This window comes from Chitinophagales bacterium (genome assembly GCA_013816805.1).
Lineage (GTDB): Bacteria > Bacteroidota > Bacteroidia > Chitinophagales > UBA10324 > MGR-bin340.
The window spans coordinates 57,672-110,138 of the sequence record JACDDS010000013.1; the positions used below are offsets into that span (position 1 = coordinate 57,672).

Below are 52,467 nucleotides of genomic sequence, written 5' to 3' on the forward strand. Positions count from 1 at the left end.
CTGGTATTTTAGAAAATATGCAAGACCAAGCCTCTAAATTGAACTGATTGAATAAAATTACTTCCACTATTTTAATCAAATCTGAAGCCAGCCGGCTCGGCTTTAATTATTGCGGCATATCCAAAGCGGAGCATTTAGAGGAGGAGGCAAGACGGCTCGAAATGTGGCTTAACAAGGGTATGCATGGGAAAATGAAATACATGGAAAATCACTTTGATTTGCGTGTCGATCCAACCAGGCTTGTTCCCGGTGCAAAATCAGTGATTTCGCTTCTTTATAATTACTATAACAATGAAACCTTACTTGATAAAGAAGAACCAAAAATTTCGAAATATGCTTTTGGTAAAGATTACCACTTTGTAATCAAAGAAAAACTTTACCAGCTATTTGAATCGATCAAAGAAAAAATTGGAGCAATCAACGGCAGGGTCTTCGTGGATTCAGGACCTGTACTGGAAAGGGCATGGGCGGAAAAAAGCGGGCTGGGCTGGATCGGCCGCAATGGAAATCTTATTAATAAAGAAAGCGGCTCCTTTTATTTTCCAGCGGAAATCATCCTGGACCTTGAGCTGGAATACGATTCCCCGGTTAAAGATTATTGCGGCAGCTGCACAAGGTGCGTGGATGCCTGCCCTACTGATGCGATATTTGGAGATAAGGGAGTGGATGGAAGTAAGTGTATCTCCTATTTCACCATTGAATTGCGTGATCAGATTCCTGATGAAATGCATGAAAAATTTAAAGGCTGGATGTTCGGCTGCGACATCTGCCAGGATGTTTGCCCCTGGAACCGTTTTGCAAAACAGCATGAAGAAAAGCAATTTTTGCCTTCAGCAGAATTACTTGGAATGAAAAAAAATAATTGGGAAGAATTGACTGAAGAAGTTTTCCAATCTGTATTTAAAGACTCTCCACTCAGGCGCGCAAAATTCGAGGGAATAAAACGAAATGTGAGATTTTTAAATCTTGAAAAAGTGAAGTAGTCAATACTTAACTATTAGGCTTAGCCTTAAAGAGCTAGTCAATTAATAATACGCATCAAACTTCTTTCCTCCACTGTTTCGCCCTCCGAAGGTTGGGGGCGGTGGTTATGATTTCCGCCGTTCCTCTTCGAGAGACACGGCGGGGGTTAAGAGACGAACCCGGCATAAGTGCATCAGAGCATCTGCTGCCCGCCTCTTTTAATCTGCAAGATCACTTCACTATTACTGCTATTTTTATTTTTTGATTAATCATTTTTTTTTATTTTTAACTATTATATCATTAATTCATGAAACAGTTTACTCTTCTCAACTACCTGTTAATTGCAGCGCTAATTCTTAAAATTTAAAATTCTTATGCCCAGGTGAATATTAATCTTTATAAAGATGAGGCACGGGCACCTCCTTTAACTGGAATCCTGTTCCATCAGGATGGACCGTAAGCTTTAACTCTTCAGGGAACCAAATGACGGTTACGAATATAACCCAGGCAATAACAAAAACAGTTTATGTTTCAGCGTCCTATTCCGGCATGAATGCCAGCACCAGCCTTATTGTAGAATTTAACGATTGTAGTGGCGGCGGCGGTTGCAGCCCGTGTAAAACTGAAGCGAAGGATCGCAACCTCTTACGGGCATAAGGGTTTATCCTAATCCTGCTTCCGGCTCATTGCATTACATTCTGCCGCACGATAGTAATAAATGGCAGCTTGAGCTATACAATTTAGTAGGCCAAAAATTCTTATCCGAAAAGGCTATAGAAAATGAGGGAACACTTAATGTAAATAACGTGCCTGCCGGAATTTATCAGCTCCGATATTTTGAAGGCAGCTATTCGAGGTCAACTTTAATTTCTATCATTCATTAAGCACTCATATGGCATTTATGAAATCCTGTAAATCCATTGTTTTTGCTTTTGCCTGTATTGTTCCAATTTGTCTTTCTGCGCAACAGACTCACTCATTAGGCATTCACATTGGTAAATCAAAATACTCGGATTGGAAAGGAATGCACCAGTTTGAATTTGGAATCGATTATGAATATATAACCAGGCAAAATATTATTATTCATCCTTTATTTAATTACTATAGCGGTGGAATACTCAACATTATGCCTTTTGCTCCCAACTCTGACTTGATTATTGGAGATGAAGCCTCTGAAGTAGGTTTGGGTGCGGGCTATCAGTTAAGGCCAATGATGCATTCTTGTATTTTAGTGAAGCCTCACATTGATTTCTTATATCACACCCTGAACGAAGATTTTGTGCTGGTAGCAGGTTTTCACTCCGGTGGTTGGTATGAGATTATATTCGGTGGAAAACAATACAAAAGCTTTGGAACTGCTTTGGCTTTGGATGTCGAGTATCCATTAAGCAAAAGATTTTCACTCAGCCTTTATGGTAGTCAAAAAATTTTCTTTACCGGACCGAACTCTTTTTCTATTGGGGCAAAAGTTAATGTGTTATTCTATATGCAATGAGGAACGTCACTATATTATTTTCCGGCTTACTTCTGATAAGCAGCCTTTATAGTAAAGCGCAGCTTTCAAATACCATTTTTACCCATATTGCCCTCGTGGATTTTTCTGACTGGTCGGGTAATTATAGTGTAGAAACCGGTCTGGATTATCGTTATTCATTTAAGCCGAAAATTACTGCAGAAGGTAATTTCAATTACTACCATACTGATATTTCGGACGTTGTTTTAAACGGCATTCCTAATAATGGTGCAGTTTATAACAGAACCATTTCAGAGATAAGCATAGATGGCGGCTATGCTTTCACATTAAAAAATAAATGCCTGCAAATTATTCCTTCTGCAGGATTAACGTATCGTTTCCGTCATGATGATTATGTACAGAATAACCGCGTAGATTCTTTTATAAACCTGCCCTATCCTCCATTTATCCCGGGCACAATTAAATCTAAAGACTTAGGCTGGATGGCGGGCTTAAACATAGATTACCACATCACTCAGTGGCTTCTTTTAGGTATTTATGGAAACCGAAAGCGCTATGATGCAGGCCCTAATTCTTTTTCAATGGGCTTACGGGGGGCATTTCTTTTTAACTTCATTTATTTTCTCCCGCAGCTTCACTTTACGCCAAACTCTGGCGCAGCAAGGAAGCTGCGAATGGATTCAGCAGGTCCTTAAATTAAATAAGAATTCCTCCTGTCGGAGTGCGCTATTTCTGGTTTCGCAACTTCCTCCGCTCACCCTGATCAACTCAGCACAGTGAAGCTGCCAGGAGATCAATCGGAATGAAAAAAAATGACTGGGAAGATTTGACTGAAGAGATTTTTCAATCTGTATTTAAGGACTCGCCATTGAAGCGAACAAGATTTGAAGGAATAAAACGAAACCTGAAATTCTTAGATACAGCGGAGATAATAGAAACGTAATTTTTAATTTCAGCTGTTGATTTATCTATATAAGCATCAGAAAAATATTATAAAAGAAATTCTCACACAAAACTTTTATGCTTCGGCAATTGGTTTATGATCACAATCGAGACATAAACATTCCGGGATGAAGAAAAATGTTATAGTAACGGCCATTCTAAACTTTTTTCAGTGAATACGTTCTCCTTTAATTTCCAGCGATTCCATAATTTCTTTTTCCGTTTCCAGCATTTCTTTCCATCGTTCATTTACGACTGGTTCTGGCATATACCTTTTTGCAAGCTCCATAAACAAAGTATAATGTCCCGCCTCTGATTCCATAAACTGCCGGTAAAACTTCCGTAATTCTGGCTCAGATAAGCCTTCAGAGAGTAAGCGAAAACGTTCGCAGCTTCTGGCTTCTATAAGTGCAGATACCAAAAGCTTGTCCATGAGCTGCTGCTCAATAGGGCCACCGCCCCGAATAAGCTTGCGCAACTGATTCACATATTCATCTTTGCGCTGCCTGCCTAATTTTAAGTTTCTTTTCTTTATTTCCGCTAGTACCATCCGGAAATGACCCCACTCCTCAGTGACAATGGGAGAAAGCTTTTCAACCAGTTCTGTATAATCCGGGTAATTCTGAATCAGTGAAATACAGGTAGAAGTTGCCTTCTGCTCACAGTAGGCATGGTCTGTAAGGATATCCGAAAGGGATAATGCTGCAAGATCTGCCCATCGCGGATCGGTTGGTAATTGAAGTCTGAACATAGAATGAAGTTATCGGTTATTTTAAATCAGCAATGACTCAATACCGTGTTTTAAATTTGCTCTGCAATTTACTTTTAATGGCTCCGTTCCCCGTTTCATTATCTTTCCCTGCGTGAAAATTCTTATCATTCGCTTCTCCTCTATTGGTGATATTGTACTCACCACACCGGTAGTTCGCTGTCTGAAAAAACAACTTCCATCTTCAGAAATTCATTATCTCACCAAACCTTCTTACAACAGTATTATAAAAAATAATCCTTACATCAATAAAACACACTACCTGAATGAGCGGTTAAGCGACACTATTACTGAGTTAAGAAATGAAAAGTATGATCTGATAATAGACCTGCATAATAATTTTAGAACCTGGCTCATAAAAATGCAACTGGGTGTAAAATCTATAGCATTTAATAAATTGAATTTTGAAAAATGGATTTATGTAACCTTTAAATGGAATGTGCTTCCGGATATCCATATTGTTGACCGCTACCTGGAGACAGTGCGCTACCTCGGAGTAAAAAATGATGGCGAAGGGCTTGATTATTTTTTGTCGGCGCAAGATGTGGTAAGCTTGGAAAGTTTGCCGCTTACCCACCTGCACGGATTTATTGCAGTGGTAATTGGTGCAAAACACATTACCAAGAGATTGCCTCTTGATAAATTGAAAAACCTTTGCAGGTTACTTGCTTATCCTGTTGTCCTGCTGGGTGGGCCGGAAGATAAGGACCAGGGTGATATTATTGCGGGGGAAGAACCTTTAAAAATATTCAACGGATGTGGGAAGTTTACCCTTAATCAATCTGCCTTTTTAATAAAAACGTCACTCTCTGTGATTACCCATGATACAGGTCTAATGCATATTGCGGCTGCCTTTAGAAAAAAAATCATTTCAATCTGGGGGAATACGGTACCGGAATTTGGAATGTACCCTTATGTAAGAGGAGTAAATAGACCTCTCTCAAAAATGGTGGAAATAGAAAAACTGTATTGCAGGCCCTGTTCTAAAATAGGCTATAAAAGGTGTCCCGAAGGGCATTTCAAATGCATGAATTTAATCGATGAAAGACGCATACCGGAGCTATTAAAAACTTTACAATAATCTGAAATACTAGTAGTTTCCCTCCAGTGATTCAACGATCAATTCCAGATCGCGGTTTTCCTGCGGATCGTAAACATCACGTAAGCTATAACCGAAAAATTGACTCATCTTATTCCAGTAAAATGCAGATATTGGGTTCTTGTATTCTTTTATAAGGTTATAAACACTAATGCCGGTTTGCCTTGCGACCAATTTCGTCAGTATTTGCCCCTGTGAGACGGTGAGGTCTTTTAAGTCTTTTTCATATAAATCATCCAGCTCGGTTTCTTTTTGCTTTATATATCTTTTGCGATCGCGCTTGTGGTCCATAGATTTAATTTCGATGTTTATTTCATTGAAAATTGTACCGGCCCTTTGAGCATAAGGATATACGATCATTACATTTCTCTTTAAATTATTGAAACGGGCTTGTTCAAGCGCATTAGCAAATGTTCTTTTAGATACTACTACCACTTCAGGCAATTGAAAGGTTGGAAAAGTATCGTTGTTCACGATCATGGCAGGCATTAAGGCACTGGTCTGAGCGATCATGTATGCCGGCAAAGTGACTACTAACATTAAAAGAAAAAGCTTCTTCACATTCGTTTGAATAGAAACGTTTTCAAGTAAAAATTATTCCTGCACATACCTTTGCAAAATTATTACACCACTTTAAGATTAACCGCTAACAATAAGTCCTTATTATTAGTTTGGCACTGATGAGTTCAATTGGGACAATCATTGATAACATCCTTGAGGAAATTTAACTTTATTGCAGCATTCATGACTGCAAACAAGATGCAAGAAAAAGAAAAACTAGCTGCCTTTATCAACGAACATTCTCTTTTTCAACCAAAAACTCCCGTGTTACTTGGGGTTAGCGGCGGCATCGATTCTACAACTATGTGTTATCTGTTCCGGGAATGCGGATTTAATTTTGGAATTGCACACATAAATTTTCAATTACGTGGATATGAATCCGATGAAGATGAAAAGTTTGTCACTGAATTAGCTCAACAATTCAGGGTTGCATTTTTTACAGAACGATTTGATACAGCATTATTTGCCAAAGAAAATAAAATCTCCATCCAGATGGCAGCCCGCACATTGCGTTATGGCTGGCTGGAACAAATCAGAAGAACAAATAGCTATCATTTTGTTGCAACGGCACATCATCAGGACGACCGGATTGAAACGGTTTTATTAAATATGTTCAGAGGATCAGGTATCAGGGGATTGCATGGCATGAAGCCAAAACAAGACAAAATTATACGGCCAATGCTTTGCTTTTCACGGGATGAAATAGAAAGCTTTGCAGGCTTAAATCACATACCATTCAGGCAAGACAGGTCGAATTTCGAAACAGAATATTATCGAAATAAAATCAGACATGAAATAATTCCCTCTATTGAAAAACATTATCCATCGTTTAAGAACACTTTTTCTGAGAATATAGAAAAATGGAAAGATGCGGAATGGCTTTATGATCAGATGGTCAGCCAGGTGAAAAAAAAAGTAATGGAAAAGAAGGGTGAGGAAACTTTTATCTCCATTTCAAGGCTGAAGTTATTTCCGGTAATACAAAATGTTCTCTTTGAAATATTAAAGGAATTTGATTTTAATACGGATCAAAGCAGGCAGGTTGCGGCTTCGCTAAACTCAATTTCCGGTAAGATCTTTTATTCCTCTACGCATCGCTTAATAAAAGACAGGAAGCATTTAATTATTTTATTAAAGGATAACGAATTCTCATCTGAAATCCTGATTTTCGAAAGCGACCAGCAGGTGAGCATTTTATCACTTCATATGGTCTTAAAATCGATTGAGAAAAATAACTTTATAATCCCAAAAGAAAATGCAGTTCATTGTTTAGATCAAAACCTTCTGGAGTTTCCGTTGTTGCTGCGCAGGTGGAAAAAAGGGGATTATTTTTATCCATTCGGTATGAAAAAAAAGAAAAAGAAGATCAGCGATTACCTCATCGACAAAAAAATACCGCTTCATCAAAAAGATAAAATTTTTGTAATTGAATCTGGGGGGAAAATTGTTGCAGTTGCCGGTGAGAGGATCGATGAAAGATTCAAAATCACTGACTCAACCGAAAAGATCTTTATAATTAAAACTACTGTTAAGTAATTTCAATAATAATGAAAAGTTAAGGTAATGAAGTTCTACGGTTTATGCTCCTTTGGCATATCAGGATTAGTACCTCTTTTTTGCTATTGATAATATACCGGCTTTAAGACCGTCCATTTCATGATAGGATAATAAAAACGTTCTCCTTTGTAGAAATATCCAAGCACAGCTACGGCATCAGTCTTAAAAGGAAATGGAGCCGTAAGGGTGTCTGTTTTATTATCTGAAGATTGTTCCGATGACCCGTTCACATGATCATTACCGATTAAAAGTAAAGTGTCGTTAACTTCTTTTTTTAAGCTGCTGACAGCAATTCCTTTCTTACCAGCCCATAAGGTGTCAAAGGCATAATTAGAATCCGGATTCAATAAATAAATACGGTAATAGGTTCCATATCCTGATCCTGCAACGCCACCGATCCATTGCTGGGAAGTAATGTTTATAACATTGGGAAATGCGTGCTGATGGCAGGTTTGCGGGCTGCTAATTAAATATATTAGAAGAATTGCTCTGATGGCCATTACCTGTTTTTAATCTTAAATTACACTGACTAATTGGTATTATAAAAATTTAATGCAATATTTTAAAGACAAGTTCCGTGAGCAGTGCACCCTCTTTTGCACCCGTATCATTCACACCCTTGGAACGTAAATCGTAATCGTGAAGCAATGAAAATATTTGCTGAATTTTTATTGCTGAAAAATTTTTTACTGCTGTTTTATATTCTTTAATTACATATGGAGAAAGACGAAGTAAGGATGCAATATCTGCATCGTTTTTAAAGCCTGACTGCTGTAATAAATACACTTTTGAAAAATAGCTGTAAAGCGAACCAAGGGTGAGTGCAAAAGGATTCGCACGGGCGTTAGCACTCAGGTTATATACGATTCTGTTTGCTTTTGTAACGTCCTTTATTGCCAGTGCCTTGTTTAATTCGAAAACATTATACTCTTTACTGATACCAATATTTGTTTCAACATCCTCTGCAGTAATGTCTTTTTTATGAGATACATTGAGCATCAGTTTTTCCAGCTCATTTGAAACCTTAGACAACTCATTGCCTACATATTCAACTACAAGAGCCGCAGCCTCTGGCTGAATGTTATAATTTTTTTCTTTAAGAAATTCATGTATCCACTGCGGCACCTGGTTTTCGAATAACTTTTTAGTGGTCATCAGAACCCCATTATCCCGGATAGCTTTGCCAACCCTGGTGCGTTTGTCAAAGTTTTCATACTTATAACAGATCACCAGGATAGTCGACTTTACCGGTTTCAAAACGTAATTTTCAAGAGCTTCCCATTTCTTCAGTAATTGTGCCTCCTTAACCATCAATACCTGGTAATTTGAAAACATGGGGTAATTTAATGCCCTCTGCCGAATTTCTACCGCCGTTGTGTCCTTTCCGTACAATATGGTCTGGTTAAAAGCCCGCTCGGATTCAGGCAATATATTATTCTCTATATAGTTACTGATAAGATCAATATAATAAGGCTCCTCCCCTTCTAAAAGATAAATGGGGTGAAAAATTTTATTTTTTAAATCAGTGAGGATTGCGGTATGCGTAAGCGTCATATAACCTTCGGTGTAATTATAATACTTACTGCCTAAAAACGTAAATGCTTTACAGTATCCCCTTTATTGATCAGCTGCTTGAGCGAATCGATACCTATTTTTAAGTGTAGCTCTGTGTGATCTTCTGTAACCTTTTTATCACTCTCTTCCGTCTTCACTCCTTCCGGAACCATTGGCTGATCGCTTACCAGGAGCAAGGCACCAGATGGTATCTTATTTTTAAAGGCACTGATAAAAATGGTAGCGGTTTCCATATCTATCGCCATGCAACGCAGTTGTTGCAAATATTCTTTAAACGGCTCGTCATATTCCCATACGCGGCGGTTGGTTGTATAAACGGTTCCCGTCCAGTAATCACGCCGGTAATCCCGGATTGTTGTGCTAATTGCCTTCTGGAGCGCAAACGATGGAAGCGCCGGAACCTCTGCAGGCATATAATCATTAGATGTGCCCTCTCCGCGAATGGCTGCGATAGGTAAAATCAAATCACCAATTTCATTTTTCTTTTTTAAGCCACCGCATTTACCAAGAAATAACAGTGCCTTGGGTTCTATGGCGGAGATCAGATCCGTAACTGTAGCGGCATTTGCGCTTCCCATCCCGAATTTAATAATGGTGATGCCATCGGCAGTAGCATTCATCATATTGCGGTCCCTGCCTTTGATCCCTACTGCATTCCATTCAGCAAAAAGTTCCACGTAGCGAGTGAAATTGACAGCTAAAACATACTTCCCGAAATCTTTAAGTGCCGTGCCGGTATATCGCGGCAACCAATTGTCCACAATTTCCTTTTTTGTTTTCATACCCTCATCTTTGGTCAAAAATAATTTAAAAAGCGAAGAGGATTTTTGATTAATAAAAATTACTGCTGTGATTATTCAATTTCCGGAATATACTTTCAGACTTAAAAAACATGGAGAACACTCCCTTATCTTTGACCGGATACGAAAAAAGTTTGTTGCCCTTACACCCGAAGAATGGGTACGCCAGCACTGGGTCCATTATTTAATTGAAGAAAAAAAATATCCCCGTTCATTGCTTGCAATAGAAATGCATTTAACAGTTAACCGTTTAAAAAAGCGATGTGATATAGTTGTTTATGGAAAAGATGGACTTCCCCAGCTTATAGTGGAATGTAAATCAACCAATGTAAAGATTACACAAAATGTCTTTGATCAAATTGCGAGATACAACCTCACCTTAAGAGTAAAGTACCTTGTAGTTTCAAATGGAAATGAAACGTTTTGCTGCGAGATTAATCACGAAAAAGGATCTTACAAATTTTTGCCGGAATTACCTGATCTCTAGTAACCGTGTCTAATTTGCATCAGGAAGCATCCATAATGGAAGAAATAAAAAAGGTTATTATAGTTGGCGCCTCATCCGGCATTGGAAGAGAACTTGCCATACTATATGCAAGAAAAAATAATAGAATAGGTGTTACAGCGAGGCGAACCTTTTTACTTGAAGAATTGAAACAGCAATTTCCTGACAATATTTTTGTTAAAAGTTTCGATAATACTACCGGCAATATCGAACAAGAGATTCATCAGCTTATTAAAAAAATTGAGGGATGCGATTTATTGATTTTAAGCTCAGGAGAGGGGCAGTTAAACCCGGATCTCAATTATCTTCCTGAAAAGGAAACTATAGCCCTCAATGTTGTTGCCTGGACGCGCATCTGTGTTTTTATTTTCAATTTTTTCAAAACACAGCGATATGGACATTTGGTGTCAATCACCTCAATAGCATCAATTCGGGGAGAAGGGCGCGCACCTGCCTATAATGCATCGAAATCGTTCCAGGCAAACTACCTTGAGGGGTTACGTAAAAATGCTTTGAAATTTAAGCTCTCATAGGGATCACTGATATTCAGCCAGGCTTCGTAAAAACAAACATGGCAAAAGGTGAACACAGGTTTTGGGAAGCTCCGGTAAACAAAGCTGCTTTGCAAATTTTTAATGCCATAGAAAGTAAAAAGGAAAAAGCATACATCACTAAGCGATGGTGGCTGATAGCACAGCTATTAAAAATTTTACCTGCCTGGATATACAATAGAATATAAGGTGTTCTAATCAAATTTTTAACGACTTTTAATAAAATAAAACAGCTCAGAATGGATTTTACCGATCCGGAAATTACCAATGATTCCATTAACCTGATTGAATCTTTAAGTAAACAATATACCCTTGTTCTGTTGAAGAGGACTGTACAAAAAGAAGAAGAAGTTTCCTATTCCCTGATTCAGAAGGAGCATCTTCGCCACCTGCTTGGGCTCAGGGCAAAAGGCATGCTTGCCATACACGGTCCGGTAACTGAAGACGATTTTCTTAAAGAGATGTATATTTTTAATACAGCAGACAAAGAGATTGTGAGAAACATTTTAGAAAATGATCCTGCAATAAAATCAGGGCAACTGGTGTATGAAATTTATTCCTGGTACGGAATACCCGGAGACCACTTGGTGGAGTAGAAATTTTTAATTTGCCGAAGATTCAGTTTCTCAAGAATGTTTTTCTTAGCCTGTGGATATGAAAAATTATCTCGTTGTTTTACAGGTATTATTTTATGTAATTTTTATATCCTGTTCATCACATCACCTTTACCCGGATCCTTTGCCTTCTTCTGATACAATCGCAGCAAAACCAAAGGAACATTTCCCTGCCGATACTTTTATTACTTCGTTAAGCTGCCAAAATAACCCTAATGAATTTTATGCCATTTATCTTCCCCCGAATTATAATGATACCATTAAGCTGCCTGTAATAATTTTTTTTGATCCTCATGGGGGCGGTGAATTTGTAGTTTCAAAATATAAAACCCTGGGAAAGAGTTTTAATGTGGTTCTTATGGGTTCAAACAGTTCCCGTAACGGTATTAATCCGGAACAAACGGATGCCATTGCTTTACATATGGTTGCAGAAGTTATTCACCGTTTTGCAGTTGATCCGCAACAAATAATTTTTGCCGGATTTTCGGGGGGAGCTAAAGTAGCTATGGATAATGCCGCACATAACCCGTCCGTGTCAGCACTTATTTATGGCGGAGCTTTTTCTGATCAGCCACCGCAAAGGATTCCATTGCTCGGATTTGCCGGTACAGGCGATATGAATTATTCTGATCTTATTTCGTTTGATCAGTCTCTTAAAGGCAGCAATCATTTTTTAAAGGAATGGAATGGCAACCATGAGTGGCCTGATAGCCCGGTTTTTAAAGATGCCTTTTACTGGATCAAATTTAATGCAATGCGCAGTCACGCAACCACAATAAATAAAAGTTTGGCAGATCAGTTTATAAGCGAGCATGCAGAAACCATTAACGGAGAGAATGATCTCTTAAAAATTGCCTCCGGTTATAAGGAAATGATCTATTTTTTATCGGGCGTGGAAGATATCTCAATTTATGCAAAACAATTCAGTACCGTTTTACAGGATCCTGATTACGTAAAAATCATTTCAGAAAAAAAACAGTTACTGCTGCAAGAACAATCCATAAAGCAACAATACATGAATGATTTTAATGATAAAGACTTGATGTGGTGGAAAAAAGAATTAGAGCACATGAATGCGATTAGTGATGTTAAGCAAAAACCTGTCTATCAACGATTGCTGGGATTTATTTCTTTAGCTGCAAATAGCTTTTCCATGCGGGCAATCAGAAATAACGATGCAGAAACAGCTGAAAGGATGCTCGGTATCTATCAACTTGCAGATCCAAAGAATCCTGAAGTGCAAATTCTGAAAGCGGATTTTTTTATAATGAAAGGAGATTCCATTGGGGCAATCGGGGCGCTAAAGAAAAGTGTTCAATTGGGATGGAAAGATTCTACCCGTGTTTTATCAGAACCTCTGTTAGTGCCTTTACATAAAAATGTGAAGTTTATGCAGGTAGTTAAGCAAATGAAATAAAGTCTTCTGCCGCATGTCATTTGTATTGTAAATCTTATTTTTTTCTCTTATTGTGATGTCATTGGAGGAAATTTTTCTTATTATATTTTATTCCGGCCTGTTATCATTTCTCATTTTAAGGCTGAAATTTTTTAACAGATTTCATCTTAACCGAACCCTGCTTGTAGCCCTTTTTCTGATACGAGTTCTAACCGGAATTTTTTACGGATGGATTCACATTTATTGTTATAAAGGAGGTGATACGCTTGTTTATTTTAATGATAGCCTCATCGCGGTGAAGGCCTTCTCCGTTGATCCATTGATTTTTTTTAAACTTTTGTTTGGAATAAACCATCGTCCCGCCAATCCATTAATTTTTCCGTATGCGCATGCAATGGAATCCTGGACCGATATGAGCTCCTATTTTATAGTGCGGCTAAATATCCTTCTGGATGTTTTGTCTTTTAACCACTATTATGTGAATGTGCTGATCTATGATTTCTTCACTTTTACCGGGTTATTATATCTGTACCGGTTCTTTGCGGACTTGCTGCCGGATAAGAAGATGTTTTTGCTTTTTGTTATTTTTATTTTTCCCTCTGTAGCATTTTGGTCAGCAGGATTGCATAAAGATGGCATCTCTATGGCTGCAATAGGCCTGATTCTGTTTCACGCTCAAAAATTAACAAAGCAGATTAACTACAGGATACTCTTTGGATTATTGCTGGGTTGTATCTTATTGATGGTTGTCCGGGACTATTTGCTGTTTTTATTAATTCCTGCCGTACTGCTTTTCATTATTTCCAAATCACATATTAAGTTTTCCTTTGTTAAAGCTATGCTAGCATTTTTCTGCTTTTATTTTTTACTCTTTAATCTTAAAATATTTTTTCCCAACCTCGATTTTCTTAAATCAATGGAAAAACAACAGGTGGAATTCCTGCACATCATTCCTAAAGATAAAATCCTTGATTTTGGAATATTAAATGGCAGCTTTTTAAATCTGGTTCATGCATTTCCCATAGCATTAAAGAATTGCTTTTTAATTCCTCCCGTTAATAATATATCATCCGCACTTCAAATTCCATTTGCGCTGGATAACTGGATTCTCCTTTTACTCATCCCTGTATCACTACTTCTTCTTAAGAAAAGGGACCAAATTGATTGGTCCGTCATCTTATTTTGTTTGTTATTTTCTCTCTCGATTTTTTGGCTAGTCGGAAGTATTGTACCCAATCTTGGTGCTCTTGTCAGATATAAAATGCCTGGAATGTGCTTCTTTTTTATTGCACTTATTTCTATAGCTGAGCCTAATAAATTATTTTTTATAAAAAATCCCATTAAAAATCAAAATATCGCTCCTTAACCGCCAAATTTTTTGATTTTATTCCTGAAACAATACTAATTATCGCATTGTGGATAAAAATTTATAAATAATTTACGGAAGCCTGTAATTTTGCAGAAAAATACTTCATGCCTCATATCCGAAACAGGTCTATAGAAAAAATAGCTGCTCCTGATATGGAGAATGGCAAGACTGCCACAAAAAAAATATCTGAAATTTTTGCAGAAAACGTCTTTACAGAACAGGCAATGAAAAGCTATCTGTCAGAAGATGCCTTTCTTGCTGTGATGACAGCTATAAAAACCGGTCAGAAAATTGACCGTAAGATTGCGGATCAGGTTTCATCGGCTATGAAATCTTGGGCAATTTCCAAAGGTGCCACTCACTTTACCCATTGGTTTCAACCGCTTACCGGAGCTACTGCCGAAAAGCATGATTCATTTTTTCAACTGACAGGCCCTAATAAAGGCATAGAAGTTTTCGACGCAAGCACCTTGGTGCAACAGGAACCGGATGCCTCAAGCTTTCCTTCAGGTGGATTGCGTAATACTTTCGAAGCCAGAGGTTACACAGCATGGGACCCATCTTCTCCTGCATTTATAATGGAAATTGGTAATGGCAAAACGCTCTGTATCCCTACCATATTTGTGAGCTACCACGGCGAGGCCCTTGATTTTAAGGCGCCTCTGTTGAAATCGCTCCATGCACTGGAAACCGCTGCACTGGAAGTATGTTATTATTTTGATAAGAATGTGACCCGTGTGGTACCTACCCTGGGTTGGGAACAGGAATATTTTGTGATCGATGAAGAACTGTGTTTAAGCAGACCGGATTTAATGATGAGCGGAAGAACTCTCTTTGGTCACGCACCTGCAAAAGGCCAGCAATTAGAGGATCATTACTTTGGCTCCATTCCTGAACGGGTATATGCTTTTATGCTCGACTACGAAACAGAATGTTTCAAGCTGGGTATTCCTTTAAAAACCCGTCACAATGAAGTGGCTCCTTCGCAGTTTGAAGTAGCACCTTATTTTGAAGAGGTAAATATTGCCGTAGATCACAATCAACTGCTGATGGATGTGATGCAACGTGTTGCAAAACGCCACGGATTACGGGTTCTTTTACATGAAAAACCTTTTTCAGGGATCAACGGAAGCGGAAAGCACTGCAACTGGAGCATGGCTACAGATACCGGTAAAAATTTACTTTCTCCGGGACGCACACCAAAAACAAACCTTCAGTTTCTCACTTTCTTTATTAATGTTATTAAAGCAGTTTCACAGGGCGATGATTTAATTCGTGCAAGCATTGCTACTGCGGCCAATGATTTTCGGCTGGGAGCCAACGAAGCGCCTCCTGCTATTATCAGCGTCTTTATCGGTTCTTATATGACTGAAATTTTAAATGAGGTTGAATCGAAGGTGGAAGCCGGAAAATTTACAGAGGAAGGTGAACAGGCGTTGCGACTGGAAATTCACAATAAGATACCTGCCCTGATGAAAGACAATACAGACCGTAACCGTACCTCTCCTTTTGCATTCACTGGAAATAAATTTGAAGTCCGGGCTGTGGGCGCTTCTCAAAATACTTCTGCAACTATGACGGTATTAAATACCATCGTTGCTGATCAGCTTAGGATATTTAAAAATGACGTTGATGTATTAATTAATAAAGGCAAGAACCGCGAAGTTGCAATTATGGAAGTGCTTAAAAGGTACATTACCGAATCGAAACACATTTTGTTTGAAGGAAATAATTATAGTAAAGAATGGGAAGAAGAAGCTGCAAAACGCGGATTGAATAATATTAAAAATACTCCACGTGCACTGGACTTGATGGTTGAAAAGGAAGCCATTGATTTATTTGAGAGGAATGAAATTTTTACCAGCGAAGAGATCCATGCGCGGTATGAAATTGAGCTTGAAAAATATATTAAGATCGTTCAGATAGAAGGCCGGATGATCGGGGAAATCGCCTTAAACCAGATTATTCCAGCAGCTATCCAATATCAAAATGAATTAGTGAGAAACATACAGGGAATGAAAGATATTGGTTTGGATAAGCAATTTGCAGCTTCTCAAATTGACCTCGTTAAAGAAATCAGTCACCACATTAATGTTATAAAAGAAAAGGTGGAGACAATGACGGAAGCTCGTAAAACAGCAAATATGATTGACGACATACGTGAAAAATCTATTTCATATTGCGATTTGGTTAAACCACTTTTTGAGGATATCCGCTACCAGGTTGATAAATTAGAATTGATTGTGGATGACCGGCTGTGGCCATTGCCAAAATACCGTGAGCTTCTGTTTTTGAAATAGAAACAACTTAATAATTTATTAAGCCGTCTTTACCATGAGGCGGCTTTATTTCAGTTGTGCCTTGATATCCCGATTGTCAGGCAAGCTGTTGAAGCGTTATTTTTCTTTATCCCTAAACAACCGTACTTTTGCCCTCTCATTTTTATATCAAAAAATCTTAATGCATACATTTTCTGACCTCGGGCTTTCGCAGCCGCTATTGGAGGCGATAGAAGCCCTTGGTTTTTCAGAGCCGACTCCAATCCAGGAAAAAACGATTCCGGTATTACTTCAAAACACCCGTGACCTTATTGCTCTTGCTCAAACAGGAACCGGCAAGACAGCTGCATTTGGCTTGCCTTTGATTCAACTCGTTGACACTACTTCTCAACATACTCAGGCGCTGATACTGTCTCCCACCCGTGAGTTGTGCATGCAGATTACGAGTGATCTGAAAAGTTATTCCAGGAATATTCCATCATTAAAAGTGGTGGCAGTGTACGGTGGCGCCGGAATCCAGGAACAAATATTTGCCATCCGCAAGGGTGCGCAAATTGTGGTGGCAACACCAGGACGTTTGATAGATCTTATCGGAAGAAATGCTGTAGATCTTAAAAAGATTAACTACATCATCCTGGATGAATCTGATGAAATGCTGAATATGGGATTCCAGGAAGATCTCGATGAAATACTGAAGTCTACACCTAAAGAAAAGCATACCTGGCTCTTTTCAGCAACCATGCCAGGAGAAATCCGCCGTATTTCAAAAAAGTATATGAGCAATCCTGCCGAGGTTACGGTAGGAGAAGCGAACCTGGCAAACGAAAATATCGAGCATCAGTATTTTGTGGTCCACGAAAAAGAAAAATACCTGGCACTGAAACGTATAGTTGATTTCACACCGGATATATTCGGAATTATCTTCTGCCGCACTAAAATTGAAACGCAGAAAATTGCCGAAGATCTTATTAAAGATGGTTATGATGCCGATTCTCTCCATGGTGATTTAAAGCAATCGCAGCGTGATAAGGTGATGCGCTCTTTTAAAAACCGCTCACTGCAGTTATTAGTGGCAACCGACGTAGCTGCGAGAGGTATAGATGTAGATAATGTAACGCATATTATCCATCTTCATTTACCGGACGATATGGATTTCTATACACACCGGAGCGGCCGTACCGCGCGTGCAGGCAAGTCAGGGATCTCCATGGTTTTAGTTTCAAACAGTGAAGTTGGAAAAATTAAGCAGCTGGAGCGAAAACTTCAAACAACCTTTGCCAAACAGAAAATTCCTGCAGGCATAGAGGTGTGTGAAAAACAGCTGCTGGCACTAATTCATAAAGTTCATGAAATAAAGATCAGTGAGAAAGAGATCGCACCATTCGTGCCTGCCATGATGGAGGAATTTGCTGATCTAAGTAAAGAAGATGTGATAAAGAGGTTTGCCTCTATAGAATTTAACCGCTTCGCAGATTATTATCGCGGAGCAAGAGATCTGAACATTCCGGAACGAAGAGAATATGCACAGGGAAACGTACCTGCAAGCTTCCAGAATGGAAAGCAGCGGCTCTTCGTGAACCTGGGGAAAATGGATGAGCTAAATGAAGACCAACTGGTAACTATGGTTAAAAATTATTCGCACCTGAAGCCGAAAGAAATAATGGATGTGAAGTTGAAAGGTGCTTATTCCTTTTTTTGTGTAGAATCGAATCATGTGGATTCTGTTCTTCATGGTTTTAAGGGTGCAGCTTATCGCGGCCGCAGGGTGCGGGTTGAGGTTCAGAATGAAGATGAGCAAAGGCCTAAAAGAACCTTTCAGAAGAAAGAATTTTCCGGAGAGCGTAAATCTTTCCGTACCGAAGGAAAATATCATTCAGGAAAAAAAAGATATTAATCTCGGGCACAGCTTAAAAATTTTACCTGGCTTTCTTACTGCAGTGCATTGAAATGCTGTCTATAAATCCCTTATTTCCCGCAATGATAATTAGTTTATCGTCGTGCTTGCAAGGCTTCCCTATATACTTTTAATGCCCGCTCTCTCGCAAAGGCGTGATCGATCATCGGCAGCGGATAACTTAACTGATCGAATTCCGGTACCCATTTTCTGATGTATTTAAAACCGGCATCAAACTTTTTTACCTGCTGTGTTGGATTGAAGATCCTGAAAAACGGTGCTGCATCTGCACCGGTTCCTGCTGCCCACTGCCAGCCTCCATTATTAGATGCCAGCTCATAATCCAGAAGTTTTTTTGCGAAATAAGATTCTCCCCATCTCCAGTCTATCAGCAGGTCTTTTGTGAGAAAACTTGCTACTACCATGCGCACCCGGTTATGCATAAACCCGGTACTGTTTAATTCCCGCATTCCTGCATCTACCATGGGATAACCGGTATTTCCTACACACCCGGAAATGGTCCTCATCATTTATCCATTTTATTCCCTGATATTCTTTTTTGAATTCCTGATCCACCACATGAGGAAAATGGTAAAGAATCATCTGGTAAAATTCACGCCAGATCAGCTCATTTACATACTGTTCACTTAGCTGCATTGCAATACTCACCAGATCTCTTATGCTTATCGTTCCGAACCGAAGGTGCACGCTCATGCGTGTGGTTCCATTCTCAGCGGGAAAATCACGTTTCGTAAAATACTGTACGATCTGGTCCTTATTGAAAGTACTGGAGGGAGCTTTTAAATCTGTTTTATCAAAGCCAATCCTCTCCAGGGATGGAATAGGAAATTGCGTTATCTTTAAAAAATTCGTATAGTATTTTTTTGTAGGAAAAGAAGAATAATGAGATGGCTCTAAACGCTTCTTCCATTCACGGCTGTAAGGAGTGAAAACAACATATGGTGTGCTGTTGTTTTTCATCACTTCGCTCTTTTCAAAAATCACCTGGTCTTTAAATGTATGGAATGTAATATTCTTTGAAATGAGAAAATTTTGTACTTCAGAATCCCTTTGTTTTGCATATGGCTCATAGTCATGATTCGTGAACACTTTCTTAACTGAAAACTCAGATATTACCTCTTTCCATATATCAATGGGTTTTCCATATTTAATTAACAAAGAGCTTTTAAGATCGTGTAACTGTTCGTGAAGTTTGGAAATTGCAATATGGATGAAATCAACGCGCCTGTCATTCTTATCTTCTAATCTATCAAGTATGTCAGAATCAAAAATAAACATCGTTAAAACAGGAAGTCCGGATTTTAATGCATGAAATAAGCCGGTATTGTCATCCAGTCTTAAATCACGCCGGAACCAGAAAACAGAAATATCATTCATGGATTTAACTAAATATGTCTGTTTAATAACAACCGGCGATTAAAACGGTTTACCGTGCGTGAATTTTATAATCAAGCTTAACAGCGATGGGAATTTATTTAACAGGCCAATAGCAGGATTTGTAAGAGCAGGTTTAACCAGCACCGGCTGCAGTAATCTCCCTGTTTTTAATCTGCCGGCAAATAGCAGTTTCCAGCGCGAAAGGTATTCCTGCTCCATCTCAGCTCTGGAAATATTCCCGGCAAGAAAATTTTCGATAATAATAAAGCTCATTTCTGCACTATGCAAAGCCATGCTCATTCCGTTTCCGCAAAGCGGCGCAATCATTCCAGCAGCATCACCCATCATCAATACATGGTTCTCTACTGCCCGCTTTTTTCCTAAATTAATTTGAGAAATAGTGACCGGCTCTTTGAATAAAAAATGCTCACGGTTTGAAAAGTAAATTTTTAAAAATGGGTTTATTGATAAAATATTTTCTTCCATCCTTCTTATATCTCCGTCACATTGTTTAAGGTTTTCCGACCTGGTGAGGTAGCAAAGGCAATGGTTTCCGTTATCTACTTTTGAAATACCACAATAGCCACCATTAAAATTGTGAAGCTCAATCCGGTTATCCGGAACGTCTGCTTTTACATGGTACTTCACTCCTACCCAATTCACTTTTTCCGGGTTAACTTTCCTGTTCAGCTCTTTATCAAGATTAGATCGCTTTCCAAATGCGCCAATCACCAGCCGTGCTGAGAAAAATTTTTTATTAACGCGCACATTAAATTCCTCTCCATTCATTTCTATTGCTTCTGCTTTACATTCTTCCATTATATGTACACCGCATCTTTTTGCAATAGCTGCCATGGTATTATCAAGAGTGTACCTGCTGATTCCAAAACCGCCAGCACCTAAGTCCTGTTCAACCGTTTTGCCATGTACAGAAGAAATGCATAAAGTCCTTATCTGGGGCAATTTCATGGAAGATAACGGCACGCCGATCCGCTGCAGGTAATCCCACGATTCCATTGAGATGTATTCTCCGCAGACCCGATGGAAGGGATACTTATTTTTTTCAAGAAGCAGGACTTTTCTGCCTACAACAGCTAACTGAATAGCAGATGATAGTCCCGCCAGCCCTCCTCCAATAACTATTACGTCGAATGTATTTTCATCCATTACTAATTTTTAAAAACCAGTAAATAACGGAAAGCCCACATCCATTTAACAGATTCAGGTTGAACGTCTGCCTTCAGAGCCAATTCATGCCAGTCTTTTTTTTTAAAACTCCTTAAAACAGAGAGGGGAGCATCATGGCGAACCAGGTACGATTGAGAAAATAATTGAGTCAGTAATTTAATACTGTAATATGCCAATGGATTGCGTTCCAGGTCATTGATGATAAATCCTTTTCTGCAGCATTTCTTCAACAATTGCAGCAACTCTATAATTTTTTCATTCGGAAAATGATGGAAAAACAATGTGCTCGTGCAAACGTCACAGCTGTTTTCATTTTTTAAATGGTCAAAAGCATCTGCCTGTAAAAATTCAATTTCAGGAAAGCCGATGCAATTCTTTCGCGCGTATGCAATTGCAGCGGAGCTGAGATCAATGCCCTTCAGCCTAAAATCCATTTTTTTTCTTCTGCCAAAAATCGCAATCTCTTTCAGCATATCACCGCCTCCGCAACCGATATCAAGAACAGATAACTTGTTTTGCTGATCCGATAATTGAGCTAATCCATCCAAAGTTATACGGTAGCCCCCGAGCCGATTATTCACTATGTGCAGTTCACGATAGTTTCGGAATAAATCATCGGCTGGAATATCCCTGCTATCCATAAGCTCAGATTCCTTATTACGATGAGTAAAAATACTCATGCAATTACCGGCTGCAGCATTGCCGTTTCAATTGTGAGCCCCGGGCCGAAACCTGCGGCAAAAATGTAATCATTGTCTCTCCATTTCTTTTGTGCCTGCCAGATCATTTTTAACACAAATAAGATGGTTGGTGATGACATATTTCCAAAGTTGCGAAGCACATTATAGGAATGAATGAATTCTTCTTTCTCAATATTAACGGATCGCTGTATTGCCTCAAGAATCTTCCTGCCCCCGGGGTGAAAGGCCCAGTGCTTAACGGCTGATTTTTTCAAGGATAGTTTATTCAATGCCTGTTTTACCAATTGAGCGGCATTATCTTCAATCAGCTTCGGGACTAAAGCATCGAGCCCCATCAGGAATCCTTTTTCATCCGGTTGCCACGTCATGAATTCCGAACCTTCATGAATTACTTCTGCATGGAATCCTGAAAATCCAAGCGCAGGCTGATCTGTATTTTTCAATTTCTTTCCCGACGTAATTAGTGCTGCGGCGGCACCATCGGCAAACAATGAGTTTACCACCAGGTTTTCCATATCTGTACCCGGTTGAAAATGCAGAGAACACAACTCTGCCAGAACAATTAATACTATTGCATCGTCATTCGATTTACAAATAGCATCTGCCATTTTCATTGCGTGAAACCCGGCATAGCATCCCATGAAATTAACGCTGGTGCGATTGATATCTTTCGGTAATGACAGGTGTTGCATGAGCTGTATATCGAGGCCGGGCGCCGACATACCGGTACAGCTTACCGTAATCAGGTGCGTAATTTCAGACAGCTTCTTCCTGTTTTTATTTTTTATATTTTTCATACAATCTGCAACAGCAGCAGCAGACAATTCCAGTGCACCCTGGTTATAAATTCCAAGACGGTTGCTTAGCAATGGATTGTTTTCTTTGGAGGAAAAAAGAACGGGCAAATGGCCGTTTTGATGGAAGTCGGGAAGAACAGAATGGCGGTAATCAATTCCGCTTTTATCGTAGATGTAGGAAACTTTACGCGCAATATCTTTTTCATACTGGAAATACCGAACCATAAAATCAGCTATTGTTCTCTGCTGATAGCGATGTTTAGGCACTGCTGTCCCAATAGCTGCAATCGCACTTCCTGTACGATAGCGATTCGGTTTTTTCATTAGGGTGATAAATGTATTGTAAATACGCTTCTTTACAGAGTTAAGTTTAATAGTGGCGATAAATATACCTCAATCTGAAAAGGATTAAACGTTTACTCTTTGAATATCAGTAAAACAAATAAAAGGTGCTTATGTTTGAAAGCTTCGAAGATCGTTGATTTTAAAATTGAGACCGATTGCAGTGAGACAATACCTGAAAGTCACATACTGATGGAAACCATCTTTGAAGAAGACAGTAAAATATTTGCTTCTATTTGTAATGGTCCAGAATGTTATATCCTGAAAAATACACCTCCTGCTCTTTTTGCTGAATGCCATTAAAGAAGTGTACGAAGGCGGCACACCCATGACGCTCATCGTGACCAGGGTCTTGCAGATGTTTTTAAGCAACGGGCTCTTCGAAATAGAGGAAGGCAATGATCTGAATAATCGTGAAAAGGAAATTCATAGATACCTAACCGAAGGGATGAATTACGGGATTGCAAACACATGTTATATAAGTGTGGAAACTTTTAGCGGCCACATTAAAAATATTTGTAAAAAACTCCAGGTACATTTAAAGTCCCAGGCGGTAATCAAAGTGATAAAGAATAAGATCGTTTAAGTGGATCGCAAAAATTACTATACCGTTAATAAAAAACCAAGGCACCCGTTATGAGTTATCGCAAAAAAAAGCTAAATCTATCATCAGACTTATGGAAAATATTTATAGATTTCTTTTCTGTTCATAGCCCGACTTAGTAATATTTGATCACTATCTATCATGAATCCAATTCTAAAATCGCCCATACGGATACGATAAGCATTTTTATGTCCTTTTAATTTTTTTAATCCTGCGATTTTTTTTATTGAAGGCGACAATTGAAGCTTCAATTATTATAGCGAGCTTTTGCCTTTGACCCGTATTCAATTCCTTAAACATGTCTTTTAAAAATTGCTTTGTTGTAATTACGTGCATAGTGCCTTTATTTGAATACTCAAAAGTACTATGTCATTTATTCATTAAACGACTACAATTATATTTTTGATATACACAAGTAATCATGCAATGGCTACCTTAAGATAAAGCCATAAAAAAATTCAAAATATAAAGAGAAGAAAAAGCAAGCGGCTAGCTCCGAAGTTTCTTTAAAAATTCCCCGGTAGGTATGGTATCACTATAATCTGTTTCCTGCATAAGCCTTCCAAGAACCAGATTTTCCTTATCGTGAGTAGAAAGAGTTCTGCTTTTCATTTTATGTTCCTTTAAAAAGGCTTCAAGAGATTTTAATTCTTTTTTAGTATTAGCCTGAATAATTATTGTTTCCATAAATTAAGAGATAAACAAAATTATACAAAGAATTTAATTATCCATTCAGCATTAATGAAATCGCCCTAACCGGATTCCCCCAAATATAAAACCGGGTCACTTTTTAAGCAACCCGGTCTGTATCAAAATTATTACGAATCAATCCGCCTTATCGAAGTCTGCCTTTGTCTCTCTTGCAATTTCTTTCATCTTATCTGCTTTTAATCGGGCATTAATTTTTGAAAGATAATCGCTCAGGATCTTTTGATAAGTCTTTTCTGTGTTGTCCATCTTTTGCTGAAGCGTTCCCACCTGGTCGAGGACAGAATTATTAGGCCTGCCATCAAAAAAGATCACGCTGCCATAAGCATTTGCCAGCTGGTCACGCAGCCTTGCATTTTGATCTATTATCAGTCCCGGCTTCATATATACCACTGACTCATGCAAGGTATCGAGCGCATGGGAAAAACTCTGCAAGGTAGCTTTCAGCTTGTCTTTTGCAGGGAGGCTATCAGCAATACTTTTTGCTCTGGCGCTCATCGAGGTAATACCATCTACCGTATATGCAAAGCTGTTCAGCATGTCATAGAGCTGCATCATGGTTTTTTTTCTTGAAGCACGATCCTCTGCTGTGTAAGGAGATTTCGCATCCCGTATTACAGTGATAGAGGTCATCACCGTATCCTTATTTTTTATGATTCGCACCGGGTAAGTTCCCTCGCCAAGATCAGGGCCCTGTGCGGCACCGAATGCTCCGAGCGGCGCCGGAGGAACTTTAGGCAATTTCCTGTTCAGGTTCAGCTTCACGACGTTAATGCCTTTACGTTTTCCGGCGGAATTGTCTGAGATCACTGCACCCTTATCATCGAGCACCTGGATTTTAAAATCTCCTACGAGGTGCCGTGCACTTAAATAATATGCAATGATCGGCGACTGATCGGGATTGGCGCCAGCATACCCTTCATCACCAAGATAACCGATATCAAATCCCTGAACCGGAATGGTATAAGGCGGCGTTTTCAAAACTTTAATCTTTGCCTGCATTACATCGGGATTTAATTGCCTCAGCAAATCAATCTGGTATCCATCGATGATCATCAATGCCCTGCCATGTGTTGCAAGGATTAAGTCTTTATCGCGGGGATGAATGATCATATCACGGATTGCCACGTTTGGAATATTATTCGTTAGCTGGCTCCATTGCTGACCACCATCTATGGAAACAAATAATCCGAATTCAGTCCCGATAAATAATAAGTTCGGATTCACCACATCTTCTCTCACCGTAAAGGCATAGCCTTTTACAGAATCGTTAGATATTTTAGTCCATGACTGCCCGTAATCTGTAGTCTTATAGACATAGGGCTTCATATCGCCGAAGCTGTGGTTATCAATTGCTGCATATGCCGTTCCCTTATTATAATGACTCGCTTCAATAGTGGATACCCATCCTTCTTTCGGTACACCCTGCGCAATGGCCTTGCTTACGACATTTGTCCAGGTTTTTCCGGCATTTGTCGTAACCTGGATGTTGCCATCATCTGTTCCCACCCAAATAACATTGCTGTCAATCGGCGATTCTGCAATTGTGTAAATGGAATTGTGGTTTTCTGCGGATGAATTATCTGCAGTAATGCCGCCACTGCTTTCCTGCTGCTGCTCTTTAGGATTGTTTGTGGAAAGATCCGGTGAAAGTTTTTTCCAGGTTTCACCTTTATCATAAGATACAAACAGGTACTGGCCGCCCAAATAAAGCTTGTGTATGTTATTAGGACTCGTGGAAATGGCAGCATTCCAGTTAAAGCGGTACTTCTGCTCATTTGCCGAAGCGTAGGGTTTTATCTGCTTGAAGGTTTTGTTGGATCTATCAAAACGCGATATTTCGCCACCCTGCGATTCGGCATAAACGATCTTGCTATCCGACCGGTCAGGCATGGTCCAGAAGCCATCGCCACCACCCACCGGCGACCAATATTTCTCGGATATTCCTCCTGTATTAGTCTGCGAAGGACCATACCATGAAAAGTTATCCTGCAAGCCGCCATATACATTATAAGGTGTCTCCATGTCGTACATCACGTGGTAAAACTGGCCCACAGGAACTGAATGGCAAAAACGGGCCGAGCGCCCGCGGTCGAAAGAAAGCCAGCATCCGCCATCAGTCACGAAGACCAGGTTCTGATTATTTTTTGCATCGATCCAAAGGTCGTGGAAGTCACCATGTGCGCCACCGCCAACGGTTGAAAAAGAGTTTCCGCCATCTTTGCTTACCACCATGTTCAATCCCATCCGGTAAATAACATTGGTGTCAACCGGGTCAGGAACGAGACGTGCAAAATAAAAAGGGCGCTCAATAATGGCTTGCGTGGTTCCTAACCGCTTCCAGCTTTCGCCATGGTCGCTGCTTCTAAACATAGCGCTCTTGCTATACTCTATTGTTGCATATACCACTTTAGGATTAGCAGGTGAAACCGCTATGGCGCAGCGCCCCAGTGTTTCATTTGGAATACCGTTCGATAATTTTTTCCAATTCTTTCCACCATCGGTGCTTTTATATAATCCGCTTCCCGGCCCGCCGGATGCAAAGCTGTATGGTGTACGGCGGAATTGCCACATCGCAGCATAGACGATATCGGGGTTGGAAGGATCGATATCCAGATCCGCGCAACCTGTCTTCACATCGGTATATAATATTTTACTCCATGATTTTCCGCCATCGTTAGTCTTATAGACGCCCCTGTTCGCATCGTCATTCCAAAGATGACCCGGTACGGCTACATATATCACATTGGGATTGCGTGGATCTATGCGGATCTTGCTGATTCTTTCCGTACTATCCAGTCCCATCTTCTTCCAGTTAGTTCCACCATCGTAGGTAACATATATTCCCGTACCTACACTAACGCTGTTGCGCGTCCACGATTCGCCGCTTCCCGCCCAGACAGTATCCGGATGTTTCTGATCTATGGCAATGGCGCCGATCGATTGCGTGTATTTATCAAACAGCGGTTTGAAAGTAACTCCGTAGTTGAGTGATTTCCAGACACCGCCACCTGCGGAGCCAATGTAAATGGTGTTGGTCTTACTGTTTACAACATCAATGCACGTCATGCGACCGCTCATAACAGCAGGGCCGATCTGGCGCGCCTTGATGTCGCCGAAAATTTTTGGATCAATAGATTGTCCAAAAGTGATTTTTACTGCCACCAATAAAAAGGCAGCAAGAACGATTTTTTTCATCCTTAGTGTTTTTGATTAAGACTGAGCGCATACGTCTGACGCAGCTACTTCAATAATTGATTATTTAGAAACAATTTTTGGCTCCTGAAAAAAGCTATCCTCCAGTGCACTATTGGCTTTAATACTGTCAATCTTTATAAAGCTTGAAAATGACTGGCCCTGGTAGTTGGCTTTATTTTCAATTGTGAAAGGCATCAGCACACCATTCACCTCTTTATAGTCGCTTAAATTGGTTTCACTCTCTGTTTCACTGCCATCTTTGGTCTTCACCTTTTGCTTCAATCCAAGTAATAGATTGGATTCTTTATCAATAAAATAGCTATACTCGTCCCCTTCTTTCGAAGTAAGCTTCAGCTTATAGCTCTGGGTGCCGTTGAAATCTTCATCCCCAATATAATCCACCTTATAGCCCTTCTTCGCATAATCTACCAAAGGCCCATCAATGTCTGCCTGGAATTTTACATCCTTCAATTCATCGGCATTCATCTTTTCCACTACATCCCTTCCCTGGAATGGATTATAGTCCCAGCCATCAGTCCCGTTAAATACCTGCAACCCTGTCTTGCCCTGGAAGGTAAATTCAGTACGCATCATATCAGGACGTTTCTGATACATTATACCTGGAATCTCAGTTCCTCCCTGGTCGAGCTTGCCGGTTTGTTTGATGCTTTGAATTTTCTGTACATTCTCTTTCCCGCCAATAGCGGTTAAGTATTTATTTATAATGTCATCGGCTGTCTGTGCTTTTGCCTGAACAATAAACAGCATGATAAAAATGGAACTCAGGGAAACTATTTTCTTTCCAGCTTTTAACAAAAAATTCGCAAGATGTTTTTTCTTAATGGTTGTCTTCGACATGATTAATGTTTTAGGTTGAAATGATTCAGAGTTTGTTTACCTGGTATAGGTCGTTATATAAACTGAAAAAGTTACAGCAATATTCCTGCAATACTGATTAAGTCATATAGTATTTTCGACTGATGACCGGTGTGCAAAGATGAATGAATGATTTTTAATTCTGAAATGATTTGTCAAGAAGTAGAGTGCACTGGCAACCCTTATCCCTTAAACCTGCGGTTGCCTGAAAAGAAAGAACCCGCGCTGGCTTAATTGGAGTAAAAAACATTGCTGTCACACTTAGAAATGCGTGCAAAAGTTATTACATACTTCATCGCCGTGGGAGAGCTTGCGATTCCAGCCCGGAGGGATTCTGGAATCGTGCTTCTTTTGCATCATCTTTTCTTTTAAAGAAACAATCATGTGAGAAATTCACACAAACAATGATGAAAATGGAGGTTACATTAGGGTAACCAAACATCTCCATCATGAAAGAACAGGTCATCACTTTTGAGCAAGTAATTGAACGAGGCTGTGGAATGGATGTTCACAAAGACACTATAGTAGCTCCGTTTCGGGCATTAATATAAAGACTCAAACAAGGACTTTTAGTACCTATACCAATTCACTTTATCAATTACGGGAATGGCTCAAATCATTACAGGTCACCCATGTAGCAATGGAAAGTACAGGTATTTACTGGAAACCAGCATTCAATATTCTTGAAAGTGATTTTGAGATTTTATTGATCAATGCACGTCACATTAAGAATGTACCCGGGCATAAAACTGACAAGAAGGATAGCGGCTGGATTGCAAAACTTTTATTGAGTGGCTTACTCAAAAGCCAGCTTTATTCCTCCTCGTGATATACGGGAGTTAAGAGATTTATTTCGTTACCGAAGAAAACTCATTAGCCAATCCACAGCCGAGCCTAATCGCTTCGAGAAAGTATTACAAGATTCTAATTTTAAAATGAGCACGGTTATTAGTGACATTTTCGGAGTTACAGGAACAAAGCTTATTGATGCACTACTGCAGGACAATTATAATTTTGATGAATTGATCGAACTGTGTCATGGTCGGATTAAAGCTAAACAAAGCGAGCTGAAAGAAGCCCTTGTGGGTAAATTTACCTCTCATCATAAGTTTATGCTCCGCACCATCCGTATGAATATGGATCATATTAAACAGCTAATAAAAGAGCTTGATGCATACATAAATGATCAAACCAAACACTATACTTTGGAAATAGAACTGTTGCAAACCATACCTGGAATAAATAAATTAACCTCTATAGGATTGCTGGCAGAAATCGGAGCTGACATGAATAAGTTTTCAACAGAACAGCATTTAGCCTCATGGGCCGGAATGTGTCCGGGTAATAATGAAAGCGCAGGTAAAAAAAAGTAGTGCCATCCTAAAAGGAAACCAGCATCTCAAACCGTTGCTGGTTGAGTCGGCCTGGGCAGCCTCACATGTAAAACAATGTTACCTGCGCAGGAAATATGAAACCCTTATAGGCCGACGAGGAAAAAAAAGAGCATTATTAGCTGTAGGTCATAAGATACTTTGTGCAGCATACTACATTTTAAAAAATCATGAGAGCTATAAAGAACTTGGATATGATTACCTGGATCAACGAAGAAAAAAAATCAGATACAAAGCTATTTGGATAAACTTAAAAACCTCGGTGTAGAATTAGATATTAAAGCAATATCATAAAAAGATAAAGGAGATCGACACTTACTGAAGGAAGTTTTATCTTACCTCGATAAAGAAACTGACCCTAACCGCTAAGAACAAACAATTGTTGCCTCGAGCACGCAGAAGAAATTTTTTAACCTTAGCGATTACAGATTATTTTTAATTCAACCTCTCAGTGTAATTATTTTCAGAAGAAAGTAACAGGAAAAAAATGTTAAATCATTACTGTATCGAAACGCTTGTTGAGAGAATATGCTTCGCTTACCCTTCAGTTCCCTAAAGGGAAAGAGCTCGCGCTGGCTCGATTTAAGTATACAAATCGTATGGAAGAATGCTCCACTAACGCAGTACAGTATTAAATCGCTAATTTTAATTTCATCCAAAAATCCCACAAAACAATTCCTGCAGCCACCGCTATATTAAAGCTATGCTTAGTCCCGAACTGCGGTATTTCAATAGCCCGATCCCCCAATGGAAATAAATTACTCTGAATTCCCTCCACCTCATTCCCGAACACGAGTGCATATTTTTTTTCTTTGGATGGAAAAAATACATTGAGAGAAATGCTTTGAGTTGTTTGCTCAATGAAACAAACTTCATAACCCTGCTGCTTTAACTCTTCCAGAGCATCGTGTGTTTCATGAAAATATCTCCAGGGCACTGAGTCGCTGCTCCCCAACGCCGTCTTCATCACTTCGCGGTTAGGAGGGGTAGCAGTAATGCCGCACAGGTACAGGGTTGCAACACGAAATGCGTCACCTGTGCGAAACACAGAACCTACATTATGCCCGCTCCGCACATTATCCATCACAACTACAACCGGCAGTTGCAATAAGTTTTTATACTCATCCACGCTCATTCGGTTCAGCTCTTCCATTTCTAATTTTCTCATAGTAAAAGGCAGCACGGTAAATTACTATTTTTGTCCATGGCTCAATTTGTCACTTGAAAGAATCCAATGAAATAAAAGAAACCCCCTTGATGCTGCAGTACAAGCGCATCAAGACCAAATACCCGGACGCCTTGCTGCTGTTCCGTGTAGGTGACTTTTACGAGACGTTCGATACCGATGCCGTCATCACGGCGCAGGTGCTCGGCATCGTGCTCACGAAGCGTGCAAACGGCGTGGCTGCATATGTTGATCTTGCGGGATTTCCCTACCATGCGCTCGATACGTATTTGCCGAAACTCGTTCGTGCAGGCTATCGAGTTGCCATCTGCGATCAGCTCGAAGACCCGAAGCTTACCAAAACTATTGTGAAGCGCGGCGTAACCGAGCTGATAACACCGGGCGTTACAGACAACGATAAAATCCTCGATAACAAAAGCAACAATTTTCTCTGCTCCATTCATTTTGAAGAGGACACCATTGGTGCCGCCTTCCTCGACATCTCCACAGGCGAACTTTATGCCGCCCAGGGAAATTCCGATTATATAGATAAGCTGTTACAAAGCCTTTCGCCGTCGGAAGTTATCTTTTCGAAAACCAGGCAAAAACAATTTAAACAATTATTTGGGACAAAATTTTATACCTACGCAATCGACGATTGGGTCTTTCAAACGGACTATGCGCATGACCTGCTCACCAAGCACTTTGAAACGCAGTCGCTCAAGGGATTTGGTATTGCTGAAATGAAAACCGCGATCGTCTCGTGCGGCGCTGCATTGCACTACCTGCAGGAATCGGAGCATCCGAATATCACTCACATCACCTGCATCAGCAGGATTGAGGAAGAGCGCTACGTCTGGCTCGACCGCTTTACCATCCGCAACCTGGAGATACTTTCCAGCAACAGTGATGGCGGGAAATCTTTACTTCAGGTGATGGATGCTACCATCTCTCCCATGGGTGCGCGCATGCTGCGCAAATGGCTGGTGCTGCCGCTCAAGGAAATTGCAGCGATTGAAGAGCGCCTGGAATTTGTGGAGCTGCTGATTAAAGACCCTGAATTAGCGAAACAACTGTCTATCGCGGTCCGGCAGATCGGTGATCTGGAGAGGCTGATTGCAAAAGTGGCGCTGGGAAAGATCAATCCCCGTGAAGTGGTCCAGATACGGCGCGCCCTGCAGGCCATCGAGCACATTAAGACTATCTTTTCACAGCGCTCCGAAGATCCATTTCAGAAGATTGCAGATCAGCTTAATCCGTGCTTAATTATACGTCACCGGATAGAAAAGGAAATGCGGGAAGATGCGCCTCCTGTTGCAGCCAAAGGCGGAATCATTTCTGCGGGTGTTTCGGAGGAGCTCGATAATCTGCGGAAGATTGCCCACTCGGGGAAAGATTATTTATTGAACATCCAGCGGACGGAGCAGGAACGAACTGGCATCACCTCGCTAAAGGTTTCTTTCAATAATGTCTTTGGATATTATTTAGAAGTTACGAATGCACACAAAAGTAAAGTCCCGGCTGAATGGATACGCAAGCAAACGCTGGTGAATGCAGAGCGGTACATCACACCCGAGCTGAAAGAATATGAGGATAAGATTCTCGGCGCCGAAGAAAAGATTTTATCGCTCGAGCTCCGGTTATTCGAAGCGCTGGTAATGGCGCTGAAGGACTTTGTGCCGCAGGTGCAGCTGAATGCACAGGTGATCGGGAAACTCGACGTGCTGCTTTGCTTTTCACATATTGCCCTGAAGAATAACTACACGCGTCCGCAGCTTCACGATGGCTATGCGCTGGAGATAAAAGGCGGCCGGCACCCGGTGATTGAGCAGCAGCTTGCGCACGATAACACCTACATCGCCAATGACCTCTGTCTCGATGAAGAGGAGCAGCAGATCATCATCATTACGGGACCAAACATGGCGGGCAAGTCTGCATTTATCCGGCAGAATGCACTGATTGTTTTGATGGCGCAAATGGGGAGCTTTGTTCCGGCGGCTTCTTCACGGATCGGGATCACGGATAAGATCTTTACGCGTGTAGGCGCTTCCGATAATTTATCGAGCGGCGAATCTACTTTCATGGTGGAGATGACGGAGACAGCGAGCATCCTGAACAATATCTCTGATAGAAGCCTGGTGATCCTGGATGAGATTGGAAGGGGCACCAGCACCTATGACGGCATCTCCATTGCCTGGGCGATTGCAGAGTTCCTGCACAACCATCCGAAGGGAAAGCCGAAGACACTCTTTGCTACACATTACCACGAGCTGAACGAGCTGGAAAATAAGTTCGAGCGGATAAAGAACTACAATGTTTCGGTGCGGGAATCTGCAAACAAGGTGATCTTTCTGCGGAAGCTGCAGCGCGGCGGCAGTGAGCATAGCTTCGGCATCCACGTGGCGAAGATGGCGGGCATTCCGCAGGAAGTAGTGAACCGCGCCAATGAGCTGCTCGAAGAATTAGAGCAAAAGACCATTGCCAAAAACCTGCAGCAGAAGATCCGCAGGCTGCCGAAGAACAACATGCAGCTAAACCTCTTCCAGGTGGAAGATCCTAAGCTGGCAAAGCTGAAGGAATGGCTTCGGCTGGTAGACCCAAATACGCTCACACCTATCGAGGCCTTGATGAAGCTGCATGAGATGAAGGATAGGATGGGGAAATAGGGACTGGAAAGTGCAGTTCAACCCCCCAGAATGGTACAAACAATTTGCACGGTCAACCGACCTATTGTCTATACAGTTGAATTTAATTTGAAGCCCTTGCTGCCCAAAACGGCTATGTAGAAGTCCATGATCCATTAAAAACAGTGCCGTATGCCTCATGAAATTTCAAACGACATTAACCGAATCTCATCCGCCATGGTGTTGCATTAGCGAATCCATTTCCAAAAGAACATATTAACCACAAAAAAACCTTAGTACCTTAAAACTAATGAACATTGAAGAAAAAGAACTAGAAATATTTTTTGATATACCAAAGTCATTTGAGATTCAAAATATTAAGCCGTTAATTCATTTAGTCGGTTTATATTTCATTTTCACGAAAAATACACAGATACAATACCCATTTAAAAAGTCTCGACTGATTTATATTGGAATGAGTGAAAAGAAAACAAATAGTATAGGTAGCAGATAACAGAGCATTTTGGAGGGAAATCAAAAAATATTGGATTAAGTAATTACCGGAAAGTCGATAGCCTATTTTTTACTTTTATTCCATTTGAAATGTTGAGGAAGTTTTGGGTCTTCAATATTGAGAATCTTGAAGCATATTTTATATTTGATTTCGTTGATAAATACGGCATATATCCAATCTGTAACAACAAATCAGGATTTGAAATATTAGGTAAGTTTGTTAATGCAAAATTGGTTATTGATTGGAATTATTTTCAATAAATATTACAATTATGAATGATTCTATTAAAAGCGGCAAGCAGGTCATTGATGAATTCTTTTCCGAAATCTACAATGTAGAAAATGCGGATGAAAGCACCGTTGATATACTTGTTTCTCTGTATGGCAAGAATAAGTTAACAGATACTAATCTTCAAAATGCCCTTGATGATTTATTGCAGAAAGAAGTTGACAAAATCGAAAAGAATGAAAACGAAAATTAAAGCTTTAAGTCTTAAAGGGATAAGAGGCATTCGTGAAAATTTTTCAATGAACTTGAATGGAAACTCCATTTTAATATATGGGGATAATGGAACAGGAAAAAGTTCATTAACTGATGCAATGGAGTGGCTTTACTATGATCAGATACAACATCTTTCCAATGAAGAAATTGGAAGACATAAAGGAAAAGATGCGTTGAGAAATATTGCTTTTAGCATAGCAGAGGACAGGGCGGTCTCAAGACATAGATATTTTATACATCTTTAAAATGTATTACGGTAAAAACACCTTGCGCATTGGTTTCATAGTATCGGGCACTTGAATGCGGATAGTCCACGTAATCTTTTACAAGCATTTCACTTTTTAGAGACTGGATTGCGATGCATATAATATAGTTTCTGCATCATCATTTCATCACTTAAAATCTTTTTAGCATCAAACGAATCTTTCAATACCTGGTGAAGCTTACCGGTTTTCCAGTCACACGGCACAACATTCTGCTTTAGTAAATCCAATGATTTATTTCCTGCTGTAACTTTAACCGTTTTACTATTTCATATGCCATAAATCTTTTTCTATTGGTTACCCTTTGGTTTAACTGATGATCTGTTCCGGTGTAAAAAATAATGAAATGCACATGATTTGGCATAATTACATATCCTGTTATCTTGTATCTAAATAAATACATAATATGGAACCAATTATATACCTGGTCAAATGCATTGGTAAGTGAAAAAGAGGCAACCACCGGTTGCAGGTAAAGGTGCAGAAATAAAAAGTATCACTACCTGTATAAAGTCTCTTTACCGACATTCAAACGTTTATAATAAATTTACTTGATCAGAGTGTCGTAAACAAGTTTCGCCCTGTCCTCAAGCTCATCTTAATTGCTTCCGGGAGACAGGGCGAGGGTGTAAAGAACTACAACGTTTCGGTTCGCGAATCTGCAAATAAGGTGATATTCCTAAGAAAGTTACAGCGCGGCGGCAGTGAGCACAGCTTCGGCATACAAGTGGTAAAGATGGCAGGCATTCCTCAGGAAGTTGTGAACCGCGCCAATGAGCTGCTCGAAGAGCTCGAGCAAAAGACCATTGCGAAAAACCTGCAGCAGAAGATACGAAGGCTGCCGAAAAACAATATGCAGTTAAACCTGTTCCAGGTGGAAGACCCCGAGCTGGCAAAGCTGAAAGAATGGTTGCGGCTGGTAGATCCGAATACCCTAACAGCTATAGAGGCATTGATGAAGCTGCACGAGATGAAGGATAAGATGGGGAAATAAAGCCTGGAATGTATTATAACACGGACGAACCCATTTGATATTGCACTTAATTCATAGATAAAAAGGACTTTGAAAAGAAGTAACATTCTCAACTTTATTCTTGGCTATCGCTCAATGCTTGACTGCTGTTATCTTCAAAAGGTTCGAGCTGGAAGCTTTTCGTTACTATACCGCAGTAATTTGAGCAAAAAACCTACTCAACTATTTTAAATATACTTCCCATGTTTTGGTAAATAAATTAATTTCCCTAAATTTGGTAAATTCTTAAGGCAACACCTGGGTTTTTATAATAGCATAAATGATAGTATCTTTTAACAACTCTTATCTTCAAAAAATCTATGAAGGTAAGCAGGTGGCTGGTAAACCAAAGTACAGTAAAGAGGTTATACTGAAGTTTAAAAAAACGGTTTTAATGCTTCAGAATACTGAAAGCATTAAAGAATTAAGAAAATTCAGAGGACTAAATCTTGAAGCTTTGAGAGGTGACTATAAAGGCTTTTTTTCAGTGAGAGTTGATTTACAATACAGGTTGATCCTGAGTATTGAAAAAGAACGAATAGTGCTTACAGACATATTGATAATAGAAGACCTGACGAATCATTATCAATGATAAGATGCTATTAAATTCAGCAACATTTAAAATAAAATATTATGGCAGATTATAAAGTTGTCAATTCCCGTGGAAAAGAAATTTATACTGATGTAAATCTTCACCCGGGTGAAATCTTGCAGATGGAATTAGCAGCAAGAAATATTAAGAAAGCTGAATGTGCTGAATTACTTGGAATAAAGCCCGGGCATTTCAGTGAATTGTTGCATGGTAAAAGGCATGTAAGTGCAGCTACTGCTATTAGGTTGCAAAAGCTGTTAGGTATTTCCGCCGAATACTGGATGAGGATTCAAGTTTATCATGATTTATTTATAGAAAGAAATAAAAAATCAGAAGCCGCTTAAATGACAAAAGAAATTAAGAACATTGATTTATTTCTTGAGGGTGTAAGCGATAAAAATATTGTAAAAGGATTTTCCCACGATTTTTACAATTCCCCTGCAAGGTTTCTCCGAAATTTGTTTGAGAAGCAATTTAAACTTTTTCTCAACCAGAGGATTTGATTATGGATCCTTTTTGTGGGAGGAGGAACTATTTTAGTAGAAGCCAGACTTCTGAATAGAAATTCCATTGGATTTGATATCAGTAGCCTGGCTACTTTCATAACCTGTACTCAATCTGTTGACCTTCCTAAATTATCAAATAGAAGAATTTATTTATAAACTGACTTAGAGATAACAATATTATTTAAAAGAACGATAACTACACGAAACGACGCGAACCATATAGAACTTTTGAGGATTTGAAAATTTACACGTACCACTTAAAAGCTCAAGTTTAATTGAATCATTAAATTATTACCATAAAACATACCTTTTTTTACAGTATGCATGCGAAACAAATTATCCTGAAGAATCCGTAACAAATGAGTAAAATTCTTTTCTGGTCTTTTTCAGTAGCCCTTGCCGGGCTCCTCTTTGGATTTGATACCATTGTGATTTCAGGCGCGGATCAAAAGCTGCAGGAGCTATGGAACACGTCTGATGTTTTTCATGGTTTCGTTGTCATGGCATCTGCTTTATGGGGCACTGTAGCAGGAGCCATAACAGGCGGAATACCTACTAACAGGTACGGCAGAAAAAATACGCTTATCGCAATTGGTGTCCTGTACTTTGTTTCTGCGGTTGGCGCTGCCCTTGCCAATGACCCATATACGTTTGCCTTTTTCAGATTTATCGGTGGGTTGGGGATAGGCGCTTCAACCATCGCTGCCCCGGGCTATATCTCAGAAATTGCACCTCCTCAAAAAAGAGGACGGCTCGTGGCGATGTATCAATTGAGCATTGTGGTCGGTATTCTCACCGCATTCCTGTCTAACTACCTGCTGAGAAATGCGGGTGAACAACCTTGGAGATATATGATTGGGGTGGCGGCTTTTCCTTCATTCATCTATACGATTGCCGTACTGTTTATCCCAAACAGTCCGCGATGGCTTGTTATAAAAGGCAGGGTTGCAGAAGCAGAGAAGGTTTTAAAGATGATTGGCCAGGACAGTGATATAAATTCATTTACAGTGGAGAGGCCCCGGGAAGCACTCAGGAATGAAAATATTTTTATGAAGAAATACAGGCCCGCACTGTTGCTTGCATTCTTCATTGCATTCTTTAATCAGCTCTCCGGAATCAATGCAATCTTGTATTACGCACCCCGAATATTTGAGGAGGCCGGAATAGTCAGCAGCTCTGCCCTGCTGAGCAGTGCAGGGATTGGTTTCATCAATGTTTTATTCACGTTGATTGGCATGGCATTAATAGATCGCCTTGGCAGAAAACAACTGATGTACATTGGTTCATTCGGATACATCCTCTCACTAACGCTTGTAGCACTGTCTTTCTACTTTGGATGGAAAGGTTTTAGCGTATCTTTTTTTCTTTTTGTTTTCATCGCAGCACATGCCATAGGACAAGGCACCGTCATCTGGGTATTCATCGCAGAAATATTTCCGACACATTTACGCGCACCGGGTCAATCCTTCGGGTCATCGGTTCACTGGGTGCTGGCAGCAGCCATTCCATCACTTATTCCTTTTCTGTTTTCTACCGTCGGCGCAGGAATCGTCTTTGCCTTTTTTGCCATCATGATGGTCGGTCAATTACTCTGGGTCAGATTAAAAATGCCGGAAACGAAAGGAATTAGTCTCGAAGAAGTGAGCAGGAAATTAACCAAATAATTGCACCCTTTTACCAAGCTTGTATTGAGCTTGTCGGCGTGCTAGGGTAAGAGCTGCGGAAGATCAATTTCTCAATAGGTTTCGAAAGAGAAGTCCATTACTTGTTACTGGTCCCCAGCTTTCTAAAATAATTACCTTGCCCTCATGAAACCAGCAAGAAATCTTCTCATCGGAATGATCCTGGGAGCTGTGATGGGATGGTTCCTTGGCTTTCTCCGCCTGCCGTATGTAGAAGTGAACCCTTCCTTTCTCATGGGTTTCACCGCATGTGTCGCACTGGTATTACTGGTACTCACCCTGTTATTTGCCTGGAAGAAACATTCGTTCCTGCTCCGCCTGATTGGCGGACAGCCTGTGCAGCAGGATCCAAAAACAGCAAGCCGGACTTATGCCATCATTTGGATCGTAGTTGCTTCTTTCATTGTAGCCGGCGGATCCATCAGCAGTTTTTTAATTTACCGTCAGAGTAAGCTTTTTAAGACTCAAATTCTGAAACAGAATAAGAAAATTCAGGAGCAATCGGAGTTGATTGAGTCCGTCAGAAAAAGCAACATGATCTTTTTCATGAGTAACATCCTGGATAATACGGAAGAGGAGTTAAAAAAAACCGGCACAGTGAGTGAAGCCATCATTGCAAGAATAGCAGCGCTCAGTTTTTCTTTTAAGCCCTATAAATATTTAGAAAGTGACAGCCTGTCAGAGAAAGCATTTAGTCCTGAGAAAGGACAGCTATTAATGGCCTTGATTCTGATGAAAATGGATTCAGGTTCTTTTGCCAGAATAAAACAGCGTGCATCTTTTGCCGGGGTTGATTTGAGCGGTGCAGATTTAAAAAATGCAGACCTGAGCGGTGCAAATTTGAGCGGTGCAAATTTAAAAGATGGAGACCTGAGCAATGCAAATTTGAGTAAGGCTGATTTAAAGGATGCAAATCTGTGGGGGGCAAATTTGAATGAAGCCAACCTAAGCAAGGCTGATATGAAAAGGTCGGATTTGAGGTGGGCTACATTAAATGGAACAAACCTGCAATTCGCTAATATGGATGGCGCGCAGTTGATAAGTGCTCAATTGATAAAGGCCGACGTACGTGAAGCATCCATTCAATGGGCCGATTTGGAAGGGGCGCTCTTAACTGAGGCCAACCTGACAAGGGTGAATTTTGTGGGCGCAGAACTGAGAAAAGCAGATTTGAACAAGGCTGATTTAACCAGGACGGATTTAAGAAGTATCAATTTAAATGAAGCTAATTTGCTCGGAACGGAGTTAAACAAGGCATTAGTCGATTCAAATTGGATTCAAAAGGTCAATGAATGGCGATTAACTGGTGTAAAAGAAATTCAGAACGGCTACAGTATTGTAAAAGATTCTTTAGATCAGTGGAAACATCCTATTTGCCGTTTAAGAAAGATTGAAAATTAAACTACATTTTGTCTTTCATAACAAACTTTGGTTAACACTTACCTGGAAGTACGTTGAGGTCAATAAACCATATGAACTTCGGCTTCTTCCGCCCGGCAGGATAAATTGATTTAATGAATTCATTCCCAAATATTAATTTATAGTGTTTAATGGCTAAAGCCGATCAATTAAATCTAATGCAACCCTGTACTGAAGCACAGAGCAAAAAGCTTTCGCATGGTGTTTCCTGATATTTTTCAAAACGACTTCCTATTCATCACCGCATTCATCTTCCTCGAAAATTTAGTCACTTGTTCATCTTCAGGTTTGAAAGGCTTAAAACCAATTTGCAGGGCCCAGCTGTAATAATGCTGCAGGTCATTCAGATAGTTTGCTACTAGCTCGGGCTTCCACCATGTTTCCCGGTTAATATTATACTTGACCTTTAGTTGTTTACCAATTTGCTGTCCCCATTCATTATTGATTAAGTCCACATAATTGTCAACCGGTCCTTCGTCCAGATCGCCGATTTGCTTTTCTGTGAACTTTCCGAGTATCAATTCCGGATGGTAATACCGTTCATGTATGTCGCCGACAAAATCCGCCAGCTCTTCTGAAAAGCACGAAGTAATGAATGCCTGCGCCGTAATGTGATTAAACGTGTTGATATAACCTTTTTCAGTTGTGTCTCTGGAATTGGCGAAAGCCAAATCTGCTGTATTGATATTACGGAATGAAGCCTGAGCCAGGCTAAAAAAAGCTACATCACCCTCTCCAAATAAGTTGGGTCTGAACCGTGCCAGGAGAAAGACCCTCTCCAGATCTTTTCTGTTACTTACTGCATATGGCGAACGGAAAATGATACTAAGGTGATCCCAGAAATCACCATCTCTTGCAGCGGCGATGTCACCCTGGCTTATACCGGACGCCAACACATTTACAACCTCCATTCCATTACTGCAGTCTCTTATACAAACCTTTGAATTTCCATGGATCGTGCTGTCTGTGTCGGCGTTGTCGTTGAAATATTCAATGCTAATGACAGATTTTAATTCGTCGAGAGATTTAAATCTGCTACCAAGTAATGCTCCTCTTACTGTACTATAGATGGTGCTGTCAGCAGAGGTGTCACAAGCACAGATCCGTACATCATTGATGGTAGTATGTTGCAACCGGCTACAGCCTATGCAACAGAGTAACAAAAGCACAATCAGAAACCGGTTACTATTCAGTGTACACATTTACAATCTCAATACAGCCTGGTCATTGTCAATTTTCACATTTTCTGTATTATGCAAAATCAAATACTTAGGCTTGCTATCCCCGTTTATGATCACTGAATCGATATTCAGGTTGCGAACATCGTCGAAGACAAATGCCGGCCTGTAATCTGCGGCGTCAATGCTGAGCTTAATATTTTTCATGCTCAGCCCATTCATATGCCTCACATAAAACCCCCAGGCCGGCAATTCACCAAACATAGAAAACTCGGGGTAGCCGGCTTCCTTTTCGGGAACCTGATCCAACCGTGAGAGGGGCATGCTGGCTAAACCGTTATTACCTTTTCCCGGATAACGGATTTCAATGTTCTCCAGCGTTACATTTTCCACCGGGTGTCCGGGAATTCCTGTAATCGATGAAGGGAATATGTTATGGAAAAATGGCAGCTCCGGCCCCCGGATTTCGTAGTCGTAATCGGGGCGCTCAAAAGCTATATCCACTTTCATATTTTTTATGGCGACATTTTTTAATACCACGGCAGTTCGGGTTTTTTCTCTTTCTCCCAATCTGATAAAGATGGCATTTCCTGTATTCACGGCTTCTATATGATCAACCAGCACATCTTCAAGGAAACCACCATCCACACATTCGATGGCGACTGCGGACCGGAAAGTGTCATATACTTTGATCTTCTCTATAGTCACATTTTTAAACCCACCCAGTGACTTTGTCCCGAATTTGATGGCGCTGGCGCTTGAGCGTACGGTACAATTGGCGATATAAATGCTATCACAGTAATGATTTACGGATTCCGATTTCAGACAGATGCCATCGTCCGCAGCATTGATATAGCAATTCGTAATACGCACCTGGTGACAATCCACGATATCAATGCCGTCATTGTTCCAATACGCATCGCTGTTAACGTGAACACTGTCCAGGATAATATTAGTACACTGGTAATAGGCCTGTACCCAGCACGCCGCATTCAGAAGCATCACATTTCTGACTTTGATATTTGTACACCGTACAAACTCGATGAGCTGAGGACGTACCAAATACGATGGTCTTCTTTCTACCAAATTATAATACGCACTATCGAGCTGACCGGCATAAAAAAGACTATCAATATTGAGTGCTAAGCGGCGACCCTGACCATCTATTTGCCCATGGCCTGTAATAGCGATATTGTTTTGACCGTCTGCCAATATGAGAGCTAACCACCGGTTCAGTTTACTATAATGATCAGGATTTGTGCTTCCGAGCAGAACAGCTTTTTCCGTCAAATGCAATTCAACATTTGACTTCAAAATGATGTTTCCGGTTAAAAAAATTCCTTCAGGTATTATCACCTGTCCTCCACCTTTTTTAGATGCCGCATCAATAGCTGATTGAATAGCGGAGGTATTCATTGTTTTTCCATCTGGCACCGCACCAAAATCAACAATGTTGTAATCCTTTGCAGAAAGGATATGTTGGTTGAAAATAAGAAAGCAGAAAAGAATTACTAACCGCATTATTCCAATATTATTTTTCTTGTCGCCAAGTTACATTCGCTCTCTATCCTAATAATATAGAGACCTTTCTGTAAAATTGAAATATCAATCTCTTTGGTCTCTGATGTTTGCGTATGAATTGCATTTTCAAAATTTGCTGATAACATTAACTGACCAAGTGAATTAAATACTTCAAGAAAAATTGTTTTTGATGTGCTCGCTCTAAAATTGAAATTTAATTTTTTTGTAGCTGAATTAGGATTAACGCCAATCAATTCAAAGCAACTATTGGCAGCAGATGCTTCTTGGATAAATGTTCCATTGTCATTTTTTAATATTACTCCAACACCAGAACCTCCTACAGCATATCCAACCGTATCGGTCGGAAAAAAAACCTCATCCAACGCTTCAGTTGTAAAACTCAGGTCATCTGACCATGTTACACCGCCATCATTGGTCTTTATGATAAAGGCATATTGACCTGTGGCGTAATTTCTACCTACGGCATATCCGGTTAAAGTGTCAAGGAAGAATATGGAGTTGACTCCATAAGTATTTGTAATGTTATTTTGAATCCAAGTTGTTCCGGTATCAATTGTCCTAGCAAATAGACCTTCTTCCCCCATTGCAAATCCCTTAGAAGTTATAGGAAATGAAATATCGGACACGCAAGTGTATCCAAGCAAGGCAGTTAATGTCCAAGTAGTTCCCCCATTTATAGTTTTATAAATTGCTGGGAACTCTGGCCAACCGTAATAGTTAGTTACGCACCCGACAATAAATCCAGATTGATAGTCTATAAAAGTTATCGATGTAAAAATGCTACTGCTACTAAATTGAAGAGTCCAATTATTGCCCTCATCTGTCGTCTTGAAAACTTCGTGGCCAGCAGTTATGAATCCAATATTCGAATCAAGGAAATATATTTTGGTGATCATACTCGTAGTATTAGAATTAAGAAGTTGCCAGTTGTTTCCTCCATCAGTAGTTCTGTAAACTTTACCATTGTCTCCTCCAATAAATCCTATGTTATTATTCAAAAAGAAAACAGTGCGGAGTTCAGGCATTGTGTCTGTATAGCTAATGTTCCAATTTGCTCCACCATCTATTGTTTTTAAAATCATTCCTGTAGGTTGTGAACCATTCCAATATCGTCCGACAACAAAACCATAGTTCTTACCGATAAAATAAGTTGAATGAAGCCACTGAGCTGTCGAGACAGGAGTGATGTCTGCCCATTGTCCGAAAGCTGTGATGGAACAAAGAGTCAGTGAAAGAATGGTAGAAAGTTTTTTCATTATTCAGTTAATTACTTGAAATTAGTTTGAATTTACGATATGGTTAAATCGCATATCGTCACCCTATCTGGCTCAATCATCCGCTTGAGTCGCTCAAAAAAAAGTGCATTTTCTATTCCTCATGCGGACGCACCATAGTATCCTTCGGAACAAATGTGATATCAACAAATTTCATTTTACCATTCGGTGCGATTTTTACCATTTGCGATTCAACAGGCAGGCTTCAATTTCATTTCTCCCGATTCTAATTTTTTCAAAATGACTTTGTGTTCCTGAAAGGATTTGCCTTCCAAATCTTTTGCGATTTGTTCTTTTACATTCTGGAAGAAACCAACGGTATCGAACTTCTTACTTTTGCATCTTCATATCCCCTTAAATTAAAAGTGCATTTTCTGTTCCTCATGCGGACGCACCACCGGGTCTTTAGGCACAAAGGTGATATCAATAAATTTCAATTTACCATTCGGTGCGATTCTTACCACGAGCGATTGATATGGTTTGAACTCAAATTTATGCCGGATAGCTTTTCCGTTGATGTTGATCGTGAGTTCACGAAAGACGGATTGCTTCATGAGCGACTGTCCTGAATAAACAGGGTACGTCAAATCCTTCGAAAGCGGTTGTGACAGGAACAGGTAGTGCGTACCATCGTTCTCTACCCGGCACCAATATTCCGGCAAACTATCTCCCTGAATCAAAGGAGGATGTTGAACAACTTTCTCGAATTTTTCGGAAACATTATTCAATGAAGACAACTCTTGCAACATTTTAGAGTACTCCTGAGATTTAATGAAGCCGGGTTGCTTGGGCTGGCGCTTCATGCAGACCGGCAATCCTTCTTTTGCAAATTCTAAAACTTTTTTCAATGCCCGCACATCCATGTAGTCAACATCAATGTAAAGGACAGAGAATGCTGCATCTCCAACCGTCAATCTCCCCCCGCCAACCGCGGTGCCTGCCCCGCCAACAACGGGGTGATATTTCGCTTCCTCTAAAAAATACCTATTGATCCAAATGGGGTGATAACCCTGTGTTTCTTCGGGAAAATACACGTATCTTAATTCATATTCACCCCAGACCCATACACGTTGCCGTTCCGGAGGATATGCGCCTTTCATTACGCCGTCTTCATAGGGAATATACACAGCCACATCAGTATATGTTTTTCCTTTTTGCAGAAAAGCGGAAACTTTTTCGATATACGAATTGAATGCAGGCAACTCCGGTGTCAGGCTTCCGTTAGGTCCAAAATAAGTGGTGGCAAAGAAATCAATGGAATCAGAGCCAACCGGATTATACGGCATGCCGTGATAAACAAGATGATTGATTCCCTGCGCGAATAAAGCATCGGCTACCATTTTCAGGTCGGCGGTTTGTTCCTTCCGAAGATAGGTCGCCGGAAATCCATACATGCAGGTAAAAGTCTCGCTCGATACAACGTTTTTTGAAGCGAGGCAGGCAGACGAGCTCACAATCCTACCATAGCGCGGGTTGTTTAACATCGCTTCTGTTTCCGGTATATCCGCAAGCGAATAGAGCGTCATCACATCGGCAGGCGCTCCCAGGCACTGAACTTTTGACCATGTTCCCAGCTCCTTGCATTTTTCCACGAAGGGTTTGTAATATCCGTTGGTGACATAATCATCTAAATGCAGCATGTAATCGTAACGAACATCGGGAAAGGAATCAAGCCCGGCTTTCATGTAAGGAATTATGTCGTACCCGAATTTTTCACGAAATGTTTTTTCAAACCCTTGCGTCCATATTTTGTTCGTTGCATTCAGCTTAATCTCCCATGAATCGGTGAACAGCGCAGATTTGGATCCTTTCAGCGCACCGCTTAGCGCATTGACCATCGGTCCTGCGTAGATTTTAAATGCTTCGCTGTCGAGATGATTGATCACCCATTGCGTATCAGGATAAGTCCACGCGTAGGTGAGCGACTGCCGGAAAGTGGTATCACCATAAATCTGTGTGCTGTGTGCTTTATCAATATAAGTCGCGGCAATAATCCAGGCACTGCCGAAGGTAAAATCGCATGAGAGTCCAATTGAATCAGCATATGATTTTGCAAACGCTACCACAATTGACCATTCGGGGCTGAGCCATTTTTGCGCAGAGGTGTCTTTGGGATAATGGCGGTTATATTTGTCAGTATACATTTTCTGATACCGGTATAAGGGATACAGCCAGCAGATTTCAACGCCACCAAAATTCATTTTCTTCACCCAATCGAGCTGGTGCTTGATATCCGGTTTTCTTATCTCCGTTGCGAACCACCACCATCTGACGAAGGGCTTGGAAGTTGGGTAATATGAAATAGCTTCAGTAGCGGGCGCAGAATTTTGGTTGAAGCTGCCGAACAATCCCAGCGCCATCGCACAGAGAAAAAAAATGGAGAGGCAAAATTTCATTACACGCAAATGTATACAGAAGTCGTATTTCCTGAATAGAGGCTTGTGCCATGAGGAAAACTCTTGCAATGATTATATCGAACGAACTCTGACTCTTCCCGGAGTTACTGTTACAAATAAATTCTCAGCAGGAGTTACATAATCACTAAGAAATTTCAGGAGCACCGGTTCAATTTGGGAGTAGCGCGGCTGATCATACCTAAGGAGAATTACAGAGAGGCTTTTAACACCGTAAGAAAATATAAGCTCACCAAAATCTTTGTCTTCTGTAATTAAGCAACCATTTCTTGAGCGAACAAACTCTGCAATTTCACGATCAGAGATTCCCGGTTTTTCATCGCGAATGGAAAACACTTCGAAGCGCTTGTCGCGAAGCAATTCAATCCAGTATTGTTCAAGGTTCTCATCAGCAATAATCATTGTGTGATGATGACCTCTTCATTGGCAACCATGTCGGCTGCGAATTCAAGAGCCGCCTGTATTTGTTCCCTCGTGAGATGAGGGTAAGCTTTCAGCAATTCGTCAATTGAATAACCACCTGCGATTTTCCTGATGATGAGTTCTACAGTAATCCGTGTTCCTTTAATTATCGGTTTCCCGAGCATCACTTCCGGATTGCGCTCTATTAGCTTGTGATTTTCCATTTCAATCGAATTAAGAATCGTAAAGTTAGAAAAGAATTGTTCGGCGAACTGGCTCTTGCACCCACACGGCACAAAAGGCTCGGGCAAGATAGAGAGCAATCAACTCTAGCGAAAATCATTTTAATTTTGAAAATATGAAAACTGATGTCATCAATATTGATTCAGAAATCCTCGGAGGCACACCTGTATTTAAGGGAACACGCGTTTCAAATGAAAGTTTATTTGATAATCTTGAAGCAGGAATGTCCGCTGGAAGAATTCCCGGATGATTTTCCAAAAGTAACAAAAGACCAAGCATTGGCTGTGCTCGACATCGCAAGCAAAATAGTTTCATCTGCGAAAGCAAAAGAATGGTATGAAGCCTTTGCTTGATGAGAATCTTCATAAAAGAATAAAGCAACTCCTGAACGAACATGATGTTTACACGGGTGCAGGAAAAAGGCTGGGCGGGAATTGCAATTTTTCTAATCGTATATTTCTTCCTGCATGCAACCTAACTTCATCAGAAAACTCAAAACGCTACTATTCATTTGCCTTGGTACAGGTTTCGCGGGTGTGATCTATCAACTCATCGGCGAACAGCGCCTCGATTTTAATAGTGTATTGTTGGGATTCCCATTAGGTCTGGTCTTTGGCTTTCTGGAATTATTTCTGTTCCCGAAGGCTGAAAAAAGGTTTCGGCAATGGTCCTTTACAAAGATGCTTGTATATAAAGCCATGCTTTATACTGCTGTCATTTTTTTTGTGACGGTTTCCATGGCGATTATAGCAGGTTTATCTGAGGGCCGTAAAATGAGTGAACTCCCAATCTTTCTGAAGTCTATGAGCCTGTTGGTATTAGTCCTTTATGCCCTTGTGGTTTACAGCTTCCTTGTATTCTTTCTGCAGATCAATCATTTGCTTGGAGAAGGTGTTTTATGGAAATTCATCCGTGGCAAATACCATCAACCCCGTGAGGAAGAAAGGATCTTCATGTTCCTTGATATGAAATCATCTACAACGATTGCAGAGCAACTGGGGCATGTCCGTTTCTACACATTGCTAAATGAGATCTTCCACGAGATATCACAACCGGTACTTCAAACTAAAGCTGAGATTTATCAATATATAGGAGATGAAGTGGTTCTTACATGGGAGGTGGAACATGGCCTGGAGAACTCGAATTGCCTGAGAGCTTTTTTCATGTTCAGGGAACGCCTTCTCAGAAATAGCGGGAATTACCTCAAAAATTTTGGAGTAAAGCCGGAGTTTAAAGCCGGATTGCATTTTGGAAAAGTTATAAGTGCCCAAATTGGTGACTTGAAACGGGAGATTGTATATAATGGCGATGTGCTTAATACAACTGCAAGAATTCAAAATGAATGCAATAAATATCAGCGTGACTTTCTCGTTTCCGGCATTCTCATGAACCGGATCAAAGAAATGAATGGTTTTCAATGGGAAAGAATAGATGCCGTAACACTTCGCGGCAAAGAAACAGAAGTAGAGCTTTTCAGCGTGATGGAGGCGGTTCGCCCGATGCTGGGTGAAATAGGTTAGATAGGAATTCACGTAAGCTTGGTTTTGCAAATTACCGCATGCACTGCACCCAACTATGAATTGAATTCGCGCAGTTTCTATGACTCAAACAAGTGTCGCCGACCAACAACCCAAGCGCAAGCAATTTGTCATTCATTAATGACTACAAATCAGACAAAAAAATTGAAATGCCTTCCGTTTTTTCTTCAAGAAATTTTCAATGTTGTGATTAGCGACTTATACTCACTTCTTCATGTTAGACGTTAGGGACATTAAGGGCGGGAGGGACTGAAGGAAATCATCCCTGAAATAACATAATACCTTTGCAAAAACTCCGTGAAGTGGTGATGATGAAACAGGTTCTGAAAAGAAGAGAATTCCTTCTCCTTGCTGCGGCTGCAGGCTCGCTCCTTCTTCCTTTCAGTTTTCCTGTTTATAGTAATGCGGCTGCACCGAGTGATCGCATTCTGAAATACATCAGGGATTCAATCGGCAAAACATTGCGACCGCATTCTGACGTTGACCCTTTAGGAAAAAGTATTCCGCTTCCGTATGACTTCAACGTACCATGCATCAGCATTCATTTTCAAAACCTGTTTTACTACGATACCTATTTTCTGAATCGCGGGTTGATTGCGCTCGGTGACATTCGCCAGGCAGAAAACAATGTGAACGATGTACTCTTCCTCGTGGAGAGCCTTGGGTTCATGCCAAACAGCAATCGTCTCGATATGACCAATCGCTCACAGCCGCCTTATCTGTGTATGATGGTTAAAGACGTTTATGCGGCTACAGGAAATAAGGAGTGGCTGAAAACGGCTTACCCGCTCATCAGCAAGGAGTATGAATTCTGGAACACAAAAAGGAGTACGACGTACGGATTATCTCGCCATCATCACGATGCGACACCGGAGTATCTCGCCAATTTTTATGAGCATCTGAAAAAAGTCCGGTTGCCACTCAATGCAACTACTGATGAAGAAAAAATTTCCATTGCCGGTCACCGGCTGGCAGAGGCCGAAGCAGGTTATGATTTTACTCCGCGGTTCGACGGCCGCTGTTCTGATTTTATACCGGTCGATCTCAACAGTAACCTCTATCTCTATGAAGTCACAATGGCCGATTTTGCCCGAATACTGGAAAACGGGGAAAGTAAATTATGGGTTGCCCGGGCGACGGAAAGAAAGAAACGGATCGATGATCTCTTGTGGAATGAAACCCGGGGGCTGTATCTTGATTACGATATGGAAAATAAACGGTCTTCGAATGTCACTTCGGTTGCAACATTTCAACCATTATGGGTCGGATGCGCTTCCATTGATCAGGCGAACAGCGTGAAAGAAAATTTAAAACTCTATGAATACGCTCACGGTGTGGTGCCTTGCGAAGCAGGCACGCATGATTTCACCTATCAGTGGGATTATCCGAATGCCTGGCCTCCTCATGCATTAATCATATCCGAGGCACTTTCTAAGTATAACTATGAAGATGATGCTGACCGCATTCGTTCGAAATATGTGAACACTGTTTATGCTGTGTATAAATCAACCGGCACTTTGTGGGAAAAGTATAATGCCGTGGAAGGAAATCTAAAAGTCAATGAAGAGTATAAAACGCCTCCTATGATCGGATGGACTGCCGGAATTTATGCGCATATGAGAATTGTAAAGAACACCCGGTTGCAATAGGTGGTAATGTAGTTACTAACTTTAGCAACGAACTCACCAACCAAATAGACTTGAGTTCTTAAGTAAGTCAATTGTATAATATTTACATAAGACAATGAATTATGCAGTCTGCAATCATTCATGCAAGAGCATGTTAGCCACAAACCTATGGCAGCAATGCGAAATTTAAATGCTAAGCAATCACGAACACCATTAAAAACAATACGAAAAGAGAAAACTAACTGTAAAAATATTGACATTCATACCATGACAGGTTACAAAACTTATTGCTAGTGGTAGTAAAAGAAGTGTATCGTGGTGTTCAGCATATTGCTTACAGCACAAGCATTACAAACCTTGATAAGATTATTTCCGATTTTGGGAGTGAAGGCTTTTCTATTATACGCCGCTTCGATACGCCAATAGCAAAAATTGTGTTTTTTAATACACGAAAAAAGATTGGTTTTTACGGAAATAATGGGCATTAACGAAGAAGGTGAAAAGGCTGTGCAGAAAATGAAAAGCGGAAGCGCATAACTATTATGAGTTTAACTGTCGATGAATATGGAATGTATTCAAAATAAATAAAGAAAATATAGCTGAGAGCGCCTCAAGAGAACAATTAATTTTATAATGAAATATAAATTAAACACAAAGGCAGACACACATTATTTAGACTAGCATTCAATAAAGAAGCATAAGCGCACAAAAAGAGTACTTGCAAAATGTCGGCAGACGGTATGCGGCTCTAAAGCAATTTTCAATCAAGCTTTATATCTTTAAGCAGGGTGATGGTAGTTCTATTGCGCCACGTTGTACCACTAAACGTTGTACGCAATTTAAAAAAGAGCTTTGGATAAGCTGGTGTAATAAACGGTATTCACAAAGTTAAAGACATGCGTATATTCTGCCATTTATGGAAATTATACGCTGCAAACTTGGTCCGTGTTGCGTAAAATAGATGTTAGCGGTCATTGTAAAAAGGCAGTAACAAATCATAGACAACAATAAAAAAAAGAACTGTATGAAAAAATTAATTTCATTTATGCACATATCGCTTGACGGTTTTGTAGCAGGGCCAAACGGAGAAATGAACTGGATTAAAGTTGATGAAGAAATTTTTGATCATGTCGGTAAGCGGATAGGAGAAACCGACACTGCATTATATGGACGGGTAACTTATGAGATGATGGAAAGTTACTGGCCTGCCGCAGGAGACGAGCCGAATGCGAGCAAGCACGACATTGATCATTCAAAGTGGTATAACAAAGCTCGCAAAATTGTTTTATCCAAAACAATGAAAGACGCGGATTTGCCTAACACAACAATTATCAGCGACAATCTTTCGGACAGAATAAATGAAATAAAACGACAGGCAGGTAGCGAGATCCTGTTTTTTGGTAGCCCAACAGCAACACATTCACTTATTCAACTGAACTTAATTGACGGCTACTGGCTATTTGTTAATCCAATTATTCTTGGACGAGGCATTCGATTGTTTGTAGACATCAAAGACAAAATAAAACTAAAACTATTGACTACCCGGCGATTTACTTGCGGAGTAACAGAACTAAATTACATAGTGGACAGACAATAACAACGAACCGCTAACAGCGCGTCTGTGCCAATAGTGTAGTGGTAATCGAAGGTCTGTGCATCTAAAAAACTTAGTGCTAAACGGACAGGAAGGTGCTTCTAATCCGATACTGCACATACACGCAATCCGTTAGCGGTCATGCTAAAAAATGGACACGACAATTAGCTATATACAAAGAGAACATACAATTGTTGATACTAGCGGAAAACCGATACTGATTACAAAAGGGAATGAAATATTTTAAAGGGAAAATATGTGGGTAACTGAATCACTATGGTTTGAAATAGCTATTGTAAGTATAGTATATGCATTAGGCAATATACTAATGGGGCATTTTGAAGAACGGACACCAAAATCAGAAGAGTTGGAAAGTACATTTTAACGCTTTTAATTATTTGTGGAATTTCCGTTTTCTTTGGTAGAGCAGTATCAATAATATTACTTGCAAGTATCATTATTCCGGTTCTATACATTCATGCCTATTATTTGTCAAAGAAAAAAGGAATAAATGGTTGGACTGGAGAGCCTAAAAGCAAATATTATGAGTTTCGTAAGTGGGATAAGGACATATTTTCAAAGCGACAAGACTAAAAAAACAGAAAGCCGAATCACTAACATCGGTATGGCAAAGGCGGGCTGACGTGCTTCATAGAAACATTTGTGCAAGGTTCAGCATTTGTGCTTCGAATGAACATTAATGTGTAAAAGCTAACATTTAATCTGACAGACAGGGATTAACTTAGAGTTGAGTTAACACAATTCATTAACCCCTAAACTGTCAGAAATGAAAACTGAAATCAAGTTAGTAAAAACAAAATTAGG

General features: G+C 40.2%; 44 protein-coding genes and 4 pseudogenes. 29 read left to right on the forward strand and 19 right to left on the reverse strand.

The features are described from left to right. Positions 1-47: 47 nt before the first annotated feature. The 5 genes from queG to H0W62_11730 all read left to right on the forward strand — a co-directional run bounded on the left by queG (position 48) and on the right by H0W62_11730 (position 3,132). Positions 48-983, forward strand: coding sequence for a tRNA epoxyqueuosine(34) reductase QueG (queG, locus tag H0W62_11710; protein MBA3649196.1), 936 nt, complete (start codon positions 48-50; stop codon positions 981-983). 463 nt (positions 984-1,446) lie between these two features. Continuing rightward, a complete protein-coding gene (locus H0W62_11715) occupies positions 1,447-1,620 on the forward strand; it encodes a hypothetical protein (protein MBA3649197.1) in 174 nt (57 codons plus the stop codon). 29 nt (positions 1,621-1,649) lie between these two features. Next, the gene (locus H0W62_11720; GenBank protein ID MBA3649198.1) at positions 1,650-1,847 is read left to right on the forward strand and encodes a T9SS type A sorting domain-containing protein; all 198 of its coding nucleotides are present in this window, start codon (positions 1,650-1,652) and stop codon (positions 1,845-1,847) included. A 17-nt stretch (positions 1,848-1,864) separates the two neighbouring features. Continuing rightward, the gene (locus H0W62_11725; protein ID MBA3649199.1) at positions 1,865-2,458 is read left to right on the forward strand and encodes a hypothetical protein; all 594 of its coding nucleotides are present in this window, start codon (positions 1,865-1,867) and stop codon (positions 2,456-2,458) included. Further along, positions 2,455-3,132: a hypothetical protein gene (locus H0W62_11730; protein ID MBA3649200.1), complete on the forward strand. Its 678-nt coding sequence runs from the start codon at positions 2,455-2,457 to the stop codon at positions 3,130-3,132. Before H0W62_11725 ends, H0W62_11730 begins: the two co-directional genes overlap by 4 nt. A 416-nt stretch (positions 3,133-3,548) precedes the next feature. Here the strand turns inward: H0W62_11730 and H0W62_11735 are convergent, their stop codons facing one another. Beyond that, the gene (locus H0W62_11735; protein ID MBA3649201.1) at positions 3,549-4,130 is read right to left on the reverse strand and encodes a tRNA-(ms[2]io[6]A)-hydroxylase; all 582 of its coding nucleotides are present in this window, start codon (positions 4,128-4,130) and stop codon (positions 3,549-3,551) included. 112 nt (positions 4,131-4,242) lie between these two features. Here H0W62_11735 and H0W62_11740 point away from each other — a divergent pair, with 112 nt between their 5' ends. Next, a complete protein-coding gene (locus H0W62_11740; GenBank protein MBA3649202.1) occupies positions 4,243-5,229 on the forward strand; it encodes a glycosyltransferase family 9 protein in 987 nt (328 codons plus the stop codon). 9 nt (positions 5,230-5,238) lie between these two features. On the opposite strand, the gene H0W62_11745 is transcribed toward H0W62_11740, so the two are convergent. Further along, complete coding sequence (locus H0W62_11745; GenBank protein MBA3649203.1) at positions 5,239-5,808, reverse strand: DUF4294 domain-containing protein; 570 nt, start codon at positions 5,806-5,808, stop codon at positions 5,239-5,241. Between the two features lie 183 nt (positions 5,809-5,991). On the opposite strand from H0W62_11745, the gene tilS reads away from it, so the two are divergent. After that, positions 5,992-7,344 carry a tRNA lysidine(34) synthetase TilS gene (gene tilS / locus H0W62_11750; protein ID MBA3649204.1) on the forward strand — a complete coding sequence of 451 codons (1,353 nt, stop codon included), beginning with the start codon at positions 5,992-5,994 and terminating at the stop codon, positions 7,342-7,344. 83 nt (positions 7,345-7,427) lie between these two features. On the opposite strand, the gene H0W62_11755 is transcribed toward tilS, so the two are convergent. From H0W62_11755 to H0W62_11765, 3 genes are read right to left on the reverse strand one after another with little or no spacing between them, the layout of a single operon-like run. Then, a complete protein-coding gene (locus tag H0W62_11755) occupies positions 7,428-7,865 on the reverse strand; it encodes a hypothetical protein (GenBank protein ID MBA3649205.1) in 438 nt (145 codons plus the stop codon). A gap of 49 nt (positions 7,866-7,914) precedes the next feature. Next, positions 7,915-8,919 (reverse strand): DNA polymerase III subunit delta, encoded by a 1,005-nt coding sequence (gene holA / locus H0W62_11760; protein ID MBA3649206.1) that lies wholly within the window; start codon positions 8,917-8,919, stop codon positions 7,915-7,917. A gap of 32 nt (positions 8,920-8,951) precedes the next feature. Beyond that, positions 8,952-9,722, reverse strand: coding sequence for an AMP nucleosidase (locus tag H0W62_11765; GenBank protein MBA3649207.1), 771 nt, complete (start codon positions 9,720-9,722; stop codon positions 8,952-8,954). A 67-nt stretch (positions 9,723-9,789) separates the two neighbouring features. Here H0W62_11765 and H0W62_11770 point away from each other — a divergent pair, with 67 nt between their 5' ends. From H0W62_11770 to H0W62_11800, 7 genes and pseudogenes are all read left to right on the forward strand, one after another. After that, a complete protein-coding gene (locus H0W62_11770; protein ID MBA3649208.1) occupies positions 9,790-10,227 on the forward strand; it encodes a type I restriction enzyme HsdR N-terminal domain-containing protein in 438 nt (145 codons plus the stop codon). A 44-nt stretch (positions 10,228-10,271) separates the two neighbouring features. Further along, positions 10,272-10,984: pseudogene (locus H0W62_11775) on the forward strand (SDR family NAD(P)-dependent oxidoreductase). A 51-nt stretch (positions 10,985-11,035) separates the two neighbouring features. Continuing rightward, a complete protein-coding gene (locus H0W62_11780) occupies positions 11,036-11,392 on the forward strand; it encodes a hypothetical protein (GenBank protein MBA3649209.1) in 357 nt (118 codons plus the stop codon). 58 nt (positions 11,393-11,450) lie between these two features. Beyond that, positions 11,451-12,827, forward strand: coding sequence for a hypothetical protein (locus H0W62_11785; GenBank protein ID MBA3649210.1), 1,377 nt, complete (start codon positions 11,451-11,453; stop codon positions 12,825-12,827). A 55-nt stretch (positions 12,828-12,882) separates the two neighbouring features. Further along, positions 12,883-14,172 carry a hypothetical protein gene (locus tag H0W62_11790; protein ID MBA3649211.1) on the forward strand — a complete coding sequence of 430 codons (1,290 nt, stop codon included), beginning with the start codon at positions 12,883-12,885 and terminating at the stop codon, positions 14,170-14,172. Positions 14,173-14,279: 107 nt separating this feature from the next. Then, positions 14,280-16,475: a glutamine synthetase III gene (locus tag H0W62_11795; protein MBA3649212.1), complete on the forward strand. Its 2,196-nt coding sequence runs from the start codon at positions 14,280-14,282 to the stop codon at positions 16,473-16,475. Between the two features lie 160 nt (positions 16,476-16,635). After that, complete coding sequence (locus H0W62_11800; GenBank protein ID MBA3649213.1) at positions 16,636-18,348, forward strand: DEAD/DEAH box helicase; 1,713 nt, start codon at positions 16,636-16,638, stop codon at positions 18,346-18,348. Positions 18,349-18,443: 95 nt separating this feature from the next. Here the strand turns inward: H0W62_11800 and H0W62_11805 are convergent. From H0W62_11805 to H0W62_11820, 4 genes and pseudogenes are all read right to left on the reverse strand, one after another. Further along, positions 18,444-19,746, reverse strand: a pseudogene (locus H0W62_11805) (deoxyribodipyrimidine photo-lyase). A 39-nt stretch (positions 19,747-19,785) separates the two neighbouring features. Next, the gene (locus H0W62_11810; protein MBA3649214.1) at positions 19,786-20,913 is read right to left on the reverse strand and encodes an NAD(P)/FAD-dependent oxidoreductase; all 1,128 of its coding nucleotides are present in this window, start codon (positions 20,911-20,913) and stop codon (positions 19,786-19,788) included. A gap of 2 nt (positions 20,914-20,915) precedes the next feature. Next, positions 20,916-21,575 carry a methyltransferase domain-containing protein gene (locus H0W62_11815; GenBank protein ID MBA3649215.1) on the reverse strand — a complete coding sequence of 220 codons (660 nt, stop codon included), beginning with the start codon at positions 21,573-21,575 and terminating at the stop codon, positions 20,916-20,918. 35 nt (positions 21,576-21,610) lie between these two features. Continuing rightward, positions 21,611-22,756, reverse strand: coding sequence for a type III polyketide synthase (locus H0W62_11820; protein MBA3649216.1), 1,146 nt, complete (start codon positions 22,754-22,756; stop codon positions 21,611-21,613). A 304-nt stretch (positions 22,757-23,060) separates the two neighbouring features. On the opposite strand from H0W62_11820, the gene H0W62_11825 reads away from it, so the two are divergent. After that, positions 23,061-23,360: a response regulator transcription factor gene (locus tag H0W62_11825; GenBank protein MBA3649217.1), complete on the forward strand. Its 300-nt coding sequence runs from the start codon at positions 23,061-23,063 to the stop codon at positions 23,358-23,360. A gap of 507 nt (positions 23,361-23,867) precedes the next feature. On the opposite strand, the gene H0W62_11830 is transcribed toward H0W62_11825, so the two are convergent. The 3 genes from H0W62_11830 to H0W62_11840 all read right to left on the reverse strand — a co-directional run bounded on the left by H0W62_11830 (position 23,868) and on the right by H0W62_11840 (position 28,142). Then, a complete protein-coding gene (locus H0W62_11830; protein ID MBA3649218.1) occupies positions 23,868-24,065 on the reverse strand; it encodes a hypothetical protein in 198 nt (65 codons plus the stop codon). Positions 24,066-24,203: 138 nt separating this feature from the next. Beyond that, positions 24,204-27,284 (reverse strand): glycosyl hydrolase, encoded by a 3,081-nt coding sequence (locus H0W62_11835; protein ID MBA3649219.1) that lies wholly within the window; start codon positions 27,282-27,284, stop codon positions 24,204-24,206. Between the two features lie 60 nt (positions 27,285-27,344). Then, positions 27,345-28,142, reverse strand: coding sequence for an outer membrane lipoprotein-sorting protein (locus H0W62_11840; GenBank protein ID MBA3649220.1), 798 nt, complete (start codon positions 28,140-28,142; stop codon positions 27,345-27,347). 467 nt (positions 28,143-28,609) lie between these two features. On the opposite strand from H0W62_11840, the pseudogene H0W62_11845 reads away from it, so the two are divergent. Further along, positions 28,610-29,845: pseudogene (locus H0W62_11845) on the forward strand (IS110 family transposase). A gap of 337 nt (positions 29,846-30,182) precedes the next feature. On the opposite strand, the gene H0W62_11850 reads toward H0W62_11845, so the two are convergent. Next, the gene (locus H0W62_11850) at positions 30,183-30,719 is read right to left on the reverse strand and encodes an RNA methyltransferase (GenBank protein MBA3649221.1); all 537 of its coding nucleotides are present in this window, start codon (positions 30,717-30,719) and stop codon (positions 30,183-30,185) included. An 89-nt stretch (positions 30,720-30,808) separates the two neighbouring features. On the opposite strand from H0W62_11850, the gene mutS reads away from it, so the two are divergent. The 8 genes from mutS (at position 30,809) to H0W62_11890 (ending at position 39,811) form a co-directional block, all read left to right on the forward strand. Then, positions 30,809-33,382, forward strand: coding sequence for a DNA mismatch repair protein MutS (gene mutS, locus H0W62_11855; protein ID MBA3649222.1), 2,574 nt, complete (start codon positions 30,809-30,811; stop codon positions 33,380-33,382). A gap of 743 nt (positions 33,383-34,125) precedes the next feature. Continuing rightward, complete coding sequence (locus H0W62_11860; protein MBA3649223.1) at positions 34,126-34,335, forward strand: hypothetical protein; 210 nt, start codon at positions 34,126-34,128, stop codon at positions 34,333-34,335. After that, entirely contained in the window at positions 34,319-34,600 is a 282-nt protein-coding gene (locus H0W62_11865; protein ID MBA3649224.1) for an AAA family ATPase, read from the forward strand. The genes H0W62_11860 and H0W62_11865 overlap by 17 nt, the downstream gene beginning before the upstream one ends. Before the next feature lie 544 nt (positions 34,601-35,144). Continuing rightward, complete coding sequence (locus tag H0W62_11870) at positions 35,145-35,612, forward strand: hypothetical protein (protein MBA3649225.1); 468 nt, start codon at positions 35,145-35,147, stop codon at positions 35,610-35,612. Between the two features lie 298 nt (positions 35,613-35,910). After that, positions 35,911-36,222, forward strand: coding sequence for a type II toxin-antitoxin system RelE/ParE family toxin (locus H0W62_11875; GenBank protein MBA3649226.1), 312 nt, complete (start codon positions 35,911-35,913; stop codon positions 36,220-36,222). 41 nt (positions 36,223-36,263) lie between these two features. Continuing rightward, positions 36,264-36,566, forward strand: coding sequence for a HigA family addiction module antidote protein (locus H0W62_11880; protein ID MBA3649227.1), 303 nt, complete (start codon positions 36,264-36,266; stop codon positions 36,564-36,566). A 521-nt stretch (positions 36,567-37,087) separates the two neighbouring features. Beyond that, complete coding sequence (locus tag H0W62_11885; protein ID MBA3649228.1) at positions 37,088-38,392, forward strand: sugar porter family MFS transporter; 1,305 nt, start codon at positions 37,088-37,090, stop codon at positions 38,390-38,392. A 144-nt stretch (positions 38,393-38,536) separates the two neighbouring features. Then, positions 38,537-39,811, forward strand: coding sequence for a pentapeptide repeat-containing protein (locus tag H0W62_11890; GenBank protein MBA3649229.1), 1,275 nt, complete (start codon positions 38,537-38,539; stop codon positions 39,809-39,811). Positions 39,812-40,047: 236 nt separating this feature from the next. On the opposite strand, the gene H0W62_11895 is transcribed toward H0W62_11890, so the two are convergent. The 6 genes from H0W62_11895 to H0W62_11920 all read right to left on the reverse strand — a co-directional run bounded on the left by H0W62_11895 (position 40,048) and on the right by H0W62_11920 (position 46,863). Beyond that, positions 40,048-40,962 (reverse strand): hypothetical protein, encoded by a 915-nt coding sequence (locus H0W62_11895; protein ID MBA3649230.1) that lies wholly within the window; start codon positions 40,960-40,962, stop codon positions 40,048-40,050. A 69-nt stretch (positions 40,963-41,031) separates the two neighbouring features. Next, positions 41,032-42,528 (reverse strand): glycoside hydrolase family 28 protein, encoded by a 1,497-nt coding sequence (locus tag H0W62_11900; protein ID MBA3649231.1) that lies wholly within the window; start codon positions 42,526-42,528, stop codon positions 41,032-41,034. Next, positions 42,528-43,805, reverse strand: coding sequence for a T9SS type A sorting domain-containing protein (locus H0W62_11905; GenBank protein ID MBA3649232.1), 1,278 nt, complete (start codon positions 43,803-43,805; stop codon positions 42,528-42,530). Before H0W62_11905 ends, H0W62_11900 begins: the two co-directional genes overlap by 1 nt. Before the next feature lie 377 nt (positions 43,806-44,182). Next, entirely contained in the window at positions 44,183-46,219 is a 2,037-nt protein-coding gene (locus H0W62_11910; GenBank protein MBA3649233.1) for a hypothetical protein, read from the reverse strand. A gap of 72 nt (positions 46,220-46,291) precedes the next feature. After that, positions 46,292-46,639: a DUF5615 family PIN-like protein gene (locus H0W62_11915; GenBank protein MBA3649234.1), complete on the reverse strand. Its 348-nt coding sequence runs from the start codon at positions 46,637-46,639 to the stop codon at positions 46,292-46,294. Then, the gene (locus tag H0W62_11920; GenBank protein ID MBA3649235.1) at positions 46,636-46,863 is read right to left on the reverse strand and encodes a DUF433 domain-containing protein; all 228 of its coding nucleotides are present in this window, start codon (positions 46,861-46,863) and stop codon (positions 46,636-46,638) included. Before H0W62_11920 ends, H0W62_11915 begins: the two co-directional genes overlap by 4 nt. Before the next feature lie 134 nt (positions 46,864-46,997). On the opposite strand from H0W62_11920, the pseudogene H0W62_11925 reads away from it, so the two are divergent. The 5 genes and pseudogenes from H0W62_11925 (at position 46,998) to H0W62_11945 (ending at position 51,645) form a co-directional block, all read left to right on the forward strand. After that, positions 46,998-47,235, forward strand: a pseudogene (locus H0W62_11925) (DUF433 domain-containing protein). Positions 47,236-47,349: 114 nt separating this feature from the next. Next, positions 47,350-48,402 carry an adenylate/guanylate cyclase domain-containing protein gene (locus tag H0W62_11930; GenBank protein MBA3649236.1) on the forward strand — a complete coding sequence of 351 codons (1,053 nt, stop codon included), beginning with the start codon at positions 47,350-47,352 and terminating at the stop codon, positions 48,400-48,402. 302 nt (positions 48,403-48,704) lie between these two features. Continuing rightward, complete coding sequence (locus H0W62_11935) at positions 48,705-50,069, forward strand: alpha,alpha-trehalase (protein ID MBA3649237.1); 1,365 nt, start codon at positions 48,705-48,707, stop codon at positions 50,067-50,069. A 272-nt stretch (positions 50,070-50,341) separates the two neighbouring features. Then, a complete protein-coding gene (locus tag H0W62_11940; protein ID MBA3649238.1) occupies positions 50,342-50,536 on the forward strand; it encodes a hypothetical protein in 195 nt (64 codons plus the stop codon). A 536-nt stretch (positions 50,537-51,072) separates the two neighbouring features. Next, positions 51,073-51,645, forward strand: a complete 573-nt coding sequence (locus tag H0W62_11945) for a dihydrofolate reductase family protein (protein ID MBA3649239.1) — start codon at positions 51,073-51,075, stop codon at positions 51,643-51,645. Positions 51,646-52,467 lie beyond the last annotated feature (822 nt).

Excerpts from the sequence above, each read along its gene's own strand:
- H0W62_11840 (MBA3649220.1), bottom strand. The coding sequence starts at position 28,142 with ATGTCGAAGACAACCATTAAGAAAAAACATCTTGCGAATTTTTTGTTA.
- H0W62_11755 (MBA3649205.1), bottom strand. The coding sequence starts at position 7,865 with ATGGCCATCAGAGCAATTCTTCTAATATATTTAATTAGCAGCCCGCAA.
- H0W62_11910 (MBA3649233.1), bottom strand. The coding sequence starts at position 46,219 with ATGAAATTTTGCCTCTCCATTTTTTTTCTCTGTGCGATGGCGCTGGGA.
- H0W62_11765 (MBA3649207.1), bottom strand. The coding sequence starts at position 9,722 with ATGAAAACAAAAAAGGAAATTGTGGACAATTGGTTGCCGCGATATACC.
- H0W62_11905 (MBA3649232.1), bottom strand. The coding sequence starts at position 43,805 with ATGAAAAAACTTTCTACCATTCTTTCACTGACTCTTTGTTCCATCACA.
- H0W62_11850 (MBA3649221.1), bottom strand. The coding sequence starts at position 30,719 with ATGAGAAAATTAGAAATGGAAGAGCTGAACCGAATGAGCGTGGATGAG.
- H0W62_11725 (MBA3649199.1), top strand. The coding sequence starts at position 1,865 with ATGAAATCCTGTAAATCCATTGTTTTTGCTTTTGCCTGTATTGTTCCA.
- H0W62_11835 (MBA3649219.1), bottom strand. The coding sequence starts at position 27,284 with ATGAAAAAAATCGTTCTTGCTGCCTTTTTATTGGTGGCAGTAAAAATC.
- H0W62_11860 (MBA3649223.1), top strand. The coding sequence starts at position 34,126 with ATGAATGATTCTATTAAAAGCGGCAAGCAGGTCATTGATGAATTCTTT.
- H0W62_11780 (MBA3649209.1), top strand. The coding sequence starts at position 11,036 with ATGGATTTTACCGATCCGGAAATTACCAATGATTCCATTAACCTGATT.
- H0W62_11785 (MBA3649210.1), top strand. The coding sequence starts at position 11,451 with ATGAAAAATTATCTCGTTGTTTTACAGGTATTATTTTATGTAATTTTT.
- H0W62_11890 (MBA3649229.1), top strand. The coding sequence starts at position 38,537 with ATGAAACCAGCAAGAAATCTTCTCATCGGAATGATCCTGGGAGCTGTG.
- H0W62_11865 (MBA3649224.1), top strand. The coding sequence starts at position 34,319 with ATGAAAACGAAAATTAAAGCTTTAAGTCTTAAAGGGATAAGAGGCATT.
- mutS (MBA3649222.1), top strand. The coding sequence starts at position 30,809 with ATGCTGCAGTACAAGCGCATCAAGACCAAATACCCGGACGCCTTGCTG.
- H0W62_11875 (MBA3649226.1), top strand. The coding sequence starts at position 35,911 with ATGATAGTATCTTTTAACAACTCTTATCTTCAAAAAATCTATGAAGGT.
- H0W62_11900 (MBA3649231.1), bottom strand. The coding sequence starts at position 42,528 with ATGCGGTTAGTAATTCTTTTCTGCTTTCTTATTTTCAACCAACATATC.
- H0W62_11880 (MBA3649227.1), top strand. The coding sequence starts at position 36,264 with ATGGCAGATTATAAAGTTGTCAATTCCCGTGGAAAAGAAATTTATACT.
- H0W62_11920 (MBA3649235.1), bottom strand. The coding sequence starts at position 46,863 with ATGGAAAATCACAAGCTAATAGAGCGCAATCCGGAAGTGATGCTCGGG.
- H0W62_11735 (MBA3649201.1), bottom strand. The coding sequence starts at position 4,130 with ATGTTCAGACTTCAATTACCAACCGATCCGCGATGGGCAGATCTTGCA.
- H0W62_11915 (MBA3649234.1), bottom strand. The coding sequence starts at position 46,639 with ATGATTATTGCTGATGAGAACCTTGAACAATACTGGATTGAATTGCTT.
- H0W62_11795 (MBA3649212.1), top strand. The coding sequence starts at position 14,280 with ATGCCTCATATCCGAAACAGGTCTATAGAAAAAATAGCTGCTCCTGAT.
- H0W62_11790 (MBA3649211.1), top strand. The coding sequence starts at position 12,883 with ATGTCATTGGAGGAAATTTTTCTTATTATATTTTATTCCGGCCTGTTA.
- H0W62_11815 (MBA3649215.1), bottom strand. The coding sequence starts at position 21,575 with ATGGATAGCAGGGATATTCCAGCCGATGATTTATTCCGAAACTATCGT.
- H0W62_11800 (MBA3649213.1), top strand. The coding sequence starts at position 16,636 with ATGCATACATTTTCTGACCTCGGGCTTTCGCAGCCGCTATTGGAGGCG.
- tilS (MBA3649204.1), top strand. The coding sequence starts at position 5,992 with ATGACTGCAAACAAGATGCAAGAAAAAGAAAAACTAGCTGCCTTTATC.
- H0W62_11810 (MBA3649214.1), bottom strand. The coding sequence starts at position 20,913 with ATGGATGAAAATACATTCGACGTAATAGTTATTGGAGGAGGGCTGGCG.
- H0W62_11885 (MBA3649228.1), top strand. The coding sequence starts at position 37,088 with ATGAGTAAAATTCTTTTCTGGTCTTTTTCAGTAGCCCTTGCCGGGCTC.
- H0W62_11830 (MBA3649218.1), bottom strand. The coding sequence starts at position 24,065 with ATGGAAACAATAATTATTCAGGCTAATACTAAAAAAGAATTAAAATCT.
- holA (MBA3649206.1), bottom strand. The coding sequence starts at position 8,919 with ATGACGCTTACGCATACCGCAATCCTCACTGATTTAAAAAATAAAATT.
- H0W62_11715 (MBA3649197.1), top strand. The coding sequence starts at position 1,447 with ATGACGGTTACGAATATAACCCAGGCAATAACAAAAACAGTTTATGTT.
- H0W62_11820 (MBA3649216.1), bottom strand. The coding sequence starts at position 22,756 with ATGAAAAAACCGAATCGCTATCGTACAGGAAGTGCGATTGCAGCTATT.
- H0W62_11930 (MBA3649236.1), top strand. The coding sequence starts at position 47,350 with ATGCAACCTAACTTCATCAGAAAACTCAAAACGCTACTATTCATTTGC.
- H0W62_11730 (MBA3649200.1), top strand. The coding sequence starts at position 2,455 with ATGAGGAACGTCACTATATTATTTTCCGGCTTACTTCTGATAAGCAGC.
- H0W62_11945 (MBA3649239.1), top strand. The coding sequence starts at position 51,073 with ATGAAAAAATTAATTTCATTTATGCACATATCGCTTGACGGTTTTGTA.